The organism is Longimonas haloalkaliphila, from assembly GCF_055379825.1.
The window spans coordinates 1,811,101-1,868,771 of record NZ_AP043948.1 but is presented as its reverse complement, the minus strand read 5'-3'; the positions used below and the strand labels follow the sequence as shown (position 1 = coordinate 1,868,771).

40 protein-coding genes and 2 pseudogenes (2 of these 42 only partly in view) are annotated in these 57,671 nt (G+C 56.5%); 18 read left to right on the top strand and 24 right to left on the bottom strand.

Translation table 11 applies throughout. The annotated features are described in order from the left end of the window. From ACZ48V_RS07375 to ACZ48V_RS07360, 4 genes and pseudogenes are all read left to right on the top strand, one after another. A protein-coding gene (locus tag ACZ48V_RS07375; RefSeq protein WP_464543035.1) for an alkene reductase crosses the window boundary here: on the top strand, window positions 1-249 show its final stretch. The gene continues 843 nt to the left of window position 1, outside the view; 249 of the gene's 1,092 nt are visible here — the last part of the coding sequence; the start codon falls outside the window, past its left edge; its stop codon occupies window positions 247-249. A gap of 358 nt (window positions 250-607) precedes the next feature. Next, complete coding sequence (gene tnpA / locus ACZ48V_RS07370; protein ID WP_464543033.1) at window positions 608-1,027, top strand: IS200/IS605 family transposase; 420 nt, start codon at window positions 608-610, stop codon at window positions 1,025-1,027. A gap of 199 nt (window positions 1,028-1,226) precedes the next feature. Then, on the top strand, window positions 1,227-2,837 hold the full coding sequence (locus tag ACZ48V_RS07365; protein ID WP_464543031.1) for a flavin-containing monooxygenase: 1,611 nt from the start codon (window positions 1,227-1,229) through the stop codon (window positions 2,835-2,837). A 251-nt stretch (window positions 2,838-3,088) separates the two neighbouring features. After that, a pseudogene (locus ACZ48V_RS07360) lies at window positions 3,089-3,349 on the top strand (type I restriction-modification system subunit M N-terminal domain-containing protein); the annotation flags it as partial. Here the strand turns inward: ACZ48V_RS07360 and ACZ48V_RS07355 are convergent. From ACZ48V_RS07355 to ACZ48V_RS07335, 5 genes are all read right to left on the bottom strand, one after another. Further along, window positions 3,310-3,675, bottom strand: coding sequence for a hypothetical protein (locus ACZ48V_RS07355; RefSeq protein WP_464543159.1), 366 nt, complete (start codon window positions 3,673-3,675; stop codon window positions 3,310-3,312). The pseudogene ACZ48V_RS07360 and the gene ACZ48V_RS07355 sit on opposite strands and share 40 nt — an antisense overlap. 116 nt (window positions 3,676-3,791) lie before the next feature. Beyond that, window positions 3,792-4,664: a hypothetical protein gene (locus ACZ48V_RS07350; RefSeq protein WP_464543029.1), complete on the bottom strand. Its 873-nt coding sequence runs from the start codon at window positions 4,662-4,664 to the stop codon at window positions 3,792-3,794. Between the two features lie 59 nt (window positions 4,665-4,723). Further along, entirely contained in the window at window positions 4,724-5,296 is a 573-nt protein-coding gene (locus ACZ48V_RS07345; RefSeq protein ID WP_464543027.1) for a hypothetical protein, read from the bottom strand. Between the two features lie 118 nt (window positions 5,297-5,414). Beyond that, complete coding sequence (locus ACZ48V_RS07340) at window positions 5,415-6,572, bottom strand: hypothetical protein (protein ID WP_464543025.1); 1,158 nt, start codon at window positions 6,570-6,572, stop codon at window positions 5,415-5,417. 86 nt (window positions 6,573-6,658) lie between these two features. Then, on the bottom strand, window positions 6,659-7,606 hold the full coding sequence (locus tag ACZ48V_RS07335) for a 3'-5' exonuclease (protein WP_464543023.1): 948 nt from the start codon (window positions 7,604-7,606) through the stop codon (window positions 6,659-6,661). Window positions 7,607-7,644: 38 nt separating this feature from the next. Here ACZ48V_RS07335 and ACZ48V_RS07330 point away from each other — a divergent pair, with 38 nt between their 5' ends. Next, complete coding sequence (locus ACZ48V_RS07330) at window positions 7,645-8,775, top strand: transposase (protein WP_464543021.1); 1,131 nt, start codon at window positions 7,645-7,647, stop codon at window positions 8,773-8,775. Here the strand turns inward: ACZ48V_RS07330 and ACZ48V_RS07325 are convergent. Together ACZ48V_RS07325 and ACZ48V_RS07320 are read right to left on the bottom strand one after the other, a co-directional pair. Beyond that, window positions 8,751-9,029 carry a DEAD/DEAH box helicase family protein gene (locus ACZ48V_RS07325; RefSeq protein WP_464543019.1) on the bottom strand — a complete coding sequence of 93 codons (279 nt, stop codon included), beginning with the start codon at window positions 9,027-9,029 and terminating at the stop codon, window positions 8,751-8,753. The genes ACZ48V_RS07330 and ACZ48V_RS07325 overlap by 25 nt on opposite strands. 64 nt (window positions 9,030-9,093) lie before the next feature. Next, entirely contained in the window at window positions 9,094-11,556 is a 2,463-nt protein-coding gene (locus tag ACZ48V_RS07320) for an Hsp70 family protein (protein ID WP_464543018.1), read from the bottom strand. Window positions 11,557-11,876: 320 nt separating this feature from the next. Between ACZ48V_RS07320 and ACZ48V_RS07315 the strand changes: the two genes are divergently transcribed. Continuing rightward, the gene (locus ACZ48V_RS07315) at window positions 11,877-12,746 is read left to right on the top strand and encodes a phosphodiester glycosidase family protein (RefSeq protein WP_464543016.1); all 870 of its coding nucleotides are present in this window, start codon (window positions 11,877-11,879) and stop codon (window positions 12,744-12,746) included. Window positions 12,747-12,975: 229 nt separating this feature from the next. Here ACZ48V_RS07315 and ACZ48V_RS07310 read toward each other — a convergent pair whose 3' ends face one another. From ACZ48V_RS07310 to ACZ48V_RS07285, 6 genes and pseudogenes are all read right to left on the bottom strand, one after another. Next, window positions 12,976-13,887, bottom strand: a complete 912-nt coding sequence (locus tag ACZ48V_RS07310; protein ID WP_464543014.1) for a hypothetical protein — start codon at window positions 13,885-13,887, stop codon at window positions 12,976-12,978. Then, complete coding sequence (locus ACZ48V_RS07305; RefSeq protein ID WP_464543012.1) at window positions 13,877-15,031, bottom strand: hypothetical protein; 1,155 nt, start codon at window positions 15,029-15,031, stop codon at window positions 13,877-13,879. Before ACZ48V_RS07305 ends, ACZ48V_RS07310 begins: the two co-directional genes overlap by 11 nt. A 91-nt stretch (window positions 15,032-15,122) precedes the next feature. Then, a pseudogene (locus ACZ48V_RS07300) lies at window positions 15,123-15,910 on the bottom strand (IS5 family transposase). Next, complete coding sequence (locus ACZ48V_RS07295) at window positions 15,882-19,607, bottom strand: DEAD/DEAH box helicase (protein WP_464543010.1); 3,726 nt, start codon at window positions 19,605-19,607, stop codon at window positions 15,882-15,884. The pseudogene ACZ48V_RS07300 and the gene ACZ48V_RS07295 overlap by 29 nt, the downstream one beginning before the upstream one ends. A gap of 310 nt (window positions 19,608-19,917) precedes the next feature. Next, on the bottom strand, window positions 19,918-20,280 hold the full coding sequence (locus tag ACZ48V_RS07290) for a hypothetical protein (protein ID WP_464543008.1): 363 nt from the start codon (window positions 20,278-20,280) through the stop codon (window positions 19,918-19,920). Between the two features lie 203 nt (window positions 20,281-20,483). Continuing rightward, complete coding sequence (locus ACZ48V_RS07285) at window positions 20,484-20,981, bottom strand: recombinase family protein (protein WP_464543006.1); 498 nt, start codon at window positions 20,979-20,981, stop codon at window positions 20,484-20,486. Between the two features lie 419 nt (window positions 20,982-21,400). Here ACZ48V_RS07285 and ACZ48V_RS07280 point away from each other — a divergent pair, with 419 nt between their 5' ends. After that, window positions 21,401-22,948: a Fic family protein gene (locus tag ACZ48V_RS07280; RefSeq protein WP_464543004.1), complete on the top strand. Its 1,548-nt coding sequence runs from the start codon at window positions 21,401-21,403 to the stop codon at window positions 22,946-22,948. Here ACZ48V_RS07280 and ACZ48V_RS07275 read toward each other — a convergent pair. Continuing rightward, window positions 22,859-23,212, bottom strand: a complete 354-nt coding sequence (locus ACZ48V_RS07275; RefSeq protein ID WP_464543003.1) for a recombinase family protein — start codon at window positions 23,210-23,212, stop codon at window positions 22,859-22,861. The two genes, ACZ48V_RS07280 and ACZ48V_RS07275, sit on opposite strands and share 90 nt — an antisense overlap. Before the next feature lie 646 nt (window positions 23,213-23,858). Between ACZ48V_RS07275 and ACZ48V_RS07270 the strand changes: the two genes are divergently transcribed. Beyond that, on the top strand, window positions 23,859-24,767 hold the full coding sequence (locus ACZ48V_RS07270) for a type IV toxin-antitoxin system AbiEi family antitoxin domain-containing protein (RefSeq protein WP_464543001.1): 909 nt from the start codon (window positions 23,859-23,861) through the stop codon (window positions 24,765-24,767). Between the two features lie 22 nt (window positions 24,768-24,789). On the opposite strand, the gene ACZ48V_RS07265 is transcribed toward ACZ48V_RS07270, so the two are convergent. The 7 genes from ACZ48V_RS07265 to ACZ48V_RS07235 form a co-directional block, all read right to left on the bottom strand. Next, window positions 24,790-25,620, bottom strand: coding sequence for a nucleotidyl transferase AbiEii/AbiGii toxin family protein (locus ACZ48V_RS07265; RefSeq protein WP_464542999.1), 831 nt, complete (start codon window positions 25,618-25,620; stop codon window positions 24,790-24,792). Between the two features lie 483 nt (window positions 25,621-26,103). Next, window positions 26,104-27,690: a hypothetical protein gene (locus tag ACZ48V_RS07260; RefSeq protein WP_464542997.1), complete on the bottom strand. Its 1,587-nt coding sequence runs from the start codon at window positions 27,688-27,690 to the stop codon at window positions 26,104-26,106. Window positions 27,691-27,857: 167 nt separating this feature from the next. Continuing rightward, window positions 27,858-29,003 (bottom strand): transposase, encoded by a 1,146-nt coding sequence (locus ACZ48V_RS07255; RefSeq protein WP_464538259.1) that lies wholly within the window; start codon window positions 29,001-29,003, stop codon window positions 27,858-27,860. 110 nt (window positions 29,004-29,113) lie between these two features. After that, complete coding sequence (locus tag ACZ48V_RS07250; RefSeq protein WP_464542996.1) at window positions 29,114-30,508, bottom strand: hypothetical protein; 1,395 nt, start codon at window positions 30,506-30,508, stop codon at window positions 29,114-29,116. Window positions 30,509-30,680: 172 nt separating this feature from the next. Next, window positions 30,681-31,019 carry a CFI-box-CTERM domain-containing protein gene (locus tag ACZ48V_RS07245; RefSeq protein WP_464543111.1) on the bottom strand — a complete coding sequence of 113 codons (339 nt, stop codon included), beginning with the start codon at window positions 31,017-31,019 and terminating at the stop codon, window positions 30,681-30,683. 387 nt (window positions 31,020-31,406) lie between these two features. Beyond that, the gene (locus ACZ48V_RS07240; protein WP_464542994.1) at window positions 31,407-32,054 is read right to left on the bottom strand and encodes a hypothetical protein; all 648 of its coding nucleotides are present in this window, start codon (window positions 32,052-32,054) and stop codon (window positions 31,407-31,409) included. A 38-nt stretch (window positions 32,055-32,092) separates the two neighbouring features. Next, window positions 32,093-32,737 (bottom strand): hypothetical protein, encoded by a 645-nt coding sequence (locus tag ACZ48V_RS07235; protein WP_464542992.1) that lies wholly within the window; start codon window positions 32,735-32,737, stop codon window positions 32,093-32,095. 761 nt (window positions 32,738-33,498) lie between these two features. Between ACZ48V_RS07235 and ACZ48V_RS07230 the strand changes: the two genes are divergently transcribed. The 8 genes from ACZ48V_RS07230 to ACZ48V_RS07195 all read left to right on the top strand — a co-directional run bounded on the left by ACZ48V_RS07230 (window position 33,499) and on the right by ACZ48V_RS07195 (window position 49,356). Further along, window positions 33,499-34,101 carry a DUF1819 family protein gene (locus ACZ48V_RS07230; RefSeq protein ID WP_464542990.1) on the top strand — a complete coding sequence of 201 codons (603 nt, stop codon included), beginning with the start codon at window positions 33,499-33,501 and terminating at the stop codon, window positions 34,099-34,101. A 71-nt stretch (window positions 34,102-34,172) separates the two neighbouring features. Next, window positions 34,173-34,799: a BREX protein BrxB domain-containing protein gene (locus ACZ48V_RS07225; RefSeq protein WP_464542988.1), complete on the top strand. Its 627-nt coding sequence runs from the start codon at window positions 34,173-34,175 to the stop codon at window positions 34,797-34,799. Between the two features lie 106 nt (window positions 34,800-34,905). Then, window positions 34,906-38,406, top strand: a complete 3,501-nt coding sequence (gene brxC, locus ACZ48V_RS07220) for a BREX system P-loop protein BrxC (protein WP_464542986.1) — start codon at window positions 34,906-34,908, stop codon at window positions 38,404-38,406. A gap of 72 nt (window positions 38,407-38,478) precedes the next feature. Then, complete coding sequence (gene pglX / locus ACZ48V_RS07215; RefSeq protein ID WP_464542984.1) at window positions 38,479-42,330, top strand: BREX-1 system adenine-specific DNA-methyltransferase PglX; 3,852 nt, start codon at window positions 38,479-38,481, stop codon at window positions 42,328-42,330. A 91-nt stretch (window positions 42,331-42,421) separates the two neighbouring features. Next, a complete protein-coding gene (locus tag ACZ48V_RS07210) occupies window positions 42,422-43,237 on the top strand; it encodes a hypothetical protein (protein WP_464542982.1) in 816 nt (271 codons plus the stop codon). A gap of 85 nt (window positions 43,238-43,322) precedes the next feature. Next, window positions 43,323-45,920, top strand: coding sequence for a BREX-1 system phosphatase PglZ type A (pglZ, locus tag ACZ48V_RS07205; protein ID WP_464542980.1), 2,598 nt, complete (start codon window positions 43,323-43,325; stop codon window positions 45,918-45,920). An 84-nt stretch (window positions 45,921-46,004) separates the two neighbouring features. Then, window positions 46,005-48,122 carry a BREX system Lon protease-like protein BrxL gene (gene brxL / locus ACZ48V_RS07200; RefSeq protein WP_464542978.1) on the top strand — a complete coding sequence of 706 codons (2,118 nt, stop codon included), beginning with the start codon at window positions 46,005-46,007 and terminating at the stop codon, window positions 48,120-48,122. A gap of 166 nt (window positions 48,123-48,288) precedes the next feature. Then, window positions 48,289-49,356 (top strand): hypothetical protein, encoded by a 1,068-nt coding sequence (locus ACZ48V_RS07195; RefSeq protein WP_464542976.1) that lies wholly within the window; start codon window positions 48,289-48,291, stop codon window positions 49,354-49,356. Between the two features lie 417 nt (window positions 49,357-49,773). Here ACZ48V_RS07195 and ACZ48V_RS07190 read toward each other — a convergent pair whose 3' ends face one another. Both ACZ48V_RS07190 and ACZ48V_RS07185 read right to left on the bottom strand, forming a co-directional pair. Then, the gene (locus ACZ48V_RS07190) at window positions 49,774-50,373 is read right to left on the bottom strand and encodes a hypothetical protein (protein ID WP_464542974.1); all 600 of its coding nucleotides are present in this window, start codon (window positions 50,371-50,373) and stop codon (window positions 49,774-49,776) included. 53 nt (window positions 50,374-50,426) lie between these two features. Then, window positions 50,427-54,341 (bottom strand): DEAD/DEAH box helicase, encoded by a 3,915-nt coding sequence (locus ACZ48V_RS07185; protein WP_464542972.1) that lies wholly within the window; start codon window positions 54,339-54,341, stop codon window positions 50,427-50,429. A gap of 698 nt (window positions 54,342-55,039) precedes the next feature. Here ACZ48V_RS07185 and ACZ48V_RS07180 point away from each other — a divergent pair. Then, on the top strand, window positions 55,040-55,894 hold the full coding sequence (locus ACZ48V_RS07180) for a cyclase family protein (protein ID WP_464542970.1): 855 nt from the start codon (window positions 55,040-55,042) through the stop codon (window positions 55,892-55,894). A 337-nt stretch (window positions 55,895-56,231) separates the two neighbouring features. Here the strand turns inward: ACZ48V_RS07180 and tadA are convergent, their stop codons facing one another. Then, complete coding sequence (gene tadA, locus ACZ48V_RS07175) at window positions 56,232-56,702, bottom strand: tRNA adenosine(34) deaminase TadA (protein ID WP_464542968.1); 471 nt, start codon at window positions 56,700-56,702, stop codon at window positions 56,232-56,234. 754 nt (window positions 56,703-57,456) lie between these two features. Here tadA and ACZ48V_RS07170 point away from each other — a divergent pair. Beyond that, on the top strand, window positions 57,457-57,671 hold the 5' portion of the coding sequence (locus ACZ48V_RS07170; RefSeq protein WP_464542966.1) for a hypothetical protein. 835 nt of this gene lie beyond the right edge of the window; the window shows 215 of its 1,050 coding nt (coding positions 1-215); its start codon is at window positions 57,457-57,459; its stop codon lies off the right edge, out of view.

Sequence of the window (57,671 nt, the reverse complement as noted above, 5' to 3'; positions counted from 1 at the left end):
TACGACGGTACCCACATCGTCTGCGGCGGCTACGAGCGCGATTCTGGCGAAGAAGCCCTGCAAGCCGACCGCGCCGACCTGATCGCGTATGCCCGCCTCTTTCTGTCGAATCCGGATCTGCCCGAGCGCTTCGCCCGGAACGCGCCCCTCAACGAATGGGACGAGAGCACCTTCTACGGCGGCGATGCCGAAGGCTACATCGACTACCCGACGCTGGAGGAAGCCGAGGAGCAGGAAGCCGCGGCGTAATGCGCCCTGGTTGACCTCAACGGCACAACCTGAACAAGAGCACACACCAGAGCACACGCCTCGATCCATGCAGGGTCGGGGCGTTTTCTTGTGTGGGCGCGTGTGGCGGTGACGTGCGCTGGGAAATCGACCCCGGGACTCCATACGAGACGTCCCGCGTACGTGTTTAGCGACATACCATAGATCGCCGGGGACGCAAGCGGTCCCCGGCTATGGATTTTGCTCACATTGCGCCGTTCTGTAGCCCGGGATCAGGAGCGAAGCGGATATCCCGGGCGCACTTGCAGCGCAAGGCGTTACAACAGGGCGTTACGAAGTGCATCTCATCGTGTCTTGCTTCAACAACCCTATTCATGAGATGCCACTTCTTATGCCCTACACGCGATTATACTATCATATCGTAACAGCTACATATCAGCGTTTCCCGCTCATTACAACTCGTGTAGAACCCTTGTTGTATGCGGCGCTGCGGGCGAAGACCAAGTCAGTAAGCGGACGTCTGGTCGGCATTGGTGGCATTGCAGACCATGTCCATCTGATCGTTGGTCTCCCTCCCACACTATCAATAACTCAGTTCATGCTGGCAGCAAAGAGTGGAAGTTGCTACCGCGTACGTCAGGAAATAGGACAGGATGCCTTCCGATGGCAGTCGGGATACGGCGCGTTTACGGTTTCCCCACGCCACATGGATCCCCTCCTGGGTTACGTAGCCTGCCAGAAAGAGCGCCATGCTACCAATCGCTTGTGGGGCCGCTGCGAAGCAATATCGGAGCCGTGATGTTAGCGGAGCTGCCAGGGACGCAAGCGGTCCCCGGCTATGGATTTTGCTCACATTGCGCCGTTCTGTAGCCCGGGATCAGGAGCGAAGCGGATATCCCGGGCGGTCATTGTACCACGCTAAATAGGTACCGTCCCGGCGGGACGTCTCTACGGACGAATTATACGAGACGATCGTGCAGCCCGCAGTTTGATTTTGAGTGGAGACAGATCGTACGCCCGCCCCATGCATTAACATCTACACGCAGTTTATTTCCGTACAAATGCTGCTTATGCAGATGCCATCCACGAACCCGCCTGAATCCACTACGCGCCATGACGACAGAGCACCCGAGGTCGATGTCGCAATCGTTGGAACGGGCTTTGCCGGGCTCGGCGCGGCCATTCGGCTCATGCAGGAAGGCATGACCGATCTTGTCGTGTTTGAGCGCGCGGACGAGGTCGGCGGCGTCTGGCGAGAGAACCACTATCCGGGCTGTGCCTGCGACACCGCTTCGCACCTCTACTCGTTTTCCTTTGCGCCGAAGGCCGACTGGAGCCGGCGCTTCGCCGGGCGCGACGAGATCTTCGATTACCTGAAAACGTGCGCGACGCAGTTCGGCGTGCGCCCGCACATCCGGTTTGGGCATGCGGTGCGCAGCGCGGCGTGGGACGAAGACGCGCTGCGCTGGCGCATCGAGACGTCGCAGGGCGCCTACACGGCACGGACGCTCATTTGCGGCCTTGGCGCCCATTCGCAGCCCCGCATTCCCAACCTGCCGGGACAAGAGCGCTTCGAAGGCGAGGCGTTTCACTCATCCAACTGGCCTGAGGGCTTCGACCCGTCCGGGCGCCGCGTCGCTGTCGTTGGAACGGGCGCTTCGGCCGTGCAGCTCGTACCGGCGCTGCAGCCCCACGTTGAACACCTGACGCTCTTTCAGCGCACGCCGGCGTGGGTCGTCCCGCACGGCGACCGAGAGATTTCCGCGGCGGTCCACGACCTGTTTCGTCGCGTGCCGGTACTGATGCGGATTTGGCGCGCCGCGTTACACCTCCTCCGCGAAGCCTCCGGCTGGCTCTTCTGGGACCAGCGCGTTGCCCGCCTGGCCGAGCCGTTCGTGCGGTACTGGATGCGGAGCCAGGTCCCGGATTCCGACCTGCGCGAAGCGCTGATCCCCGGCTACCGGCTCGGCTGCAAGCGCATCCTGCACTCCGACACCTACCTCGCTGCCCTGTCCGAACCGAACGTCACCGTTGTCGACGGCGCCGCGCGCGAGGTGCATCCCAGAGGTGTGTCTGGACCGGTGGGGCCGCACGACGCCGACGTGATCGTCTACTGCACCGGGTTTCAGTCGACGACGATGCCGTTCAGCCGTAGCATCTACGGCCGGGAGGGGCAGGTGCTGGCGGAGACCTGGGGCGGCTCGCCGCGGGCGCACCTGGGTACGACCGTGGCGGGGTATCCGAACCTGTTCCTGCTGCGCGGCCCGAACACCGGGCTTGGCCACAACTCCATTCTGCCGATGATCGAGGCGCAGATCGAGCACATCCTCGGAGCAGTGCGGTACATGAATGCGACAGGAACCGCCGCCGTGGAGCCCCGCGCTGCCGCGCAGGCCCGCTTCGTGCGCCAGGTCGACCGCTGGTCGGAGGGCACCGTCTGGACCGACGGCGGGTGCCGCAGCTGGTACCTCGACGCCTCCGGCCGCAACGCCGTGCTGTGGCCCCGCTCCGTCGCCGCCTTCCGCCGCCGCGTCACCGATTTTGATCCGTCGGAGTATGCCACAGTACGCTCGTCTACGACAAGCGACACACCAGCCGCCGTGAAATAGCCGATGCGATGGGAGCGCCGCGTGGCTTTCCTCAGGCGAAAGTTAAGTGCGTTCTCTGAGTAGCGCGGTAACCAGTTGAAGACGTGCAGTTCAAGCCAATTCCATCTGTACCGCCTTGTAACAGCCCGTAAAAACGCAGCCGGCTCTTGCACATCCCCTGTGCTGATCCCTATGCTATAGGTCTCTATGATACAGGTCCCTATCCCTGCTCGCTTTTCGCTTCATGAACCCAGCCGCCTGCCTTGACTGAAATCCTTACCCTCCCTCAACTGGAGCGCCATCTGTACGCATCGGCTGATATTTTGCGCGGTAAGATGGATGCCTCCGAGTTCAAGGAGTACATCTTTGGGATGCTCTTCCTGCGCCGCGCGTCCGATGTGTTTGAGGCGGAGTACGAGCGCATCTACCGGTCGTGGATCGACGATGGCGCTCCGCCTGAAAAGGCGCGCAAGTTTGCCGAGAACCCGTCCACCTACGGCTCCACGCTCTTTGTGCCGCCGGGCGCGCGGTGGGCCTGCTTCATCTGGCGAATCAGATCGCTTTCGTTGAGCCAGGCCGCAATCTCCGCCTCGCTCATCGATGTCGGCCGGACGGGCGGCCCGTCTTCATACAGGCCCTTCACGGCCCGAGCGGCTTCGGTGTATCCAAAGAGCCGGCCAACCGGCGCCAGTGCGCCGTGGGCGGACGCAACGACCCATTCGTTGACGGGATGCAACTCCTCGCCCGGTGTGTAGGTGAGCGTGAGGGTCGTCCACCAGATAAGGGTCGTCCACCAGATATAGATGGGGGCGACGAGGAGAAGAGTCAGGCCCAGCGCGTAACGGAGCAATTGCTTCATAGAGCGGAGGTGCGTAGGTACGGGCAAACGAGGTAGAGATGTATAAACGAACGTGCGGGGTAAGAACGTGCTGGAGCATGGGGAGCACGCCGCCCGGGTCATTGTTGCCCGGGTCATTACCAACCAGTGCAGTGGCCGCCGGCCAGCGTGTCCAGTCTCGCGGCTACCGCCTCCCGATCGCGAAGCCCGAGTGTCTCTTCTCCATCTGCACGGTAGGCGGCAGCCAGGGTCCCAGCCATGGCCTGCGTGGCCGGCCGGTTTAGCACGAGCCGGTCATCGGAGGTGACGTCGTAGACCCACGCGATGAGTCCGCTGGGCGGGCGGAACGGCCTGTCCATACGTGCTGTGAAGCTGCCCCAGGCGACCACTTCGTCGTTGCCATCCTCGGTGACGTCGTCTACCCACAGCAGCGGCGCGAGAAGGTCGACCCCGCCTTTCGGAAGGAAGCGCCAGCCCCGGGTGCTAGTCATAAAGCGGAGGCCCCCGCTGGTCGTGGTATCAGAGGGGGCGCCGGCGGCCGGTGCGTTGGAGGGGCGCAGACGCACGGTAACATTCCAGTAGCGTCCGCTTCCGCTTGGGCCCTCCGCAGCTACGGCCACGGAGGTTGCACGGGCCGCGCCGTAGGCCCAGGCATCCTCCGGTGGACGATCCCAGGTCGCATAGGCCTGCTCCCCGGTATGACCAACATACCGATCGCGGGGTACCGGAGCCTCGGTAAAAGGCGGAGTCATCGGGCAATCGTCTACAGCGGCTTCTTCCCATTTTGTAGGAGACGCTTCGGAAAGGTCCGCTTCGGAAAGGCCCGTTTGGGGAAGTGCTGTTGCAAGGGTAGCGCTCAGCGCCTGCAACGGGTTCAACGTGAGTCCAGCGGCTGAGGTGGCAGTCGTTGCCAGGCTGAGCGCGGCCAAGCTGAAGGCCGCCAAGCTGAGAGCAAGTAGAGCCGTAGCAAAGCGATTCCGCACAAAGCATGTCAGATCGTGTCGTGGCATGAGTCGGTTGGGCTATAACGTGCAGAAAAGTATGACATGTAGAAAAGGACGCATTACTGCTACCAGGGTTCATCACGACCCGGCTTCTGCCACCAATCGCTCCAGTAAACGATGCGAGCGTGGCTTTTATGAAACGCAATACCGTAAGTGAGGCGATCGCCCTGGGCTGACGCCGAGTCGGTCCAGGTAACCACGTAGGCCGCCCGCTGATCGGCCTGTTGGTAGGCCGCGGCTGCTTCATCAGGCGCGACATCAAGGGTCAAAAGGAGAAGGCCCACATGGTCGAGAAAAGACCTCGTAAGTGCATAGAAGTCATGTATCTGTTCTTTGGAGACGCCTTGAGGGAAGTGCGCCACGTAAGAATCGATGGTCCATGACGCACGAGTAGACTCGTATTCAGCAGGGTCTGTAGATCCGCCTTCTGCTGGTCCTATGGATGTATCGCATCCTGAAATCGAGAAAACCACCATTAGGCCGAGGAACAAGACGGTCCCCATAAAATGACGTGTAGCGTTCAGCATGGAGCTCTCAAGCTGCTTCTGGCGCAGTGAGATCATCAGCCTAATGCTGGCGCGGGTCATCATCAAGGTGAGACCAACAGCGAGTCCGATAAAGAGGATCTGATCAGCCATGTCGAGGAGGAGTGTAGACTGGAGTACGTTTACACAATGCAAGACAGGTTTCTTTCATAGAAGCACTGCAGGTAAGCTTGTGCATGCACCAAGGTTAGTTAGGACCACTCGCTTTGCTTTACCCTGCCGGACTGGTCTCTGCCTCCGAGTCGGTCTCCGGTAGTTGAGGCGTTTCCTCTGTATTCAAGTCGATCTCTTGCAAGAAGGGAGCACCTCGGTCCTCGTAATAGGCATCAGCGAATGTAGAGAACCCGAAAAAGGCACCTACCATCCAAAGTCCAATGGCTGCACGCCGGTGGTTATCCTTTGCTTTTAGGGTCTCTGTCCAGTGTTTAAGGGTTGTCTCTTTCAGCGAGTCATCTTCGCGCAATTGGTCTCGCACATCGAGATAGAGAATCGCCGCCTCGGGTGGACAGCGATCGAAGTCGAGATCTGCAATCTCTTCCAGCTCCTGAAGAGCTCCTCTCAGTACGTCGTTGTTGACTGCTTCGTAAGGGGTGGCATGACGACCCATATCCCGAAGCTCGGCTCCCGCTTTCTCAAGGGTATCGCGAATCTGTTCTCCGATGGCTTGATCTGCGCCTGATTCCGTATACCACTTGCGCAGGTGCTTCCTCAAGACTTCCAGGTAGTCGAAAAGCGTTCCAATCGGCGTGGAAGGAAATGATGGCTGATCTTGCCGGTCATATCGAATTACCGACTCGAGGAGCGTAGATGGAGGGGAATCGCTCTGTCGCGTGATCTTGACATGGACGGCGCCGAGGATCTCCTCCTGAAGCGGTGCGATCTCGCCTTCATGCATTTCCAGACCAAACATTTCAAGCAGAACATTGCCTCCCGCTTTTTGCTGTTCGCGGAGACGTTCGGTCTCTTTTGCCTTGATCACATCCTCAAATATAGGAGGGGCAAGTTTTACGCCTGCGGGCAACCGAACATTGAGCATACGGGCGCCGCGCTCTGTAATTGGGTACAATCGCTGGATCGCACAAATGTCGAGTGATTGAAAAGCTGCGACCTCCACTCTATCGCTTTCTATTGACTTAAATTGATGTCTTTTCCTGCTATCAACTTCCACAAGAGCAATCAAAACTTGAAAGTCTTCCTCATAATCAGGAAGAGCGTCTTGCAATACAGACTCCCATCCGTCCATTAGGTACACTTCGTCCTCTTCAATACCAGCAGGAATGAGGGTCAACCCTGAATAGGCCTTGTGGCGCCGGTTATACCAGTCGAGGAAGTCGGTATGCGTAACGGGAAGCAGATAATGTTTTGGCATTCAAAGAGAGACAGATAAATAAAAAAGAGCGCGACCAAATCGGTTTTCTGTTTCAACCAGGCAAGCCGACAACACGGGCATACTTTTCAGAACGCGATATCGCTAAATGGATCGTCGTCGTCATCTGGAGCGTCGTCTTCAGGGATGGATACCTCATGCACAGCGTTCTCAGGAAGTTGCTGAATTAGCCGGTGGGGGCGTCCGGTGTAAGTCAGATACAAGTCCCGGCGTGAGCGGGTAAGCGCGACATAAAAAAGCGTACGCGCCCGTTCGGTATCGTTCCTCCAGATTGTCATGTACTCACTGAGGCGAGGAATAAATACAGCCTCGAAGTCAAGCCCTTTCACGCTGTGATACGTCATGATAAAGACGCGCCCGTCGCTCTCGGCCTCACGCAGCCTGCCGTACCCGTTCCCAAGATAGCGGAGTTTGATTCCTTCACGCTGCAGGTGCTGGTTCATCAGACGATAGTCATTTTTCCCATACTGATTCCGTTGAACGCCCCATGTGGACATGCCCTCGTGCTGTAGAACACTATTGGTGAATGATACGATTTCGTCGTGACTTGGAATCAGAATGGCTGAGGGATCCCCTGGTTTACCGAACTGTCGGGCCTTTTCCCACACGTACTTAATCTCTTCGCTATCGGTATCTGCTTGCCCGATGCGCGGCTGAACAGAAGCCATTTTGGTCTGCTTGGCTTCATCAAGGTTCTTCTCGGGGAAGATCTTCTTTGCCAATTCGACGATGTTGGGCGGTAAACGGTGAAGTCGTGTGAGAGGAAATCGCTCTGACTGGGTGATCTCTGCGATGTCATCTGAGGATACGCGATCATCGTAGATTGACTGATCGTCGTCACCAGCAACGATGAGTTGATCGCACTGCGAGCGTATCTGGCGAAGATCGCGCTCGGGCAGGTCCTGCACTTCATCAACGAGGATCAGATCATAGTCGCTGTGATCTTTCCTGAACTGATAATAGGTCTTTACAGGAATAGGACTTACGCAGTTGCCTAATAATTTTTGTAGTTTCAAGTTATCCACGCTTTACAATGCCGATTTAAGGTCTCCCGATGAATCCTCCCAAAGTCGACGACCTCGACTACATCCACTTTCTGATTGCCGCGCAGAAGGAGTTTACCTGCACCGAAGCGTCCCGCTCGTATCCCAAAGGGAAGAATGCTCCGGCGCACGACGCCTTCACCCGCCTGTTGCAGAGACGGCCTCCAGATACGGAGGCGTTGTGGCAGGAAGCGGAGCCGGTCGTGGAAAAAGACGAGGGACTGTTGATCTTCGACGATACGACGTTGGATAAGCCCTACGCCAACAAGATTGAGCATGTTACCTGGCACTGGAGCGGCAAGCACAAGGATGTGGTCAAAGGCATCAATTTACTGACGCTTCTGTGGCGGGGCTCCTCGAATCCGTCGTTGCCTGAGCAGTTGGAAGAGGAGCAGTTGGAAGAAGGGCAGTTGGAGGAAGAAAAGCAGGAGCCCCACGTGCCTTGTGACTTTCGTCTCTACGAGAAAGACGGGAAGACGAAGAACGAGCACTTTCGTGAGATGGCCGCCACCGCCGCTGAACGAGGGTTTGAGCCCAAACACGTCCTGTTCGACAGCTGGTACAGTGGGTTGGACAACCTAAAAACGGTTCGAGATCTGGGATGGACATTTCTCACGCGGCTGAAGAAAAACCGGAAAGTCAATCCCGACGACACCTTCAACCGACAGATTCAGGAGATTACCATTCCCGAAGCGGGACGGACGGTGCACTTGAAGGGATTCGGCTTTGTCAAGGTCTTCCGGACCGTCTCCACAGACGAAGACGCGGAAGATGCCAACGCGGAAGATGCCAACGCGGAAGATGCCAACGCGGAAGATGGGGGCACGCAAAAACTGCAATACTGGGCGACCAACGACTTGGAGATGCCCGAAGCGAAGCGCAAGCAGCTTGCACGCCGCGCCTGGGGCGTAGAGACCTATCACCGCAGGCTCAAGCAATATTGTGGGGCCGAGCGCTCGCAATGCCAGAGCATCCAGGCGCAGCACAATCACATTCAGATGTCGATCCGCGCTTTTTTGCGGCTGGAACTACACCGCGTGGAGACAGCGATCAGCTTCTACGAGTCAAAAACGGCCATCATTCGGGAGGCCATCCGGGCCTATTTGACGGATCCAACTTACATCCTACCCTCAAGTGCGTAACTCCTAACAGGAATATGACCGATCTCGTCGGGGATGCCTGTCTGCACAAGATCGATAAGACTATGCGTGTAAAGAACGACGCAAGCGGTCAGATTGGGGTTGTCATTCTTCGCTTGAATCAACGTTGCGACGATCAGAACCGACTTGCCCGATCCGGCAAATCCGCTAACCCAGTAGTTGCCACCCCCGGTGGCATTATTTAAAAATTGATTCTGATCAGCGTCATACTTATTACGGGGGACCATCCAAGACATAATGCGAACGGGTATCTATGAGAAAAGTGGATTGCTACAGGAGAAAGACGAAGCAGCAGACCATTTACGGCGAGAGTGCATCAGGCGCAAAGCGAGCGGCAAGGCTATCGGTATCATATTCACCGCTCTTTGTATCAGAGACAGAGTCTCGTTCGTCCAATTCAGCCTTGACCTCATCTGCGACTTCATCGTGCCCGAGAATGGTTGCGGCCCGCTTGAGTGATCGTAGCCGGCTGTCACTGAGGTCACGGTACTGCCTTTTGTCTTGGAGAATGTCGAAAGCCCGCTCAATGAGCTCGCGGCTTCGCTCCTCATCTTTGCCTCGAAGGTGCGTTCCCAATGACATCAGCGTTGGCACGTAGCTGCCATTCAGCTCAAGTGACTTCTCCAGATACTCGGCATATGTCTCGCGGTCACGATTCTGATTCCAGGCTGTAACAGCGACATTGCGGGCCGTAACGGCACTTTCATTCCGATCATAGGCTTTTTTAGCCCATTTCAGAGCGAGGTCATTGCGGCCTCCCTGTTCGTACTCGCATGCAATGCTGGTTTCACGTTGGAGGCTCGCATTCATCATCTGGAGTTGCTCCAATATCTCGGCCGCGCGAAGATGGTCTCCTACCTCGCTACACACTTCGGCCAGTTCAAGGAGCTTCTTCATGGTTGTGCGACCACTACGATTTGCCAAGGCAGTGTTAGCAGCACGTTCCGCTTCCAATACGCGTCGCTTTTCAGGCGTCAGGTCGCTGTTGGCGAAGGGGCGCGCGATTTCCGTCCGTACTGTTTGTGAGCCGACGGTTGCTTGCACCTGCAACAGCTTATCACGGCTGAGCTGGAGGTCGAGATGCACCTCCGTTCCACGCTCGAAGCCACTTGCGTCGGGTGCTTTGACCTCCAGGGTGGCCATGATCTTGTTTCGCGTCCCCACACATATAGGAATATGAACGCTTTGCTGTCCGTCACTGCCAACGCGCAAGTCGTCGATCGTTGTCGGTGGTGCTGGAATTTCTGTGCTGGCTGGTACAAGTGTGCGAAGAGTCTCCCCTGCTGCATCGCGGACGATCGCGAAGATGGATTCGCTTATGATCGGTTTGATGAGTGATGTACGCAGGCCATTGACAACGAGTGAGTTAATGGCAGCGCCGGTCGAGACATGCGAACGGAGATCACGCGGCACTTCGACCTCCACGGCCTGTGTGCCGAAGTGGTCGTGTAGAGCGGCTTGTACATAGGGATTCTTCGAGCTCCCGCCCACAAGCAAGACGAGATCTAACTCAAAAGCCTCCAGTCGTGCTTTTTGTATGGCCGACCGGATGGGCTGGAAAATGCTGATAACATCGTCAGTGTCTGAGCTGGCTCCTTCCGGGTCTAAAAAGGGAGCCATGACGCTGTGAAAGTCCGCATATGTTAGCGTGAAGTGGTCGGCTTCCAAGGTCTGACGTGGTAGAGACACCGCCGCGTTGCGCGTTGGGTTAAGCGACTCCTCCGGGTCGGTCGCCAGTTCAGGGAGACGGGTGCCAGGCATCTCGCTGGATACGCGCTTGCACGCGGCAATCTTCAACTGTTCTGCAACACTTTTCAGCGTCGGAACTACACGCTTCTCGACATCAGTCTGCCGCAGGTCACGCGGTGTGATCCCGCTCTGTTCACAGATTTGGTTCAGCAGCACCTCACGCACCAGTTGACGGTCAATGTTGTCCCCACCGAGGACCTCAAAACGCGAGATGGCAAGGTTTTTCGAGTAGAAGCCGTCAGGCCCGTCCCCGACTTCCAGAATGGAGATGTCGCACGTACCTGCCCCAAAGTCGAACACCAGCACCCGCAGCGGCTCAGCGGAGGGGATCTGAAGCGGTTTGGTTTCCCCAAACATGTTGGCTTCCGTGAGGAAGTTTAAGAATGCTGCGTTGGGCTCGTCGATGAAGGCTTGCTCGGGGAGATCGATGCCCGCATCGCGGAGTGCACGCATCAGGTCCTCCCGCTGGTTAGGCTCAAAAGCTGCTGGAATGCTAATTGAGTACTGAATGTCGGTGGGCAGCCCTCTGTCTTCTACGAAGGCTTCAATATGCTCTCGCATGTAGCGCAGAAACACGGCCGCTGCGTGACGGGGCGTCTCGATGGTAGTAACCGGATGGTCGCGTCCTAATTTTGAGTTGTGGTACTGCGGTCCCAGATCGACACCGAGATCCATTTTAAATGAGGACCATACCGAACGCCCTTCCGTCACACGATCCTGGTTTTTAAGTTGCCGTGCACCGGCCCCGATGAGAAGACGTTCGTTGTGCCATGCAATCACTGAGGGAACGAGATGCCGTTCGTAGGAGGCACCGTCGGGGAGCGTCTGTGGTACGGGAATAGGTTCTGCTCGAATGGGCTCTTCTTTATCTCCAGGAACAGCATAGCTGGCTACCGTTGTGGAGGTCCCGAAGTCGATGCCGACAAACGTAGTGTTTTGAAGACGATCTCGGACCAGCTCTTGATCTTGCGTTTGCGGAACCAGCGTGGTGATGTGCAGACTGCGGTTATTCACTAAAGAGCAAAGAAGAGAGGAGTATAGTGTAAACCAATAACGCATCTTACGTTAATAAATTAGGCCGTAACATACAAGTTGCTTATCAAGGGGCTGTGCAGTCGCAAGACATAGAAGGTAGCTGCAGGTGGGGTGCATACAGCCTGATGAATCCCCGGGGGGCGATTTGCGTCTTAACCTGTGCCTACATGGTACTATAATTTCCCTTCTTCCTCCTCTGGCGTTGCTCACATCAATGCATACTGCCTGCTTGAAAGTCTATGTCTGGAAAGTTTATGTCTGCATGTTCGTACTGGGCATGTCAACGCTGTCCTTAGCCTATGGTCAGTCATCAACGGGGACGCCTGCAAGCGAAGCGCACATGCAAGAACTTGCGTCCGGCTTGGAGCGCGGGCTCTTCCCCACGGGGCGCCCTGCAGGCGGGATCGGCGACTCGACGCTGGCTCGTGCTTCGCGTGGATCCGGAGCAGTGGCGTCCCCGCGTACGTACCATTCAGCAGTATGAGGAAGCTGTCACGCCGGCCCTCATCGAGAATCCCCACGAGCGGCGAGCGCCATCGGGCCCGTCGTGGGCCCAGATCTTCGACGTCCCCATCGTGACCAACGCCGGGATGTTTGCCACCGACCATCGGACCCATGTCGGCTACCTGCGCACCCCGCAGGGCGTACATAGCGCTGGTGTCAACCGTTATCAGTCGGTGGCGGCCTTCGGCCCGAAACCAGCGTTCGACCCGAAACCGGGGTCCCCGAGTGGGGAGCCGGTGCCGGCCTTCCGGATCTACGACCGCGACGAAACCCCGCTGCCCGAGATACGCACCCGATACGAGACCGTGATTCAGAACCTGCGCCTCATTAAGCGACCGGGCGAAAACCGGTGGAGCATGCAGGAGAAGCGGTGGAGCGAAATGGCGCTGGCCGAGGACCGGGCCGGCCACCTGGTGCTTGTCTACAGCCGGACCCCGTATCCGATGCACGCCTTCAATGCGATTCTGCTCGACTTGTCCCTGGACATTGTGGCGGCGCAGCATCTGGAAGGCGGCCCCGAAGCCCAGCTCGTCATCCGCTCTACGGATGCGGTGACCCTGCCCGATACCACGTATGCCGGCAGCTACGAAACCGGATTCTACCCAAACGACCAGAACAGAGATGCCTGGTTCATTCCGGTGGTCATGACCTTTGAGCCCCGATGACGCTGCAGTAGGCGGTTCATCCGTTGGGCGTGCACCCGTTAGTGCGTGCTGAATTCGTTAGGGACAAAGCGCTCAAGGCGTTAAGCAGCTCAGCTTGAAATATTTCTTGCTCAGTCGGTGAGTACTGGGCAAAAGAATGCATCACAACCTCCGAGGATGAGCGCATCGAGCATAAGCGTAGCGAAGGGTCTTCACTACGTTGACATTTGCACGTATCCCGAAAGTACCCCTACAGCGCAACGACAAGAGAAGTCAGTATCAGAACGATCGCTACGGCCAGCAGAATCGTAAGTACCCGGTTCTGCGTTGCCGTTGCTTCTGATAACTCCTCAATCTGTCGGCGATTCTTTTCAACGTCGGTTTTTACCTCCGCAATATGCTGACGGACGCGGTTAATGCTGGCATCTGTACTCTCTTGGGCAGCAGCGATTTTATTATTGGTGTTCGCGATGGAGGTGCCCAGTTCTTCCTTGAACTGTTTAGCCGATCGTTTGGTCTCAGCCACATCTTCTCGAATAGTCGCCGCCGACTGCTTTTGTGTATGGGTGTTCGCCGCCAAATCATCATTTACCTGTTCGACCTGTTGACGTGTGCGGTCGATGTTGGCGATCAGGCTCTCGTGTGCCGCCTCAACCTTTTTGTTCGTGTCTGAAATTGAAGCACTAAGCTCGTCCTTGATCTCGTCTGTTGACTGCTTTGCTTGATCTAATAGGTCCTTGACATCTGCAGTCAACTGCTGCTTCGTCTGATTGATGAGGGCCGTAGCGCTTTCAGAAAGCTCTTGGACGCTCTCGCTGTGCGCCTCCGACACCCTCTGAAGACTCATATCCACGTGTTCGTTGAGCTCTTGAAGCTGGCTTTGATGGCGGGATTGGACGGTCTCCTGAAACGCGCGCAGTTGTTCTGCGGCCGATTGAAGACGGTCGGTCTCCGTTTGAAGCTGCTCAAAGCTGTCGGCAGCAAGGTTTTGCATCTGGCCCAGCAGTGCGTCAAGACCGTCAACAACGTCTGATACGTTGTCTGTTAGTTCGTCAACTGTTGCTGCACTCCGGTCAATCTGTTCAGTCGCGGACTTGAGGCGTTCTAATTCTGTGACCAGCTGCTCAAAGCGGCGCTGGGTCTCTATGATGTCAGTTTCCATTGGCTTCCTCTATGCCTAATGAGTGGTTGAATTGAGCAAGGTGCTGAGCGGTACGCTCGACCAGAAACATGTCGCGATCCGGACGCATCGATGCCTCTACCACTGAACTGATTTCAGCAAGCCGCTGGTGAAACTGTTCCAGCGTGTCTAAGATGTCGTTCCAGGACGTTGAGGGGCTCTGTACAAAAGAGGTGAAGCCCCGTCGGTAGGCCTCGACCGCTTCTACCGAGGGTTCGAAACTGGCCTGTGTTGTGTCGTTTTCCTCGAAGGCGACAGAGTCGAGAACCAAGATGCTGAACGCATTCAGAACCTGAATCACGGCATTCTCTCCGGTCAGGGTCGTCTGAAGTCGTGCACAAGCTCCTCGAAGATGTTTGGCATTGTCGAGTTGCCCGCCGAGTTCATCTGGAGGATTAAATACGAACTCGATATATTTATCAACGATAGCAAGCGACTCTGTCTGACCTTGATCAAGGTCAGAAAGTAAATACTCGCCGCGGGCGTATTTCGATGTGAAGTAGTAAACGATGCTATCTCGGAAGTGCGATTCCCCTCGGTCAATGCCCTCCTCGCATAAGCTACCCATGTAGTCAATGGCATGCTTTCGCTTCCGGGCAACCTCTTCATATACAAACTCGGTCTGTACCCAAAGACAGCGCTTTATCAGAGAAGGGGTCTCATGGTTGTATTTGGGACTATCTATTTTTTGAAGCCACTCTTCAGTGCTTTTCTCGCCAAGATACCGGCGCAGGTATTTTTCAAGACGCTCTCGATAGTAAGCTTCAGACTTGCCTGTGAAGCGTACATTCAAGACCTGATCCTGATAATTGATGCTGTAGTCATCAATCACTCCAAGTACCGAAAGTCGATATAGCGCCCGTTGAGTATCTGTCGGGTTGCGGATATTGGGGAAGCAAGATCGAAAAAAGGCTTCTGTCTCCTCGTCTAAAGACAGCTTAGGAGAAAGCTTGGAACGTCTCTCATTACGAGATCTGACATACTTTCTATACTGGTAGTAGAGCCGTTCAATGAAGTCATCTTCGTCATGGCTGAAGTTATAAGCAGCTCGGACGACCTCATCGGCAACTACGTACTCGCTATCATCGTCGTCGAGTTGACCCGTCTCCTTCAATTTAGATGTCATATTCTGTACGACATCGCTTGTAAATGCGATCGGGAGCTCTATCTCACTATTAGCATCTCGATTGCGGAGCTGTGGAAGGATGCCAGGAGACTTAGGCAGTGTTTGAAAACTCGAGTTTTCGAAAGCAGCGTCGGGTGAACGCCAGTTTGACCATGGCCAAGTAGCACCGAGCATACTTCTCATAGCGGGTGGCGAGCCGGCGACACTCTTTGAGCCAGCCGATCAGTCGCTCAATCACGTTTCGCTTTGCGTACATCCCCTTGTCAAATACCGGAGGTCGTCCCTTTCGGCGCCGCTTGCGCCCTCTTCCGGGGCGCCGTTCCGGGATCATCGCTTGGATCCCACGCCGCCGCAGATAGTGCCGGATGTGCTGGGCATCGTATCCCCGGTCGGCAACCAGCATGTCGGGACGTGTGCGCGGGCGGCCCGGCTGGCGACGCGGAATGCGTACCGTGTTCATCAGCGGCTTCAGATGAGGCCCGTCGTGGCGCTGGCCCGCAGAGAGACAGGCAGTTAGCGGCACCCCGCCTGAGTCACACACAAGGTGGATTTTGGTGGTCAAACCGCCTCGCGAGCGTCCAAGGGCCTCGCACGAGCCCCTTTTTTCTTGGGCGCTCCCGCAGCAGCTCGGCTGGCTCGAACGGAGGTCGAGTCAACCATCCAAGTCGCGTAGTCGATCAATCCGTGTTCGTCGAGTTCAATCTGCAGCCGGTCAAGGATCCGGTCGAACAAGCCAATCGCTTCCCACCGACGAAAGCGCGAATAAACCGTCTGCCACTTGCCGTACCGCTCGGGCAGGTCGCGCCACGCCGCCCCGGAGCAAAGAATCCACAGAATGCCATTGAACAGCCTACGATCGTCGAGGCGAGGCCGCCCCATGGTCTGCTCGGGAAACAGATCCTCGATCAGGTCCCACTGTGTGTCGGTGAGTTCGTAGCGGCGCATCGGAAAACAGAAGTTGGTGATCAGAAACTGGTACGGCAGTCGTTAAGATACCCAATCCAAGACTTTTCAAACAGAGCCTAGTTCGAGTTAGGTATTCGGCATAGTCACGGGTGTCTGATTCTGCCTTGATCGTCTCACGCACGACCTCCAAAACCTTCTGACTGTCATCTTTAGAAACGCCCTTCCGATATTTGCCAGGGTTGATCCGACGGAGATCGTCAAGATGGAGACAGCCGTAGCACATGCGTTTATCAGGGTTCTCACGCCACTCCCCATTCACGTAAAGTAGAAAAGGTTCGTCCCCGTCCTCATTGGGAAAGAGAGAAAGCCGAACTTGAGCAGAGAACTTATAATCATGAGTCAGCCTGTCTTTGACTGTTTGCTGTATGCTCCGAACGAAGAAGCCATCTTCATAGTGGACCTCTTCCAGGAGTTCACCCAGAATGGCTTTTTCGCGGTCAAGGCCCTTAAATGAGTTTCGGTGGAAGCTCTTGTTGGCCTTGAGGTCGCAATGGTGGTAGAGAATTCCACAGATCGCAGGCTCGCCATCACGACCTGCGCGTCCTGCCTCTTGATAGAAATTCTCGACGGAACTCGGCACACTGTAATGCAAAGTAAACCGGATATTGGGTTTGTCGATACCCATCCCAAACGCTTTCGTCGCCATCATGAGGTTCGCACGATTGCGGATGAAGCGTTTCTGGTTGTTTTGAGATGCTGAAGCTTGCTTCTGTACCCAAGACTCTTTGACGGTGTCTGCGCCCTGCGTGCTGAAGTAGGTTACTATTTCAAGAGATGGAATGCGATCTTTAAGTCCCTTCGGTTTGAGGTAAGGTTCGGGGTCATCGTCGCTCTGTTTATTCCCATAGTTTCCCGGCCCATCACGCAGCGCAAGTACGCCATTAGCCAAACTGGGAGATTTCGTCGGACAGAAGATGAGACCCGCATTTTCATACTCACCGTTCTCGTTCGGGCCCAGAAAGGTATTAAGACTGGGGGCCTCGCTGTCGTTGGGAGGGTCTTGAAGCTCGTGGATTTTCTTCGTGACATGTTCTTGAATAAAGCGCTCAGCCTCATTGTATTTGTCCCAGCTTAGCTGCTCCTCGCGTACATAGAAACGCTTCGTAGGGTCGACGTGGTCAACGTCGACTTCTGTCCCGATGGGTATAATGTCAAAGTTCAGTTCCTTGCGGTCAATCGCCTGAGGGGGAAGGGTTATAACAGCATCCTCTCCCATTCTCAGTTCACGTTGTACATCTGCCAGTACATCAAAAGAAGCAGTAGCAGTAAGCCCAAAGAGCGGGAGACGGCCACGGTCTGGGAGGCCATAGTTTGCCTGTTCAGATGTTTCAGACAAGACATGTCGGGAAGTGCAAAACTCTTCCAAGTTATCGGCAAGATGTAAATAGACGTGCCGAAAGTCATGGCCCCACTCTGATACGCAGTGGGCTTCATCAATGACTCCGTAGGAGAAACGGACCCCATCTTGCAGGCTCTCCTTGAACGCCTGCCGATATGCTGGCATCTGAAGGCGCTCGGGGGCGACAAACAGGAAGTTCAGTTCGCCCCTTTTTAGCTCTTCTAATACTTTTTCTTTCCTTTCTTTTGAGTACAACGAGTTGATATAGTCGCTTGCATTCATTTGCTCCTCGCACAACTTTTCGTACTGATCCTGCATGAGCGAGTTGATCGGGTCTACGATGATGGTCGTGCCAGGCTGCAGCAGGCCACAGATCTGGTAGGTAAGCGACTTGCCGCCGCCTGTGGGCAGAAGTCCGATGACGTCTTTGCATTGAAGGGCACGATCAATAATTGCAGGTTGCCCCGGATAAAAGGCGCGCTTCCGAAACGCATTCTGAAGGACATATATTAGGGCGTTGTGGCGCGCCTCATCGTGAAAGTTGAACTTCTGGACTTCCTGATCTTTGCCTTCCTCTCGGGTGCGGTGGACCGTTCCGATCGAGGGATATGCGATGCGATCGGCGAATACGCGCCGTTTAGGCCACACAGGGGCGTCCGTCAAGCCGAGGCTGTCGTGATGGATGATCGTCAGCCGTTTGGCAGACGAGGAAGCCTGATCGTTTTCTTCTTGAGCCGAAGTCGACCTGTTCTCGGATGCACCGGTGGCAGCGTCATGTTCGAAATCGATATGCAAGTCCGCACAGTGCGGCTCATCTACGTGTGCGATGTAACGTGATGAGGCCTCCGTCCCGTATCGAAGTGTAGTCAGTTGATACAGAAGGTGCGATAGATCGGTACAGATAGCCTCAACAAGTTCAGAGTCGAGGCCCTCAACATACACACGGAGTTCCTCGGTTCCGTCGTGCTGCATAGCTGAATCCTTATTCTGCAGCATCGCCCACACGATGGTAATTTGGAGGTGTGCGGCGTGGATCAGATTACGGCTGAGGCGGAGGATATGCAATGGACACTCACCAACACGCTTTGCGACATCAGCCAAGTCTTCTGAGGAAGCCTTGAAAACATCGGCCAGATCATCTGCATCAACCCCATCCCAGAAGGCGTCATCTGTTACGATGTGTATGGATGGCCCCTCGTCCGTTGGGGCTGCTCCCGCCTCAGGTATATACCGATCGATCAGCCACATGCTTAAATCCAACGAGGCGCGGGTGGGACGTCCGCGACAGAGATAATTGTACGCGACGGCTAACGTCGAATCAATCGGATCAGACGGTGGATCTGTAGAAAGGCCTTTTACACCAAACCGACCCACCCGGCGATAAAACGCATCCAGTACATTGTCCTCATGTTCGGTATCCTGTTCACTAGTATCCTGATCGCTACCTTCGTCGGCTTCAGTACCTGTTTCTTGACACGTTTGTAGGATAGAACGGATGCGGGTATCGACCTCATCAATGAGAAACCCTTCCTGCGGTCTGGGAACTGAAGCGTCAGCACTGTCTCCACGCTCTACATCGTGGCGCTCTGCCCTGGGGAGCACCGAGCTATTGGTATTGGAAACGGCTACTTCTGAGGAGTGCGAGTCGAGCGTTGCATCCCCAACCGAATGATTAGCCGATTCGAGTGATGGTCCGGGTTGATCAAGGGTGACAACGTTGCGGGCAACCAATTTCCAGAAGCAAGACACGAGCGTCTGTGCATTTTTTCCCGCTTCGTGAACAGGCGCCTGCCTGGTCCCTGACAACGCTTCAGAGACCTGATTCAGCCGAGGCCAGCCTCCATCTGTCACTCCTTCCCTCTTGCAGAAATCGGCTGTTGACTGCATGGTGCAGACCGCAGGCAACTTCCCAAGAGAGGTCGAAATGCCTATGCGCTCGTACTCGGCCAGAAGTACGTTCAGGGTAAACCGTGAATTGTGAGTGACAACAAGATCAGCATCCTTCAGGCGGTCATTCAACGCACTCAGGACTGTCTCCAACTCATACCCGGCGTTCAAAGCATCTTCGGTAGCAATGCCATGGCGGCTTGCTGCCTCTTTGGGAATGGTAAACCCATTCGGACATACGATATAACTCTCCTTAGCAAGTCGTTCGCGGCTGTGCGAGTACGCATGCCAGGCAACCTCCACAAGGCGCGGCCAGACCTCCACATCGGAGGCCGACAGTTCTGAAGAGAGGTCGGTAGTTTCCAGAGCAAGAAATAGTATCACTGGCACTTATGCCGTGTTGAAAAGCAGGCTTCGATCCGGATTGTAATCATGCAAGAGGAAGAGGTAGCACGTCAGAGTGAAGGGGGAGACTGTACGGTAGTCGGGAAGAGCAAGTATGGATGCAAAGATATAGAACTAATGGTGCTGCAGAGCCCAGCTTAGGCTTTTATGGATTTGTGCTTTCGCATAGCGCACCGGCAGAGACACCTATGTTGAGTAGAGCGAGCCGCAAGTTCTATTGCAACATCCACAAAGTAGCATGTACCGAAAGCAGAGCGAGTGCATGAGCACTGCCTCTGCTGCAGCACACTTATTCGTCCCCCGTAGACGACACGTATTTCTGGCGGATCTTCTTGGCTGCCTTCTGAACAGCAGCAGCATCCCCATCAAATTCCGCCGACACTTTTTTCAGTTCAGCACCGCCCCGGTCGCGGCCGCTCTTATCAGAATTCGGGTCTACACCTGCAAACCGTCGCAAAGTCATTTGAATGGCAGCAGGACTTCGGTGATTGTGCTTCTGCAGTTCAGAGGGGTACACCCCGAGTTCGCGCAGCTCGTCGCTTAGATCACGCACTCGCTGATTACCGGCAGACAACGTGCCCTCTTGGAGATAGAGCTCAAGTGCAAGAATGAGTTCATCACGTTTCCAAGGAAGGTTTTTCGACTTGGTCATAACAGAGCTGAAAAATTATGAAGGAGAAAAAGTCCTACAACTCAACTGATATGAGATGTATTGATAACTGGTATGCGCGCAAAAGGTAACGAGCTATAAACTCAGTTGCAATGCCCACTCTGGGTTGCCCATCAGGCAAACCTAAAACGAACCGTTCAGGGGCTTTGTGGGACTCATGTAGGCCAACAACAAGCTCTGCGTTGCTATTCCCCCTCATAGCGCTGCTCGCCATTGGGTCCGACGTAGCGGTAGAGGGTGGCCTTGGAGATCTCAAACCGCTCGCAGATGCGGCGCACGGGCACATCCGGATCCCGCATCAGGGCTTGGACCTCGGGGAGATCCTGCTCGGATAAGGCGCGCGGCCGCCCCCCAGTTTGCCCTCTCGAACGAGCCGCGCGGAGGCCTGCCATGGTGCGCTCGCGGTTTAAGTCCCGCTCAAACTCCGCCAGCGCGCCGAAGATATGAAACTGAAGCCGCCCGGCGCTGGAGGTGGTATCAAGATTCTCCTTGAGGCTCTTGAACTGAACGCCCTTGTCCTTGAGGGTTTCGACCTTGGAGATCAGGTCTTTCAAAGAGCGCCCAAAGCGATCGAGACGCCAGACGACGAGCACATCGCCCTCGCAGCCTTCCTCTTCGAGCGCATCGGTCTGCAGGTCCAGGTTCTGTTCGCCGGTGGAGACGCGGGCATATCCGATGTGCATATCAAGCAAGAGCTATATGAAAGCGACAGCCATTTACGTGCGGTGCGCCCGAAAAGTTGGATCGGTCATTCTGCTGAAGTATGATCACGAGTGCCAAACAAGGGTCGGCCAGAACGCACTGCTTTCTGTTTTTTGATACCTGCGGGTTTTGTGTCTGCGGATCAATGGTGCCTGCGAATCAACTGAACTTATCCCTGCTTTGCGAGTGTTTTGTCAAACATAGGCGCGTTTGCGATCATTTTGGCAAGCCTACAGGCGATATCTCAAATGATTGCTGCCTTACGAGCATTCTGTCAATAGCGCACGTGGTCAATAGCCGCGAGTGTTTTGCCAAGCGCCTACCATTCTGCAGTCGCGTTCTCACATTGGCGAGTCGATTACCATTAGCTGATTACCTGTCAGAAGCCACAAGCACGTTCATGTCACTCACGCTGGATCGCCTTCCGAACAAGCCGCGCACGAGTTGGAACGGGCGAGGTATGCCAGAGCCCGGTTGGCCATGTGGATACAGCGCGCTGATCGAGCACTTCGAGCTATCGATTCCGGCTCCGCCCCGACTTGCGATGGTCGCAAAGCGCCATGAGCCGGAGGAGGCGGCCCGTTGGTGGGTCCTTCCTCGCCGGCGGAAGCCCGATGATACCCTAACGGATCATCTGGAGCTGGCACTCAAGTTGGAGGGCATCAGCCTGGCCGTCTTGAACGCGCTTTTTAAGGAGATACCTGCAGGGGTGCTGAGCTCGTGGGTGGGCGGGTCTCCAACCGGCAAGTACACGCGCCGCATCTGGTTTCTGTATGAGTGGCTCACGGGACGCAAGCTCGGGGTGCCCGATGTGAAGGGGCGCCCAGCGGCCGTGGACGTGGTCGATCCGTCGCAGCAGGTGGCCTTGCCAGATGGTGAGCTTTCGCGTCGGCATCAGGTACGAAATAACGTGCCGGGCTCTCCGCGTTTCTGCCCGATGGTACGGTGGACGGAGACGCTGAAAGAGAACGTGCGTGCGGAGCTGGACCGAGAGGCACGTGAGGTGGTCGGGCGTACCCATCCCGACGTGACCGCACGGGCAGCGGCGTTCCTGCTGCTAAGCGATAGCCAGTCCTCGTTCGAGATCGAAGGGGAGTCGCCCCCACGCGACCGCATGCATCGCTGGGGACAGGCCATTGCTGAAGCCGGGGCGACCGAGCTCACCGCCCGAGAGCTCGTCCGGCTTCAGCGCATCGTCATCGGCGACGAACGCTTCGTAACGATTGGTCTGCGCGAGGAGGGCGGCTTCATCGGCATGCGCCACCGGCGGACCAGCGAACCGCTCCCCGAGCATATCAGCGCCAAACCGGAGGATCTACCTGACCTCGTGGAAGGTGTGATCGCGTACGTCGAGCGGGCCCAAGAGCACGACATGGATCCCGTCATCGTAGCGGCGGTGGCGGCCTTTGGCTTGGTCTACATCCACCCGTTCGAGGACGGAAATGGCCGGGTGCACCGGTGGCTCATCCACCACGTGCTCGCCGAGGCCGGATACAATCCGCCGGAGCTTCCATTTCCGATCAGCGCGGCCATCCTGCGCAACATTTCTGCTTATCGTACCGTGCTTCAGTCCTACTCGAAACCGCTCCTTTCTTTCATTGAGTGGGAGCCGACCGGTCGTGGCAATGTGCGCGTGTTGAACGACACGGCGGACCACTACCGGTTCTTCGATGCGACGGCGCACGCCGAGTTCTTGTACGGCTGCGTGGAGGAGACCGTACGGCGCGACCTGCCGGAGGAAGTGGCCTACCTCGAAAGCTACGATCGTTTCGTAGAGCGGGTGCGATACGTCGTCGAGATGCCATCCGCCATGTATGACCTCTTGCACCGCTTCCTACGCCAGAACGAGGGAACGTTGTCAAAGCGAGCCCGCACGAAGGAGTTTGCCGAATTGACAGAGAGCGAGGTAGATGAGATCGAGACGATTTTTGCTGAATGCATGGGGTAGGGCGGTGGCGAAGCAGCTGGACTCTTTGGTACCGCCGGTTCTGCGAACAACCCGGTGCTGTGAACAGCTGTGAACAGCATGGGACCCTCGCCGCTCACCGAGGGCGACCTCAGCAGGTTGCAAAGTTCCGAGTCCGGGCCGCTCGGCCGTGGCGCCGCTGAGCTCAACGGTAAAGACGCGCTCGCAGCCTTCGGATTCGAGGGCGTCGGTCTGAAGGTCGAAGTTCTGTTCGCCGGTGGAGACGCGGGCGTCGCCAATGTGCATGGGAAGCGACAGCTATTCGTGAGCGACAGCTCCTTGGGAAGTCTGAACTGATTCAGGAGTCAACCGCGGTTGACTCGTGGTTTGTATCAATACCTGAAAGCTACAACAACAATCGATACAATTTGTTTTGATACGTCTTTTGAGACGTTGAGGTAGAAGAGCGGAGCTGCTTATACCTATTATACGGGGGGCAGAGCGCATGGGAGATTCGTCTCAAAACAGACTGGTTTTGAGACGGATACAAGTTAAAAGCAGGTAGCAGGCATTTTCCTCTTTACGCGGGTCCTCAGGCGGGTCTTCGAGATCAGCAAAGGAGTCCAAGAGCAGCTTCCGCAATATCTTTCGATTGCCTTGGGCAGGATGCAGGATTGCTGACGGGGGCACGCGGCTCGTGTGACGCGGCCCAGGCGATCTTGGATCAGGCCCCAGATAGCGAGCCGCCCCCCGAAGACCGGCGCGTTGACAGCCCAGGCGTTGACACGGGGGAAACGCCAATGACGCCCTGAGGCGCAAACTCACAGTGCCGATACGCGAGAGATCGAATCTCTTCTGTGACACTGCAGGAAACGATTGTTAGTTTACAACGTATTGCCCTTTGCATCATGATCCTCAGGACATGATGCAAAGGGCTAACAAGTCAAAACACATGAAAGACACCTTTCTTGTCCTCACTAAACTTGCTGAAGAGGCCCGACACATCCTCTCTTCCTGGCGCGCCCATGTGATTCTGAGGCGCGAACGGGACCCTTATTATCCTGAAAAGAACGTCGACCGCGTATTGTCCCGTCTCCGACGCGACGAGTTGATTACTCCGATCAGAGGCCAAAGCCTGTTCAAGATCACGAGCCCCTATGCCCGTCGGAGCCTCAATATCTATGAGTTGGCTAGCGAAGCCTATCCGCTGGACATTCTGTCTCATTCCTCAGCTCTTGAGATCCACCGCCTCACCGATCAACGATCCCGTGTTATTCACCTATATGAGGGGACGTCCTCGCCTGGGACGGTTGTCAAGCGGACAAGCCGGGAGGCATCCGGTCCCATTGTCCCCGTTGGGACAACGCCCGAGGAATGGCGCACGCACGCCCTTCCCCGGCGCGTCCGAGTAAAGAGCTACGAAGACTTTACGCTCAAGACCCACCGGTTGAAAGAAGACTGGGTATTCGGCCATAGCACCCCCTCGGTCCAGGGCGTTCCAGTCCGTTGCACAGATGTTGAACGCACGCTAATCGATGGGCTGAAACAGCCGAGTTACTGCGGAGGGCTCAGCGAAGTATTCCGGGCCTGGGTTCGCGCCGACCCTGACCCGAACCGGCTGGTCGACTATACCGAACGGCTGGACCAGCTCATTCTGTATCAGCGTGTGGGATTCGTTATGGAAACGCTCGGCATGCATCACGCTCACTTTCCCCGGTGGAAAGCCGAAAAAAGCCCGAGAGGAGGCTCCCGCGTGCTCAATCCTGACAAGGAGTACGCATCCTCATACAGCGAGGAATGGAATCTCTCGATCAACCATCCCATCTCTATTCTCGACACCGAAGACGCTTCGTATTCGTAGACGCGATTTAGGACAGGTCCCATTAGGGCAGATCCAAGGCTTCAACAAACTGAATCACTTGATCAAAGGCCGCCTCAAAAGGCGGAAGGGTCTCGCCACCGGGAAGACGACTGGCAATATCTTCGTAGCCGACCGAAGCCCGCTCGCGCACCTCGGGATTTGTAAACATATCACGTGTTACTTTATCAACGCCCAGTCGGTCGTGGCTCTTCTTTTGGAGGTACATAGCGATGTTCTCCTCACTGAGAATAGCTCCAACGTGGGTGGTGAAAAACCAAATGTCGTAGACGTCGCCGGGCCGATTCCGCTTGCGCTCAACTTGCTGAAGAAGAGACCGCAGCTTCTCCGCAATAATATCGTCGAGGCCCGAGACATGGAGATCGATGTTGCCTGCACTTCCACTGTCGACAGACACATACTCATCCGCGCACACGACCTCGTTCAGCGTGATTTCCAGCTTGACGACATCGCTAAATGGCGGATCTCGATCTTCTAACTCGCTATAGCCCACCTTAATTTCCAATGCTGGGAATTCCCTCGGGTCATGGTTCCCGGGGTGAATGTGCGTGCTCTGGACAATCAAAGCCGCAAAGTCGTACATCGGAGCGATGTCTTCCAGGGCTCGATTGAGGCGTTCTTCGATGTCTTCGAGGAGGACTTGCGTCTTTTCGTGGGGCTGGTCTGGAAAGGCCTCCGTTGAGCTAAAATCAACATCTACTGAGCTCCGGGGACTCTTGTAGGCTAATCGGAGCGCGTTGCCTCCTTTGAGTACAAACTGTTCATGGAGCTTGTCATCGAGGGACAGCGCGTGCAGCACAGCATAAATCGCGTCATCATCGGGGAGATGAGGCATAGGCTACTCAGCAATTAGATTGATCAAAACGAAGCCCTTCAAGGGCTACCTCATTGAGTCTTACGCCACTAATGTCAACCTGCCTGTCCACGAACGCAAGATATCGATGGACAAGATATCGATGGAGATGTGAGGAATCATTCCAGCACCCCTTTAGCTTTTACAGGTCTACTTGTACCTCGCTAAACTGTCAAGTTCGTTTCGAGAAAGACCTGCCGACAAGCGCGTAACCACAGAAATCTAACCATATCTCTTCTATGGCCCGCCACCATTCAAAGTAGAGACAAAGTGTTCTATTGGTATCTGCCGGCAAGAGGCGTGCACAGGTGGGCTCGACGTATAGTATATCGAGTTCGTTATAAGGCCTGTTATCAGGGGTCGATACCTGATAAGCAGGTAGCAGAACAGGCACGATGAGGCATCAGGTCTGTTCTGCCTGCTATTTCCCTGTACGGTGCATACAATGAGAGAAATGCGATTAGATTACTGCCACTCTGGCTGTATTCCTTCCGAGATGCGATTCTCCACGATGCTCAGTCGAGCCTTCACTGTAGTCATTTGCTCGGCTTCATCCATCTTTCTGAATACATACCCAGTGGACGCGACTGCAACTACGCCAGCAGCAGCACCGATGCCCCCAAGAACTACCATTCCTCCAGTCATTCCAAATCCTCCGGAGGCAATAGATCCTCCCCCCCACCATGCAAGAGCGGCATTTTTGGCGGCGGCTCCACTCAATGACGAAATAGCCGTTCCTGTGCTTGCTGTGCCCAGAGCAGTTGCTCCACCAACAGCCGTTACAGCAGCTCCTTTCGCAGCTATCACCTGTGCTGTAGAGCGTGTCAACATACGCTTCGACTGTTTGCCGCCCATCTCTCCCAGGAAGTACATACCCGCGAGGTAAACAGTAGAACCAATCACGGCGCCTCCCGCGGTCCCCAACACTCGACTGATCGACTGACCTGCAATATGCTGCACAGGCATCATTTTGACCAATTGTTGGCCGACTGTCGTGTTGATGAGCGTTCCATGTATTGCTGCGCCAAATACATAACCAGTTCCCGAAGATAGCGCAACCATTGCACCCTGCCTTTTGGTACTGTCCCAGTCGACTTCTCCATCGAATAGACGCTGGCTCGTTGCCTGCACTAAAACCGACAAAATACCACTGATCGCAGCTACACCGAGAGCGTGTACTGTTCCCATTGTGTATCGTATGTACCGACCGTCCCGAGTGGTGAGACCCACCGTTTCAGCAAAGTCAGGGTTGTCAGCAAAAAATTTCGCCAACTTCTTGGCGACGGGAGAAGGTACACCTTCATCCTCAAGAGTGGACTGAAACGCAGATTGTATGCCCTCACGAATCTTCTCAGGAAGCTCTCCTGGCTTGTAATCGATTACCTCGCGGACTATGGCTCCGTTAGTCCCTACGACAGGATTTCCATCTTTGCCTAAATGAGTGAGGGTAATGCGGTGGGTTCCCTCTTCCACGTTGTAGTTAAATAAGCGAGATCGATAGCTGATTACACCGTCTCCTGCTCCCTCAACTATCTTGGCTGCATTCTTGAGTTGCCGCTTGATATCTGCCGTCGTATATCCCTTTGGGACTCGCACGTTATAAACGTCGTTTTCTTTCCAAACATCTGCGGTCTGGCTGCCGGAAAGTGGAACCGCAATGGAATCGACATTCTCTGGAACGATAGTTCGCTCAATTACCGAATCGCCACTTTCCCAAATAGTGTCCCGGTATATTTGAGCTGGCGTGCTCATCCGTGGACGTATCCATCCATCGCTCATTTGAAGGCCATCCTTGGTCATTCCCAGCCTTGAAGTGTTATACTTTGCTTCCACAACCAACGGATTCCGTATTCTACCTTGGCTGTCAGCTCGAAGGTAAAGTCCATCCAGCCCATGAATACTGTTTCTTGCAGGAGACGAAACCCAGTTTCCAGTTCCTCGCAAGAATTCTTTAGTCATGACTTTATCCATGACATATTCCCCCAAACGTCCCTTTGCAGCACTGGAAAGCCCATCCGAACCGCTGTATAAGAAGACATCAGAGGCCGGCATAGCATGTTTAAGTCCTATAGCAGCGGCTCCTCCCGAGGCAAGAGCATTAGTGCTCACGCGCATTGCAAGACGAGTAGATCTGCGTCGGCTTCGAGCTTTAGAAAAGGATGAGTCGGGAGGAGAAGAAACAGGTATAGGCATAGCAAAAGGGAGATATAGTATAGGAGTTACGCACTTGAGGGTAGGATGTAAGTTGGATCCGTCAAATAGGCCCGGATGGCCTCCCGAATGATGGCCGTTTTTGACTCGTAGAAGCTGATCGCTGTCTCCACGCGGTGTAGTTCCAGCCGCAAAAAAGCGCGGATCGACATCTGAATGTGATTGTGCTGCGCCTGGATGCTCTGGCATTGCGAGCGCTCGGCCCCACAATATTGCTTGAGCCTGCGGTGATAGGTCTCTACGCCCCAGGCGCGGCGTGCAAGCTGCTTGCGCTTCGCTTCGGGCATCTCCAAGTCGTTGGTCGCCCAGTATTGCAGTTTTTGCGTGCCCCCATCTTCCGCGTTGGCATCTTCCGCGTTGGCATCTTCCGCGTTGGCATCTTCCGCGTTGGCATCTTCCGCGTCTTCGTCTGTGGAGACGGTCCGGAAGACCTTGACAAAGCCGAATCCCTTCAAGTGCACCGTCCGTCCCGCTTCGGGAATGGTAATCTCCTGAATCTGTCGGTTGAAGGTGTCGTCGGGATTGACTTTCCGGTTTTTCTTCAGCCGCGTGAGAAATGTCCATCCCAGATCTCGAACCGTTTTTAGGTTGTCCAACCCACTGTACCAGCTGTCGAACAGGACGTGTTTGGGCTCAAACCCTCGTTCAGCGGCGGTGGCGGCCATCTCACGAAAGTGCTCGTTCTTCGTCTTCCCGTCTTTCTCGTAGAGACGAAAGTCACAAGGCACGTGGGGCTCCTGCTTTTCTTCCTCCAACTGCCCTTCTTCCAACTGCTCCTCTTCCAACTGCTCAGGCAACGACGGATTCGAGGAGCCCCGCCACAGAAGCGTCAGTAAATTGATGCCTTTGACCACATCCTTGTGCTTGCCGCTCCAGTGCCAGGTAACATGCTCAATCTTGTTGGCGTAGGGCTTATCCAACGTCGTATCGTCGAAGATCAACAGTCCCTCGTCTTTTTCCACGACCGGCTCCGCTTCCTGCCACAACGCCTCCGTATCTGGAGGCCGTCTCTGCAACAGGCGGGTGAAGGCGTCGTGCGCCGGAGCATTCTTCCCTTTGGGATACGAGCGGGACGCTTCGGTGCAGGTAAACTCCTTCTGCGCGGCAATCAGAAAGTGGATGTAGTCGAGGTCGTCGACTTTGGGAGGATTCATCGGGAGACCTTAAATCGGCATTGTAAAGCGTGGATAACTTGAAACTACAAAAATTATTAGGCAACTGCGTAAGTCCTATAGTAGACAACCAACAAGTGTGCGATAGGCAGCTAAAAAGCCTCGATGGGATGAGGCGTAACATCGTGAAGCCGCTTGAGAGCGTTGAGTTTGCGACCTTTTTCTTCGAAGTCCGACTCGCTTTTTGCTTTCTTGAGATTGTTGTATAGCATTTCAAATACTTCAGCATAGCATCGGTCAACCTCACGGGTCAAGTATTGCCGGTCAATCTGACCAAGCTCAACGACGGCATCGGAGAGCTTCTCCTGATCACCAACAAGGCCTGTCTCTTTCTCGCCATCCTCAAGTGCGTCTCTAATTGCATGCATTGCATATTGATTGTATGCCTGATGACGACGTTTCTGGAGCCTTTCGATGGCTCCCTGAACATCGTCGAGAGTCGAAATAGCCTCCGTCACATAAACGTCAGTCTGTAGTTGTGAGACTGTTTGGTTTGTGTCTTGAAGCACCTGCTCCATTTTGCGGATCCCTCTGGTGAATCGTCTATCCCCTGTTCTGTGTGCCTTACCACTGGGTAGGTTAACTAATGCATCCATATAAGAGTCTTCTGAGAGCCCGCTGTGACGCTCTAATAACGTATTCCACAAGCGTTCGTCCTCTCGCTTGCGCTGGGCCTCTGTAACTTTGTTTGATGTTTCCTCAAAAAGTCTAATAGTCTTGCCAATCCGTTCCTTTCTCTCTTTCTCCGCTACCCTACGTTTGGTAACTAACTGTCGTATGACCTGCTCTGCTGACTGAAGAAGATAGGCAGATGCGGTTGCACTATCTTCGTTAGCAGCCGCATCGATGGAAGATCGCGCTTCGCTGAGAAGTTCATTAATCTCAAGTGCTGATTGCAGCCGGTGCACATATGCTTGAAGCCCACGTACTGCTTCACCGTCCCGATACTGAATCAAGGAGTGAACATTGCGCGCGAGTTCGAGAGCCTGGCGCACTTCCGAGGTGTTGGAGGGAATATCGTTTTCAAGACCATCCTCGCGCCACTGTTCAAGCGCTTCTTCTGCTTCTTTGTCTTCTTCAGACACCTCCATGCTCGCATCGGAGGCATGTAATATAATAGCACGAATACTGTCGAGATGCTCAGTGAGAGCAACCACATCCTCAACGTGATCATCAGCGACATGCTGAGCCTGTTCGAGTAGAAAGGCTTCAGCCTGATCACAGCGCTCGAGAATTTCGCTGTCATCTGTATGCTCAACAGATCTCAATAAGAGGTTTACATACTCTTCGAGAGCGTCAATGTCATCAGGGTTCTGATGAATAGTGTTGACGAGCCGAAAGAGCTTTAAGCGGCGATCGCTATCTATCGAAAGAAGAGATCTGAAGCCTTCGTCTGTAGCCTCGGAATCTGCTTCTAAATCTTGATTTTCAACGCCAAAAGCAGCTTGGAAATGATCGATAGTTTGGCTGAGGGGGGAGGAGTCCATGATACGTGGTTTCGAGTTTTGGTGCGTATAGAAGATGTACGAGGCACACGCTCTTAGGATGGTCGACAGCATCTGGATGTAGGCTCATCGTAAACATGTGCCTGATTTTTTGGACACATCTCATTAGTGAGATCAAGTCATGACAGTGTCCAGGATGATATGATCGTCTCAATCACCGAAGCCAGCGGTTAACAACTTGCTTAAGAGTCCACCGGACGCCACTTTTGAGCATAGGATACCCCTTGATGGATTCAGCCAGATGAGGACCGTAGCGATAGTACAATGCTACGGATACACGTCCCATAGTCGTAGGCTGCAAGACAACATCCCGGAAAGCACGAAGGCGCATGACATCAGGATGGTCGTAGTCACCGTATACCACTGTGGCGACGAAGCACCCGTTTTCTGACCTGTCAACAGCTCTGTTTCTGTTCTTGTCTGGCTTTTCGTCCCCTGAGACCTGAGTGTAACACGACTCGCAGAAGTACCATCCGGGTCCTGAATGTCCCATGTTGTCTTCGAAAAACTGTACCTCTCCCCAGTCCATAGGTGCATGACCTCGCTCTTCTGCGTCCTGCATCCACTCCTTGAGAAGTTTAGCCTCCATACGGGCAAGGGCTTGCTCTGCCTCCTGTCGTTCTGATCGGCCAGCGTCAGGGGAAACCGCATAGAGTCCTGAGGAACCAATATCAGGCTCAAAGAAGAGAAGATGCTCTTCATGATCGAAGCAAAAACGGGCCTCACATCGGGGACACTCGTAATTCTCGAGAGACACCTTTTCCATACATCCAGGTGCTTGGCATCTGTCCATTATGCGTGATTAGCTACTTTGTGAAGGATTATTTAAATGCGAATCGCATATTCGCGGGTGTTTTTCGCAGATGGTAATTGTACTCAGTCACCACAGCGGTGGCATCTGGCGGTAGGCATCGGGGGCTGACAAGACGGCTCCAGACAGCTGTCCAAAAATGCCGTGGATCTCGGTTTTATTGCGCAAGGTCGCGTCCGCATCCACAAAGTAAAACAGCTCCTTGAAGGCGCGCTGCTTGGTCATGCCTACGAGCCCGGCACTCAGCCACAGCTCAAGGAGGTTGCCTTGCAGGGCGTTGAATACCCAGTTGTACTCGATCTTCTCGACGGCCTGGTTGTTGCCGTTGGCTCCAACGGAGGCGGCTTGCATCAGGGCGTCATACTGAAGCCCTTCCGCATTCGGGCCCAGCGAGTCGGTCTTTCCCTGTACGCGATCATCCACGCGCTGCGCGCTGCGCTGATTGAGCTGCTGACTGGACGCTTGCACAGACGACAACGCAGACTGGATGTCCGGCTTCGCGTTAGAGCCATCAAAGTATGAGCCCGCCTCTGCGGCAAGGGTGGAGGCCCAAATCGAGCTTCCCATGACATTCGATGCCATCTTCTTGGGATAAGCAGTCGCCGAATACCGATTGCGCCACTTGTTCAGGGAACGGCGCTTCGCAGCAAGACGCTGCTGAATAAACTCCATGACGTGATCTTGCGTGAGTCCGATGTCGCTGATTGTAGTAGCCATACAGGAATTAGAAGAGTGGTACAAGGCAACGCGTCGTGTTACGCGTTATGCGATGGCGACGTATAGAGCGGTTCGAATCGGCCGACACCGCCGGGGTTGGGATCCACCAAAAGAGGCTTGAAATAGGCGGTAACAGTCTGCAAGACGGGTGGGTGTAGGTCGCTGTCATTGACAGAAGAGTCCGTCATGGCCCCAGCCGCTTCACCAATCGATGCACCCGCCAGTACGCGCCGCTGCCACCCGTAATACGCTCCCAGTACCGTATGATAGTACGTGTACATATACTCAACCTGCTGGAGGGAATCGCTATTTCCTCGCGCTGCTCTCTGTGCGGCAGATCGGAGCGGAGACAGGTTTAAATCCACAATCCCGTCTTCATTCTCAAAAAAGGGCCGGAAAACTTCGCCGGTATCTTCGTACACTGCACGTCGCTTGGACGCCAACATATTTTTTGCTTTTGAATCAGAAAGGGCGTCCCCTCCTCCCATATTCTGTTCAAGAAAAGCACGTCCCAGTTCGGAGGCGACGATTGTCTCCCCGGTAAGTTGAATGGCTACGGCACGTGGGTAAATTGCGCTCTGACGCGCCCATCTGAACGCCGAAAGACGATTGTTTGCGTTGCGAATAACACGCTGAAGCGAGGACTCGCTCAGGTCGACCAGCAGAATGGAGTCGAGCCGCATGAAGGGTTTTGTGCCAGAATAATCCAGTCGATTGCTTAGATTCGACTTACTGCTTGAGGGACGGTCCCTTTGATGCTGCGCTGCAGACGAAGAGGCAGATGACGAGGATGTGCTTTCTTTACTTGTTTCGGAAGAGGATGTCTTGCTTGTCTTCTCGGAAGAAGTACCCTCGTCATTGAAAAACAAGTAGATAAAATATAAGATAGCAATTGCACCTATTAACTCCATGCGTAAGTATTTTTTGTAAGCGCTTCGATGCGTTCAACAAAACAGCTCAACCAGAAAATGCGATCTAAAATCGGACCTGCTTCCAAAAGTAGAAAATGAACAATTTTGGATAGACAAGCGCATTTCATCATTGCTGCTGTGCATATTACCGACACACAACCATCACAAATGTAACGTACATAGTTCGTCATGGCGCTATATACCCCGAAACTTCATAACTTAATATCCACCGGACGCCCACTGTCCGGGGGCAGGGCGGCGGACGTATAGCCCTGTGCATTGGCGCTCTGCTCCAGCAACGACTGGCATGCCTTAAGGAGATGGGCCACGCCTCTATTCTGAGTCTATTCTGAGCACGCCCTTACCCGGATGCGTACTATGCGCTAATAAGAATCCGGCAAAACGAAGGTAGCCCAGTCCACGCTGTTGACGGACCGTGTACATTCATGTACGTTGTATCTCTGATCCTCAGCCGTTGTGTATCGCCGATGCACGGTTCCGGACTCTCTCCCTTCGAAGTTATACCTGCAGTCATGGAATACAGCGCGGCATTTACAGCCGGGGCGCTTCTGCACCAGGAGTCGGTGCAGGTCATCGCTGCCGTGCAGGAGCATGGCGACCTGCAGGCGGCAGATCCGGATGTGCTGACTGCGAACTCGAAGCGGGCCCGCGAGCGAAAGACGAGAGAGGTTGTGCGGCGCCTGCAACAGATGGAGCGCTCGGTGTGGCGCGATTTTCTCGACGACTCGGTGGCTGAACAGAAGATGACGCTGTACTATGGCGCGCTGAAGACGTATCGACTCCTCTTCGACTTTCACATGGACGTGGTGCTACCTCGGTGGCGTTCGCTCGACCGTACGATCACTCCGCACGACGCACGACGTTTTCTGGAACGACGGGCCGACCAGCATCCCGAGCTCGACACTTGGAGCCCCTCGACCTGGCAGAAAGTCCGGCAGGTCATGCTCAAGATGCTCAGCGAATCAGGGCTCCTGTACGAGAATACGCTGCAGGCGCCCGCACTGCCCAACGCCTACTGGCATCGCTTTGTGCGCGTAGGCGACATTTGGTTTCTGGAGGCGGCCCTGCTTAACGAACGTACACGCACCGCTATTCTTGAGGCGGCTACGTCGTAGAACCAACTCCCAATGCATCTGGCCTTGCGCCTGCTTTCCGCAATACTGACTGTTTGATTCCTCTCGATGTTATGGCCGTATCGCTGCTGGATGACGTTTTTGAACTGCTCACTGAGCCCGACTTCCAGAAGCCGGGGTCGGGGCTGATGAGCTTCCCGGCCTACGTGTACGTCTATCCTCCTGATCAGGAGTACGCCTTTCGCGAGGCGCTGCCCCAGCTGGCTGAGCGGCTGCAGCGCGCCAACGTCGGGCAGCATCCGCTCATTGCCAATGTGTACGACGCGTTTCAGGCGTACCTGTCCAACCAGACACTGGGCAATCGTTCGCTCCTCGACCGCATGGTAGAGGCCGAAGCCGACGACCCCGATAAGGTCAATCGCCAGCTGAAGCGTCACGCGCGCTCGGCCGAGTTCACGGCCTATCTTGCAGAGCGCTTTGCCGACTTCGTGCATGAAGACGACGATCAGGCCCGCACCTACGTCTTCGTGCATGGCTGGGGATCCATCCATCCGTATTTGCGCACCAGCACGTTTCTGGATCAGATGGAACCGCATCTTCGCGGATACAAACTCATTCTGTTTTATCCCGGTACGTACGTCAACGGGGCCTTTCGCCTGTTTGGCAAGCTGGAATCGGATGAGGTCTACCGGGCCAGCTGTCTGAATGAACGCATCGAAGGCGATGCCCTCGGCGCCTAACGCCCTGGAGCAGGCGCTGTGCTATGCCGCCTCAAGGCATCCACCATGGCACGTCGCTTCGTACCCCCTACACTCTTTCTTACTGCCATCAGCCTCCACATCCAACATGCCTGAACGATTAGCCGAACTGTACGAACGCGATATCGACCGCCGCATCGATCCGGTGGCAACAGTCACCGAACTCTCCGATGACTACGTCGAGAAGGAGATCGAGGAGTATTTCTTCACCGATACGCTCTTCACGCACCTGCATACCTTTCTGGACAAGCTCACCTCCGGCACCGAAGGACGCACCGGCGTCTGGATCAACGGCTACTACGGATCGGGGAAGTCGCACTTCCTGAAGTACATCTACTACTGCCTCTCCGATCACGTGGGCGACAAGGCCCTCGCTCATTTTGAGAATAGCCTGAGCAATTACGACGGCGACCCGCTCGACCAGCCGGTTGCAGAGGCAGATGCCCGTGCAGTGAAACGCGGCCTGCAGGCCCTGAAGGTCGACCCGGTGATGTTCAACATCAAGAACGTGTCAGACGATGACCGCGGGCAGCGGAGCGTCACGAAGACGTTCTACAAGCGACTGAATGCGCATCGGGGCTATAACAAGTCAAACCTGCAGATTGCCCGGTTTGAGAAGCATCTCGATGAGCAGGGGGCACTGGCAGCGTTCAAGGAGGTGTTTGCCGACCGCACCGGCGACGACTGGGACGCCAAAGCGACGGATGCGGTCAACTTAATACTCCATGATGTGGTCGCAGCGGCTGATGCTGTGGCGAATATCGACACCGAGGCGGCGCGCGCGTCGCTGCTGCGCGAGGCGTCGGTAACCACCGAGGAGTTTGTCGACGAGTTGGAGCGCTACCTGGCCGAGAAGCCCGACGACTACCGGCTGGTCTACCTCGTCGACGAGGTCAGCCAGTACATGCAAGGGGAGTCGAACCTATTGGTCGACCTGCAGACGATCGTTGAAGAGATTGGCGACCGCATCGGCGATAAGATGTGGGTGGTGTGTACGGCACAACAGGAGCTGAAAGAGCTGGTAGAGACGGCCAAAGAGAAGCAGCAGGCCGACTACAGCTATGGCAAGATCATCAGCCGGTTCGAGACCTACCTGCCGCTGGAAAGCCAGCAGGCTGATCTCATCACGAAAAAACGGGTGCTCTCAAAGAATCCAGAAGCCAGCGAAGCCCTCCGCACGTTCTTTTCAGAGCACGAAACGGCCGTGCGCAATCAGTTTCAGACCAGCGGCAGCGCGCAGTACCGTGGCTACGCCGACCGGGAAGAGTTTGTGGCTGCGTATCCCTTCGTACCGTATCAGTTTAGACTGATCGTGGAGGTGATCGACGCGTTTGCAAAAGCCGACTTCCTGGTGCCGGGTACGGCGGGCACCGAACGCTCGCTCATCGGGCTGGCTCACGAGGTCGCCATCCAGTGCAAGGACGAATCCGTCGGCTACTTCGTGCCCTTCGACGAGTTCTACAACGCACGCCTGGCCGACAAGCTGACCCACCATGCCCGCGGCATCATTGCAAATGCCATGCGGCTCAAAACGGTCTCGCAGGATGCGTTTGCGCAGCGCGTGGTGAAGGCGCTCTTCCTGCTCTCAAACATCGCACGTGACCAGAGCATCGACTTTCCCGCCACGGTCGACAACCTGGCGTTCATCCTCATCGACACAATCGACCCCAACTGGTCGGAGCTGAAGCGCAAGACACAGGCGGTGCTCGACGCGCTGGTTCAAGAGAACGTGGTGAGCGAGTCGGAGGGCACCTACCGGTTTCTCCAGGAAGAGGAGATCCGCGTGAAGCGAGAGATCGACAACCAGAACATCACGCTGCACGACCGGCTGAAGGCGTTTGCTGACCGGGTCATGACCGAGGAGGTCAAGTGGTCGAGCCGGGTGAAGCTCGAAGGCACGAGCGTTCAACTACACCTGAAGATCGACGACTACGAGGAAAGCAGCACCGGCACGGCTACGGTCGAGGTGCTGCTCTATGCCAACGAGGACCCGGGCGAGCTCAGCTTCAAGCGTGAAGGGCGCGACCTGCTGCTGTGCCTGCATGAGCAGTTTGGGGAGGCGCAGCGGGCGCTCCTCGACAAAGCGGTGCGCATCAGTGCGTACCTGCAGGAGTTTCAGGACAGTGCCACCGGCGAGCGTCTGGAGGCCATGCACACGTTCAAAGACCAGCGCGACCGCGCCCTGAAGGATCTGCGGGCCTGGTTCCGAAAGGCGCTGGCTACCACCACGTATGTGTCAGACAACCAGCAGCTGGATGCGTCCGACAAGAGCAGCGGCTCGGCCGAGACGCTCTATCAGACGCTGCTTGACGAGCACCTGCACCGCGTGTACAGCAAGCGCGCCCTGGCCACTGAGTACGCCAGCAACCGCAGCACCGTGCGCCAGCAGGCGGCCCGCCAACAGATGGAGACCGATGATACGCCCACACCGGCCGAAATCGAGGTCAACCAGTTCCTGGCGCTGCACGGACAGCCCACGCTGGCCGATGTGATGCGCAAGTACGAGAAGCCGCCGTTCGGGTGGCAAGACACGGAGGTGCTGCACATTCTGCTGAACCTCGAAGCCAAGAAAAAGTGGGCCTTCAAGTGGAACAGCGAAGAGGCCGATCGCAAAACGTTTGTCGAAAAGGGCTTCCGCTCCGGCGAACAGGCGTCCATCACCCTCCACAAGCAGGAAGACGTGGACCCGGAGGTCATCGACAACGCGGTGACCGCCATCAACCACACGGTGTTCAACGAAACGCTGGTTGAGGCCTCGACCGACCCGCGCCGCCTTAAAGACCGGGTCGAGCAGGTGCTGTCGGACAAGGCCGACGCCGCCCGGGCCCAGGCGCAGCAGCACCGGGGCCGCCCGTTTGCGCATCACTTCGAGGAGCTGGCCGAGGCGCTCAACGCCGCCCGACAGGCACCCAACGCCGAGCGGCTCTTCAAGCAGGTTGCCGAGCGGGCCGACGCGTTGAAAGATCAGGTCGAGCGGGCGCATGAGCTCATCAACTTCTGGGAGCGCAACGGCGACACGTACCAGGCTATCAAGCAGTTCGTAAATAAGCACGCGGCCAACGACGACCTGCTCGACCCTACCACGACATCGCGGCTGCAGAAGCTGGCCTCGTATGTGCGCAGCGAGGTGCTACCCCACGAGCAGTTTCGGTCGATGCTCGACTACTACGAGGCCGCCCAGCAGGCCGTACAGGAAAAGGTGGACACGCTCCGCCAGCAGGCCGTGGATCAGTACGAAGACGTCTTCGACGATCTCGAAGCGCGCCAGCAAGAGATGGAGGTGGACAACGTGCTTCCCGACCGGTCGAACCAGCTCAACACGCTGCGCCGCACCGAAAATCTGGCCAGCCTGAAGCAGAAAATATCGACCGTCAGCGACTTCCGCGCCAGATACCTCCAGAGCCTAAACGACGCCGCGGCCTCCGAGCATGAGGATACCCCGCAGAAGCCCTCCGAAATCTTCGACGTGCGGAACGAGATCAACCGCTACGAGCTCGAAAACGAATCCGACGTCGACGACCTGGTCGATGACCTGCGCCGCAAGCTTCTGCGTCGCGTAAGCGAGGGCAAGCGCGTCATCCTCAGGTAACAGGCACAAACAGGCACGGACCACGCCCCACGGGCACCCCCCGCTCGCTCCGAATCTCCGAGAACACATCGTATGGATACTGCTCCGCTCAAACCGTTCGCTCAACAGATGCGCGTCGCCCTGCGCCAGGGTGTGGCCCAGCGCCTGCGCTACTGGGGCATTGCCCCCGACGGCAGCGTCACCGCCGAACCCGAATCCATCGACGGCGGGTACATCTTTCGCGACGACGTCTACAGCGACACCTCCGTCCCCCGCAAGTGGCGCGCCCTGAAATCAGCCGTCGGGCGCAGCAGCGTAGATGCGGTCGTTGAAGAAGCTGCCGCCACCTGGTTCAACCGCCTCGTGGCCATCCGCATTCTGGAGTTGAACGACTACGAGAAGACCATGCTCGGCCACGCTCGCGCCGCCCACGAGCCCGCGCTGCTGCACCGTGCCCGGCAGGGCCTCATGACGTTTCTGGACGAGAGCGACCAGCAGACCGTAAAGCAGGCCCTGCTGCAGAGCCACGACGACACCGCCTTCCGCACGCTGCTCGTGGGCTACTGCACAAGCCACAGTCTGCTCAACAATGTCTTCGGACGCCTTAACGACTACACCAGCCTGCTGCTGCCCACCAACCTGCTGCAGCCCGAGGGCGTCATGGAGCAGATTGCCACCACCGAGGCCCTCACCGAAGACACCGCCGCCCAGGTGGAGCTCATCGGATGGCTCTACCAGTTCTACATCTCCGAAAAGAAAGACGCCGTCTACGACAAAAGCGGCAAGTTCGAGCCCGAAGACATCCCCGCCGCCACGCAGATCTTCACCCCGCGCTGGATTGTGCGCTACCTGGTCGAGAATACCCTCGGCACGCAGTGGTTACAGGCCGAGCCCGATAGCTCGCTCCGCAATGAAATGGACTACCTCGTAGAAGGTGACCCCGCCGCGTATGCATCCGGCCAAACAGGGGTACAGCAAACAGGTTTTCAGGGGGATGCGCAGGCCGTGCCCGAAAGCAACGGCGCCAGCGAACCCCAGGGCGAAATGTTTGCAGACGGGGCCACGGGTGCCGCAGGCGATATGGACACGCTCGCTGCATGGGATGGACGCGACCTCGAAGACCTCGTGCTCTTTGATCCCGCGGTGGGCAGCGGACACATTCTGGTGGTGGCCTTCGATCTGCTTATGGTCATGTACCGCGAGCGCGGCTATACCGACCGGCAGGCCGTAGAGCGCATCCTTACGCACAACCTGAAGGGCCTCGACCTGGACCGCCGGGCGGTCCAGTTGGCCCGCTTTGCGCTGCTGATGAAAGCTGCGCAGTACAACCGCCGCGTGCTCGACCGCACCGACCTGCACACCAACGTCTACCCCATGCCCACCCCGCGCAGCTTCTCGCCGCGTGACCTGCGCGCCTACTTTGGGGATGACATCGCCGATGCCCACGGCGCCGAAATCAAAGAGGCGCTCGACCTGATCACCGAGCACGGACAGAACGTAGGCTCGGCGCTCCAATTCAATCTCTCCGATGAGGCACGCTCGGCCATTGCCGACCGCCTGGCGTACTGGGCCGACCGCGACGCGGCTGCGCTGGACTTCGGGAAGCAAGACCTGGTGCCCGCCCTGCACCGCTACCTGCAGCCGCTCTTGCTGATGACCGGCACCTACCCGGCGGTGGCCGCAAACCCACCGTATGCCAGCAGCCGCAATATCAACAAACCGCTCAAGAACTATCTGAAGGAGCACTACCCACGTGCAAAGAAAGATCTGTTTGCGACGTTCATGGAGGTGCTGCCAGACCGTACAGTGCCGGGGGGGCGCTTTGCGTTCATTACGCCGCCCTCGTGGATGTTCTTAAGCTCGTACGAGGACCTGCGCACGCACTACATCGACGATTACTTCTTTGACAGCCTGCTGCATCTTAGCCGGGGCATATTTGGGGCGGACTTTGGTTCGGTGGCCACGGCGGTGCAGAAAGCCAGCCAGCAGGGCCGCACGGGTACGTACTTCCGACTCATTGAGCGCACCTTTCAGGAGTTCCACGCGCATCATCTCCACGACCTGTTCCGCCGCGTGATGGACGACCCGGACTTCCGGTACGACTTTTCGACCTACGACAAGGATGGCTCCATTCCCGAAACGTCTGATCCCGACGGCCAGCAACTCTATTATCCCAGCGTCAATCAGCGAGACTTTGAGAAGATTCCGGGGGCGCCGATTGCGTACTGGATAGGTGAAACAGAACTGAGTTTGTTTGAGGAGAATAAATTGTTATCCGGAGTAGCAAAGATTAGGAAAGGTATAACAACAACAGATAATAAACGCTTTTTAAAAGTATGGTATGAAGTGTCTTCTGGCAGCATTTCTCCGTTTGGGGGCGACAGATGGGTTCCGTATGAAAAAGGAGGTGGAAAAAGAAAGTGGTTTGGTCTTCGTAATTTCTTAATATTATGGGAAGACGATGGTGCGGTTCTGAAAAAGATGCGTGATTCAAAAAATGGGTCAAATCCGGTCCTTACGAGCTTAAACTTGATAGATGAGGAAAGCTTTACGTATTCAACATTATCGAGTAGCGGAATATCTTGCAGGTACTCTCCTTCTGGGGCTCTATTTGATAACAAGGGGTCGTGCGTGTTTTCTGACAGGGTTTTCAACGTGGGTGCGTATTTGAACTCGGTAGTTGCTGAGCGCATTTTTGAATTCATCTCACCTGGGATGAGCTATCAGCCGGGAGAAGTAAGGTCCTTGCCATATCTGTCTCGCCATGAGAAGGAAGATGATGTTGAAGCCTTAGCAAGAGAATGCGTGTTCGTTTCGAAGAGAGATTACGACTCCCGAGAGACCTCCTGGGACTTCACCCAGCACCCGCTCATCCAGCAAAACGCGCCCACGCTTGGCGCTGCCTACACCGCCTGGCAAGTGCAGGCTACCGATGACTTCCTGCAGCTTCACACGAACGAAGAAGAACTAAACGACCTGTTCATCGACCTCTACGGGCTGCAAGACGAACTGAGTCCCCGCGTCGCCCTCGACGACATCACCATCCTGGAGGACGAACTCGATTGGGATGCGGTGGACACGCTGGACGCCGAGCGCGACCGCCTGAGCGACGACGAACTGCGCGCTCGTTTCTTAGAAGACGCCCCCAGCGAGGCGCTCTTCAAGATGGAAGTGCCCATCCGGCAGCTGCTCAGCTACGGCATCGGCGTCATGCTGGGCCGCTACCGCCTGGGGCACGACGGGCTGCACATCGCCCACCCCAACCCGTCCAGCGACGAACTCGCCCCGTACGAGGTGCCGGTGCCACTCTGCGGGTCCGAACTGGAGGGCACCACCCCATTCGAGATCGACGACAACGCCATTGTGCCGCTCATGGGCACCGACAGCCCCTTCAGCGACGACGCCGTCTACCGCATGCGCGAGATCGTGCGGCTCATCTGGGGCGAAGACACCCTCACCGAGAACCTGAACGTCATCAACCGGGCGCTCTCCATCGGGCGCAGCCGCGGGCTGAAGCGCGACTACGAGAAGACGATGGAAGAGTGGCTCGTGGGCGACTTCTACGACTACCACAAGAAGCAGTACAGCGTCCCGTACTACGGCAAAAAGCCCATCTACTGGCTGTTTCAGAGTCCCGAGGGGCACTTTCAGGTGCTGGCCTACATGCACCGCATGACCAAGTACACCGCGCAGCAGGTGCGCACGTACCTGAACACCTACCAGCAGCACGTGCGCCGCGAGAAGGAAGCGCTCGAAGCCCAGGGCGAAGACACCCTCTCGGGCAGCGCCGCCAAGCGCCTCGACCGCCTGCGCGCCGCCGAAGACGACTGCCGCGCCTACGACGACATCCTGCAGAACGTCGCCGAACAACGCATCGAGATCGACCTCGACGATGGCGTCCAGAACAACTACCCGAAGTTCGGCGACGCCCTCGCCGACCTGTAGGCCCCGCAACGCAAGAGACCTGACAGGTTTCGGAAACCTGTCAGATCTAAACCAGCGTCTCCAACCAACGCACCCTCCCCCCCGCAATCCCATGAGTGAAGACGCCCAGAACGCAGACGGCTTATTCGACCTCCCGTATGCGCAACGTCAGTTTGTGCAATTCGAGACGGCTATTGCTACATCACCACAAGAGGAACAAAGAGACCCAGGTGGTTTCGGTGGACTCTTGAAAATAGCCGGGCCTTTTAATCTGGGCGTCTTGAGCGCCTTCTTAGTGGGTAAGGCGCTGGAGAAGTACCAAGAAGCGCAGGAACTGGGCATTGACATCATTCCGGTTCCGACCCAGGAGGCTGTGGCCTTCAATCTGCCTCCCGGGCACCCGCAGAAAGACGTTCTGTACGTAGCTCACCCCTCAGATCCCACGACCTATCTGCCAGCCGCCGACTTTCACCGGATGGCGTTCGAGCATAAGTTTGCAGAAGCGATTCGCTTGCTCACGCATCTCGGAGCGAAGACGATCAACGTCCACCACACACGCGGCTGGAATAAAGAGTTTGCGGGTACGCTCGCGGCAGGCATTCCGCAGGCTGAAGGGACAGGCAGCGCCGGGGCAAACTCCGGCTCTTCCACCGAACTACTGTACGAAGCAAGGCTGGCCGGTCACGATGAACCCCGACTGCCCGAGAACATGGTGTGGTACCCGCACGAGCCGACGTGGAAGAGCATCGCCGAAGCGCGCACCGAGTTTGGGTTGGAGCGCTTCAACCTGAAACTTCAGTACACCGACGACTACGGCGTAAACGCCGACCTCGCAATCGACGTCCAGAACGCCGGCTTCTCACTGGGCGGCTCGTTCGAGAAGCACCAGAAGACGGTATGGTCGTTGGACGGTGTGTTCGGCGGGTAACCACTCCAAATCCGTTTCGTAATGAAGACCTGTCAGGTCTGCAAAGTCTTGCCACCGCCCCACTCACGCTCCCATCCCCCGTACTATGACCGCCCTCCAGGATCGCGTTGCCAACCAGTTTGCCTCAAACGACCGCCTCCGCATCCTCTTCTTCTTCGACCCCGAGGGAAAGCACCGCGACGAGGTCGAGGCGTGGGACCACGATACCATTGTTGCCGTGACGGCTTCAGCGGCCCGGTTCACGCTCCATCGGCGCCTTGAAGACGAATGGGCCAACACCCCGGTCTTTCTGTACCACCTCGAGCCGCGTCCTGCCGACTGGACCAACGAGCCCCTGGCCGACCTGTGGGTGGCGAACCGCGAGCTCCGCATCGACCATGTGGCCGAGTTCATGGAGACGTACGACCTGCCCGCCGACCAGCGCGACCTGGTACAGCGCTACTACAAGGGCGAGCTTGAGCACAAGAACCGCCAGCAGTTTCTCGCGGCGATCCTCACCCCCGAAAAACTGACCGAAGACCGGCTACAGCGCGGGTTGGCCGCCTATCACGCCAAAGAAGCATTTCCGGATGTCTGCTTCAGTACCGTTCCGAAGATGACGCAGTTGCTGGCGGCGCTGCTCATTGGCGCGCGCAACGAGCAGGCGTTCGCTTCCTACCAGACAACCTGCAACGACCTAAAGCTGAGCGAATTCCTCGGGATGCAACTCAGCAAACAGTTTGATCTCGACACCGCCGCGTTTACGTACGAGACCGTGCGCAAGGCCGCCGAGACCATGAAATACAACCTGCTGATGCGTCCGGTCGAGACCATAGAGTCCGACGACCGGTACCGCAGCCGGCGCGTTACCTCTACTGTGCTGCTGAACCAACTGCAGAGCCTGCGCAACGAATGGAGAGACCACCGCGCCCTGAAAGCCCGTCCGGAGGACGTGCTCGACCTGGTCGCGCACCGGATCGACGAAACCCACCTTACGGAGGTGTACGGGTCCGACACTACGTTCGGCTACCTGACTCCGACGCTGCGCAGTCGACGCATTGAGCAGGCGCTGCGCACGGTGGCCCACCAGCCGGGCGCGTCCAAGGAAGCGGTAGCGCCGATGCGCGCAAATAACGAGTCCGCCACCGCCGCTCCACAAGATGCTGTGCAATACGCCGCTGAGGTCGTCTGGCAGATGGGAGCGCTCTACCAGGGCATCCTCGACTACGAGCAGATGGTCTTCCCCTCGCTGCAGACGTACATCGACCGCTACGCCGAGGAGCTGTGCCCCATCGACACGCACCACCGCAAGGCCATTGCCGCCCACCGGAAGCTAAAGCGCGCCGCCAATGGAGCCGACTCGCTGGATCTCTCCGTGCGCGAGTCGCTCGATGACGCATTCAACGAGGCGCTGCACGCGTACAATACCCGCTTCGTGCAGCCCCTGAACCGCAACTGGCAGCGCGACCTTGCCGATACCCCGAGTGCGCTCGCGTCCTCCGGCATTGCTTCGCAAGGTCAGTTCTATGCGGACTACCTGGCCAGCGACGACCACAAAACAGCCGTGATCGTCTCTGATGCGTTCCGGTTTGAGATCGCACGCGAGCTCTCCAGCCGCATGCTCAAAACCGACACCCGCAAGACCACCGCGCTGAGGCCGATGCGGGCCGCGCTGCCGACGGTGACCTCGATCGGCATGGCGCATCTGTTGCCTCACACATCGATCACGCTCGAAGGCGGCACCCCCCACATCAACGGCCGGAGCACCGAGGGCACCCGCAACCGCTCCGCGATCATCGAAGAGGCGCACCCTTCTACGGCCTGCGCAAAGCCATTCGAGAAAATAAAGACGCTTGGCCAGTCTGAAGGTCGCGAGCTGTTCAAAGCCAACCGGCTGGTGTACATTTACCACAACCGCATCGACGCCATCGGCGACGATCGCAAAACGGAATCGAGTTTGGTCGGAGCCGTGGAGGAGACGCTCAACGAACTGCAGCAGTTGGTGCGCACGCTCAACAACTGGAATGTGTACCGGGTCGTGCTGGTGTCTGACCACGGCTTCCTCTACATGGACGAGGACCTCCCCGAGTCGATGATCGAGCCGTTTCCCGATGCTGAGGGCGCCGTTTACGAGTGCAACCGCTCCATCGTCGCAGATCGGCTGAAAAGCAACGGAGGCTACCGCTTCCCCCTGCGCGCCGTCAGCGATATCGACAGCGATGCAGAGGTGGGTGTGCCACGAGCGGTGAACCGGTACCGGCGTTCGGGTGCAGGAAAACGCTTTGCGCACGGCGGCGCCAGCCTGCAAGAGATGGTCGTGCCCGCACTGGTCGTCCGCAAAGCGCGCAAAGACAAAGCCGAAAAGGTGGGCGTCCGCCTGCTCTCCAAAGACCGCGTCATCAAATCCAGCGGATTGAAGGTGCGCATCCTGCAGCGCCAGGCGGTGTCGGATGCCTACGCCGCGCGCACGGTAACCGTGGGCCTCTACGACGGCGACACGCTGATCTCCGATGAAAAGCGGCTGGAGCTTAACTCGACGGCCGCCGATGCTACCGAACGCACCGAAAAGGTGATGCTCACGCTGGGCTCTTCAGGCAACGACCTCAATTTCTGCCACCTGCGCATCCACGACGTAAACGATGATATGAATCCGCTCGTTGAACAAAAGTACTCAATCCAGCGGCTTATTGAGTCTGACTTTTAAATACCTGTTCCGGGATGCCTGAACAGGGCCGCACGGACGACCGCCCGTTGCAATGCGTACCTTCTCGTAGACGACTGCTGACCGATGGATACACGTATGGATGCCCCCGACCCCCCTCCGGCTGATACCAGTGCGCCCCTCCAGAAAAAGATAACCCGCGAACTGGACGGGCGAGTCGTGCGCAAAGACCTCACGCAACTCGTGAAGGGCAACGCAGTCGTGCCCACGTACGTACTCGAATACCTGCTGGGCCAGTACTGCCCCACCGACGACGAAGACCTGATCCGCAACGGAGTCAAGAAAGTCCGGCAGATCGTCCGCAACCACTACGTGCACCGCGACGAAGCTGAGCTGGTCAAATCCACGATCCGCCAGCAGAAAGAGCACAAGATCATCGACCGGGTGTCGGTGCAGCTGAACGAGAATCGCGACATCTATGTGGCTGCGTTCTCCAATCTGGGGATTCGTGGTGTGGAAGTTTCTGAAGAGGTGATCGAGCAGCACCCGAAGCTGCTCACCAGCGGCGTGTGGTGCATCGTAGACATGGCGTATCTGCACACCGAAGAAGCGCGCCGCTCCCCGTGGATCATCGAGCGGCTCAAGCCCATCCAGATGGGCAGCTTCGATCTGCCAGACTACAAGGCCGCACGCAGCCAGTTCACCACCGACGAGTGGCTCGACCTGCTGATCCAGAGCATCGGGCTGAATCCGGCCACCCTGAGCCGTCGCAACAAGCTCTACCAGCTCGTGCGGCTCATTCCCTTCTGTGAGCGCAACTACAACCTGATCGAGCTCGGGCCCAAAGGCACTGGCAAGTCGCACATCTACTCCGAGTTCTCGCCGCACGGCATCCTCATTTCAGGCGGCGACGTGACGAAAGCGAAGCTCTTCGTCAACAACAACACCGGCGACATCGGCCTGGTCGGGTACTGGGATGTGGTCGGGTTCGACGAGTTTGCGGGCCAAGACAAGCGCGTAAGCCGGGGACTGGTCGACATCATGAAAAACTACATGGCCAACCGCAGCTTCTCGCGCGGACGCGACACGATGTCGGCGGAGGCCTCGATGGCGTTTATCGGCAACACCGACCGCTCGGTGCCCTACATGATCAAGCACTCGAACCTGTTTGAGCCGCTGCCGAAGGGCTACTACGACCCCGCCTTCATCGACCGCCTGCACTTCTACGTTCCAGGGTGGGAGGTCGACAAGCTGCGCAACGAGATGTTTACGGAGGGATACGGCCTGATTGTCGACTACCTGGCCGAGGCGTTGCACACGCTGCGAGGAGAAGACTTCAGCTTAATGGTGCGTGAGCATTTCGAGTTGGATGCTTCCCTCACCAAGCGCGACCGCGACGGCACGATGAAGACCCTCTCGGGCTTGCTGAAGCTGCTGTATCCAAACAAGCAGTGCCCGAAAGACGAAATGAAGCGCCTGCTGGAGTTTGCGATGGAGGGGCGTAAGCGCGTGAAAGAGCACTTGCTTCGCATTGACGAGACGTTTGAGGTGGTCGACTTCCAGTTCAGCGACCGGGCGAGCGGGACCGTTACCTCCGTAAATACGCTGGAGTTTCGCCAGTACCCCCAGCTGGTCGCCGCCTACGAATCCGACGCGGATAGAGCCACGGGCACAAGCGTTCCGGCCCCCGATCTTCCTGCCGAGTCGGACGGCGAGCCTGAAACAGAGGAACCGCTGCTGGAAAGCGGGACGCAGGTGGAGGTGATGGAGAACCAGAAGGGCATCTCCTACGAGACGCTCTTTGCCCCGCATCTTCGAGAGGCTGAGCGCATTGAGATCATCGACCCGTACGTTCGGGCGTACCACCAGGTCAAGAACGTAATGGAGTTTTGCGACATGCTCCTTCGCACGCGCCCGGAAGGGGACGAGGTAGACGTCCACCTCATCACCGGCGCCGACACCGACAACCAGGACGAGCAAGAACAATTCTTAGACGAGCTGTCTGACAGCCTTGCGGGAACCGGGGTCCGCTTTACCTACGAGATCTCGTGGGAAAGCATGCACGCCCGCTCGATCAAGACCGACACGGGCTGGAAGATCAGCTTAGACCGCGGCCTGGATATTTTTCAGCCACCGACCAACCGTTTCGACCGGGGCCGCGTCAACCAGAAAGCCCGTCGTTGCAAGCCCTTCGAGGTCACCTACCTGCGCGATGAGGATGTGTCGTTGCAGGGTGGGGCGTAGATAACAGCAGGAGAGAGGTGTTCGAGGTGTAGAGAGAAGTCAACATGCACCACGAATGGGTACAATGGGCTCACTCACGTTTTGTCGCGTACTGTGGTGTAAACTGTGGTGTAAAATACTACTGCATGCCATCCGCTGTTTTTTAATTTGTTCAATACGATACACAATGTCTGATTCCTTCGGAGACGAATTTCACTACTACGCTTCAAGGAGCAGTTCGGTCGGAGACGAATATGCCGACGAAGAGAACTTGTTGATTGAGGTCTTGGGAGATGAAGCGGAGACTTTAAAGCAGCATGTCCAGATAGCAAAGAAAAAGTGGTCGCGTAAGACGCAAGACTGGATTCGGCAACAGACTAAACTCAAATTGACTTATGATGGAAACTCGGAAAGCATTCCCGTGGAGGTATCCGACGGTCTACCACCGCCGTTTGCCAAGGTGGTAAAAGAAAATGATGACAAGAGGTATTGGGAAATGGTTTTGAACCGCCCCGTGCTTGAAACGACGCTGCAAGGCCTCAATCTGATAGAGGGGAGAGTGGAGGATCTCAAGGAGAAGCTCCGGGCCTTTTATGATCAACGTCGCTCAACAAAGAGACTTGACAAAGTATCTGAACAAACATTTTCAGATGCATCTTATTTTGTTGGGGAGCTCCTGAAATACCTTGGCAAGAGCAAGGCTATTCAGCGGCTATCAAGCATTCCTGTAGATGTTCTCGGCGCGTACTTCTTTCGGATTCCGCGAATCCAATTATACTGGCTCCCTATTGCCGTCATCGCAAAGGTCTTGGGAGTATCCGTGGATTCACTCACTGCTGTTGTCTTGCTCCATGAGCGGGCGCATGCTTACACGCACAATGGCTTTGATACTGACGGCGAACAATGGGATACCTCTGACTTTGGGAAAGCTGAGTTGCGTATCGTGGAAGGCCTCGCTCAGTATTACACACGCACCGCTTGTATTCGTGCTGAGGACAAGCGTCCGGATTTACTACAAGCCTACCGTCGCCTTTTGAAACATCAGTCTCACGCTTACAGAGTGCAGCAAAATTGGCACCCTGAACGCCCTCGTGCAGGTGAGGTCATACGAAACACTCTAATACTAACCCGGGCAGAGTCCACAACTGAGTATGAAGGGTTTATTCAGACACTGAAGAGTAGCTGGAAGAGACAAGGGCAGTGGGAGGGTTTTGAGTTGAGACTTGACGCTAACCAAGAAGAGCCCCGTGGATGACACTAAGTAGGCCCACAAACATATCTTTGCGTATGTCATTGCGAGGAGCGCGAGCGACGCGGCGCTGTGAGCGCAGCAAGGAAGCATCTTCAGCACGATTGGGGGCACCTCTCGAAAAAAGGCCCTGCTTACGTTGTAAGAGATCCTTCGACTCCGCATCTGCCTGGCGGCAGATCCTGCGCTCAGGATGACACGTTGTGGGAGGTAAGGCGTCACCCCACTAAGTCATCTCGGACGGAGCGTTCCCCCACTTCAAGTCATCCCGGACGGAGCGCAGCGGAGATCCGGGATCCAGCGCATCGTGCATGGCACAACACATCAAGATAGGTCCCCCCGTCAAGCGGGCTGATGCCTCCTCGCGATGACAAGGTGTACACGTATTTTCGCTTGGCTACATAAGTGCGCGACATGTAGCCGTTATAAGATCATCGTAATCGCGATGTTGAGAAGCACAAGACCGCCTACAATCAGCAGCAGAAGCCGCAGGTGCTGTTTGGTATCGTTAAGGGCCTGCTCTTGCTGCTGAAGGGCCTCTCGGTTGGAGCGTACCGCCGACTCCAAGGCATTTTGGTTGCTGCTTACTTGGCTCAGACGGTCTTTGACGTTCCCCACTTGGTTGCTGGCCTGAATAATGCGGTCGCCGTTGGACTGAATCCGGTCAATGATTGCTCGTTGCTGCTCGCTGTGGCGGTTGATGGTCTCTTTGAGTTCGTCCTGCGAGGCGTCGAGGGTCGACGTGGACTCCTGGATGCGGGCTTCCATTGATTCGAACCGCGCAGGGAAGTCTACGTCGTTAGTCTGTTCAATAAGAGCAGCCGTGGCGTCGGCCAGGTCCTTCGTGGCGGACTGCACATCGCGAGCAGCTTCCGCAGCCTCCTGGGCTGCCTCTTTGCTGGATTCGATATGCTGAATCGCCGTATCCAGCTGCTTCAACTCGCGCTGGAGCGTCTGGAGCGACTGGCTTACGTCGGGCACACTGGCGAAAGACGTCGATGCGGTGTCGTTTGAGGATGGCATAGAAGAAGTATGTGTTCGAATCAACAGGAGTGAAAGAAGAGGCTAACATTCCGCTACCCAGCTACCGGCTCGTGCTGGGCGTCTCCCAGAAAGTCCGCGTTGAACTGCTCAAGCCAGTCGGCATGCACCCGGGCAATTTCTTCAGACACGAGCCCTTCGAGCTCGCGATCGTAGCGCAGTAGCCAGTCGCTGTAGGTATCCAGCGCCGAGAGGATGTCATCGTGTGAGAAGCCCTTGACCTCGCGGAAGCAGCGCCACCCGTCCTCCATGTCACGGCGGAAGGCGTCGTAGGTACCTCCATCGGTCAGGCAGCGCGTAAAAGCGCGAAGCAGGTAGAGCGCACCGTTGTCCGTGTACTCGGTGAGCAGGCGGTCGCACGCTCCGCGGAGATGGTTAATCTTGTCGTCTACGCCTTCAGTGTCTTCGATGTAGTGCCACACCAGGTCCAGGGAGAACGTCCGGTCGCCGATAGCGCGCTGCAGTTCGGGCAGGTAGCGCGAGTTGAAATAGGTATTGACGCGCGTTCTGAAGGCGCCTCGGTCGTCCAGCCCGGCTTGTACGGCCTCTTCCATCGTGCGCATGGCGGCTTGCCGCTGCGACGCGATTTGATCGTAGACAAAGTCGATCACGTAACTAATGCACTGGTGCAGCGCGGTTTTTCCTTCGGTTTCGCGGACCTCTTGGGGAATGCGACGGGCTTTTTCCGGGGACACATACCGACCGATGTAGGTCTGCACGGCATCGATAAAGCCTTCGTCCCCGACGTCTTGGATCGTAGCCTCAATGATTCCACGCCGGTAGTCAACGGTGTAGTCTTGAATCAGCCCAACAGTTGAAAGGCGGTAGACTGCCCGAAACGTATCGTCTTGGTTCCGACGCCGTCGGTACTGGCGCTGCAAGAAGTCGTCGTGCTCTTCAACCGAGTTGTAGGGCGGCCAATCGTTATGCTTTCTATTGTACGCCCACTTGAGCTTCTTGACGATGTCTTTGGCCTTGCGCGCCTTCCGGCATGCGAACCGGACGATGGATTTGTTGAACCCGCGGTCGACCTTGGTTTTGAGGTGCTGCACGATCTCTTCGGTTGGCGTCTGGCCTTCAAAGTCGATCTCTACAGGACGTGTCTCGCCTTCTTTCATCTCCTGAAGCAGGGCCAGAAGGTCCGTATCGTTCTCGCCTACCGCGCCGGTGAGCACGTCCAGAACAATCTGCTTTTCCTTCTCGGGCCCCTTGAACGAACCGTTGTGAAAGAAGCGAAGCAGTTCAAGATCGGTGCTTACCGCAGGCTCATTTTCAGGCTTTTCCACTTCTAACCCTGAATACAGGATCACGCAGCGCGATGCATCGCCATCACGACCCGCACGCCCAGCCTGCTGGTAATACGATTCAATGGACTGCGGGATGTTCATGTGCACCGTGTACCGGATGTTGGGTTTGTTGATACCCATGCCGAATGCCTTGGTGGCAACCAGCGTGTGGACCTTGTTGTTGGTAAAGCGCTGCTGCGCACGGGTGAGGTCTTCGTCGCTTTGGCTTTGATTTGAGCTGGCAAACGTTCCCACCTTGTCTCGTAGCGGCTGAACGCTCCTCACCGCGCTTGCGACTTGATCCACGCCGAATTTACCATTGGCATGCGGAGTGAATACCAGCCCGGCCTGGGTGTTATCCTCATGCAGGTCAAAGAAATCCTGCGGCGAACTGTTCGTATCGCCCGAAAAGAGATCGTGGTCGGGCATGTTTGCAATCAGATCTTTCAACGCCTCTTTCTTGGCGCTGTAGGTCGCGTTCTTCTTGTCCCATGCGTCAGCGGTTTCGTCGATATCCTCCACGGGAACGTTGACCACGTCAAAGTGGAGCTCTTTACGCTCCATGGAGGCTGGCGTAATGGTTTTTGTCTCTTCCCCGAACTCCAATTCACGGCGCACATCGGCCAGAACGTCAAACGACGCGGTGCCGGTGAGCGCAATGATGGGAAGCTGGTCCTGCCATCCATGCTCGCAGTGGGCCCGGACGTTAGGTCCGAGACGCAGGTACGCCGGGCGGAAGTCATGGCCCCACTCGGATACGCAGTGGGCCTCGTCGACCACGCAGTACGCAATCGGGCGCTCCAGCGTGCCGAGGTAGTCCCGAAACTCCTGAATCTGCAGGCGCTCCGGCGCGACAAACGCAAACTGGCAGCGTCCGGCCTTCATATCCGACTGCGCCTGCTCGCGTTCTTTCGCGTTCAGCGAGGAGTTGATAAACGTGACGTTGCCAATCCCTGCCTCTTCGAGGTTGGTCTTCTGGTCTTGCATGAGTGACTTCAGCGGCGACACGATCAGGGTAAGGCCCGGCTGCAGCAAGGCCGAAAGCTGATACGTGAGCGATTTACCCGCGCCGGTAGGAAGCAAGCCGATCACGTCGCGTCCCGGAAGCGTCTCGCAGAGAATATCGGCCTGTTTGGGGCGATAGCTGCGCTTCCGAAAAAGAGTGCGGAGCAGGTAGAGCAGCGCTTGAAATGCAGGCTTCCCTTCGGCCCGCGCGTCATCCAGGGGCGGATCGACGAAGACGTCCTTTTCCTTCGGCTCGTCTTCTGCATCGTTTTCGATCCACCGTTTCTCTTTCTCAGGCGGTGGCGGGTCGGGGAGCGTGTAGGAAATAGGCGCTCCGCCTGCGATGTGGTGGGATTCCGTAGGAGCATAAGCTGATCGCACGACGGCCAGGGGCGCGTCGATGCAAGACGAGTCCAGCGTATTCAGGTGTGGATACAGGAGCACCGAGGTATCGAGCACCAGATCTGCACCGGCAAACAGGTCTTGGGTCTCGTCATCATCTAGCGGATCGCCGTCAAACGTAGCATCTGCGGGCGCAGCCTCCCGCGTGAGGGCGCTGTACGAGCGATCACGTGCCACGTGCAAGTCAATGTCGGGAACCGTGCGGCCTTCGCCTTCCAGATCGAGTAGAGCGCCTAACAGATTCCTGAGGTCATCGATGGCCAGGCGAGCGCCCGGGAGGTCGCGCTCTACGACCACAATGTACCAGGTGTCCTGATCAAGGCTCAGGAGCGATGTACGGGCGAGACGAATGAGAGCCTTCTGGATGCGAGCGACGTGCATGGGAAGAAGGGCCAGGAGCATCCAGTTGCGCCCAGCTTCCGTGTTGAAGAGCGGAGTGTCGTAGTTTGTAGCCAGCAGTTCGGCGTACGGATGGGCGTCCAGATCCTCCTGAATCGGTGCGGCAACTTCTTCGGGGAGCGAAGCCGTGTCTTCTGCTTGGATACGGCCTGTTGTCCACCCGGCATCTTGGCACGCCCGGTCGCGCTTGGCATCGAGCTTCTGCTGGGTTTTTCCATGGTAGGCCTCGCCATCTACCTCCAGAATAAGGCCCTGGGTTGTACGAGGCAGGTCGGGCAGGTCAAGAGCAAAATCGACCCGCTGATTGGTAAAGAGGTGCTGCCTGCGCTCTGAAACGATCGTATCCATCGCACGCTGCGGCTGCGTGACTTGCGGAGCCCATGCACCAGCCGCCGATGGGAGTCCGTCGCGCAGAAATGCCCCCTCGGCACCGCTATCAAGCTGGTCGCTGCGGTCGGCTGTGACCTCTGCAGGTGTTATGCCCGGCATGATTGGGGCCAGCGCTAAGTGCAAGCGCTCATGATCCGCCTCCGTGACCGCACGTGTGAAGGGAAACGAGATCGAGCTGTTTGAGGGGGCCTCTTCCGTCCATCTTATCTCTGAGGCAAGGGCCCGCTCGACGTTGACCGGAGCCAGCGTGGGGAGCCCGCGCGACACGATGTTGCTCGCAACGGCAAGAATAGATGCTGAGGGGCTCTCTTTATCATCCGGAGGAATTTCCTCATATTCCTGCTCAGTGTAGACGGAAAGGTCAAAAGCGGTCAGACGGTCAAGGAGGACATCTGTCAGGGAGTCGTCCTGTGAGTTGAGATGATTCTGGATAGCGGAGAGACAATACCCGGCGCGTATGAGCGACATAGAAGTGGGTTAAAGCGAATAGTATGATGCTTAGGTTCGAGATAAAACAGCATGTTGAGTAGATCCACGAAGGTGTCTTCTTGGGTGTCATTGCGGAGAGCGCTAATGATGCAGCGCCCTAACCTTAGAGAAGGAGTACCCTTGGAATGCCATTTCGTGTGGTCCTATCCGAGGTGGATTGCCTTTGTGAGACGCAGAGATCGCCACGTCAGTCGCTTCTGCTCCTTCCTCGCGATGACAGAGACGTAAACACAACATGCTGTAAAATCATGACATGCAATAGTAAACAGGTACTGAAAATGTAAGAGGTCTGCCGCTCAAGAGCAAATCACCTGAATAAAAGCAGTTCATCGCTCAGAACCTCTTTAAGGTTTGTTTTGATGGCGAGAGCAATCACCGCTGAGGCGAAGATTGGATATCAATGGAGGTTCGCAACCGGAGCTAAGGGCTGGTACGAGAGCGGAGCCCGAAGCAAAAAAGGCAGACCAAGACGCCCCTCGTAAGGATGTCTATATGCTCGTCTCAGGTCGGGGCTTCAATCAGATGCCAGCTCCAGTCGTCCCCACAGCACAGACGCGACGATCGATCCAGAGCGAACACAAAGCCTTCTGTCCCCTGCACGGCTTGCAATCCGCCACCGCATTGTTCATCTTGACTTCAACAGCACGATGTTCTTCTATCAAGCCCCGCCCCTTCGTATGCTACGTGCACTGCCTTCCGTTCTCTTCGCTGCTGCCCTTGTTTTTGCGCTAACGGGATGCGAGACGCCGTCGCCTGATGCCGATGCGTCCGATGCCGACACGACCGCTGTTGCCTTCCCCGACGGCGAGCTGGTCGACCTCTCGCATCCCTTCAACGCCGAAAGCATCTACTGGCCCACCGCGACCCAGGAGTTCGAACTCGAAGAGGAGTTTGTGGGCGAGACCAACGGCTACTTTTACAGTTCGTACGTCTTTACCGGCGCTGAGCACGGCGGCACGCATATGGACGCGCCGTTTCACTTCGCCGAAAGCGCTGAGGCCGCCGAGGAGCAGTTCACCGTCGAGGAGATTCCCGTAGATCGGCTCATCGGCCCAGCCGTCGTAATCGATGTGCGCGAGCAAGCGACCGACGATCGCCTTTATCAGGTACAGGTGGCTGATTTTGAGGCGTGGGAGGCCGAGCATGGCCCTATTCCTGACGGGGCAATGGTGCTGCTGAACACGGGCTCGGCACAGTTCTACCCCGACCGTGAGGCCTACATGGGCACCGCGGAGCGCGGCGAGGAGGCGTTGCCCGATCTGGAGTTTCCAGGCTTGCATCCTGAAGCCGCCGAGTGGCTGGTGGAAAATCGATCCATTCAGGCTGTCGGACTGGACACGCCGAGCATCGACTACGGGCCTTCAGCGGATTTCGCCGCGCACCGGGTTCTCTTTCCGGAGAACATCGCTGTCTTTGAGAACCTCACTAACCTGAACGAGCTGCCTGCCGCCGGTGCGCACCTCATGGCGCTGCCCATGAAGATTGAAGGCGCGGGCGGCGCGCCCCTGCGGGCGGTGGCTGTGCTGCCGTAGTTGTGCACACGTGACATTGCACGTCAAGAACGTAGAGACACGGCGCGTATCTGTTTAGCGGGCTCCGGTGATCGCCTGGGATTATCCTTCCGACATCTGTCGGAATACTGATCCCGGGCTAAGGAAACCCATAGCCGGAGACCGCTTGCGTCCCCGGCGCACAAGAATCTGCATACTCGCACCTCAGAGCAGGAGATGGTTCGACTGCGCTCACCATGACAGCCCGTACGTAGGGACACGGCGCGCCGTGTCCCTACAGATTTTGGCATAAGATTCCGTGCACAACTCCTCTGCTATCGTCCATCCAACCATCTTCCATACATCCATCCTCCCAAACCTACCCCCGTTTCGCACGAAAGAACGCCTGCAGCATACTGGAGGCCCGCTCCGCATCGAGTCCGCCGATGACCTCAATTTGGTGGTTCAGGCGCTCGTCTTGCCCGATGCGGTAGAGCGTGTCGACTGCACCGGCTTTTTCGTCGTACGCGCCGAACACCAAGCGTTTGAGGCGGGCGTGTACGAGCGCGCCAGCGCACATCGGACACGGTTCGAGGGTGACGTACAGCGTGCAGTCGTGCAAGAACTTGCGTCCGAGCGTGTCGCAGGCCGCCGTCACGGCCATGATCTCAGCGTGCGCCGTGGGGTCGCCCAGCTGCTCCACCAGGTTGTGTCCACGTCCCACCACGCGTCCCTCGTGCACAATTACCGCGCCGACCGGCACCTCGTCAGCATCGAAGGCGCGTTCGGCCTCGCGAAAGGCCTTCTGCATCCATTTGCGGTCGGCGTCAAGGAGGGAGGACAGGGCCATAGTGATGAGGAGTATGTGTTGGGGTAATAGAGCAGCGCCTGGCGCAAAGCTATTGAATCCACGGAAAGGATGAGCACCAGATCAACGCGGGCCTGCAGTCCGGTCGATCCGTTGCTGTTACAGGTCATTGTCGTCAAACTACTCCTCTTACTAGATTGAGGTTAGCTATAAACAAAGCGGGTCAGATTTCTTGCAAGCATCTGCAGTTTCTGGCCATCCGATGGCTCACATTTTTGTTACAATTGTCGCTTGTTTCTTTTTTTTTCGGTACTTTACATACAGAACGTATTAATTCTCCGAAATTAAATATAAGAGTTAACGAGCATGACTCGCATCAAGCATTCGCTTGGCGCTCTCTTCGTCATTGTCATTCTTGCATCTGGTGGTTTGCTTATAAGCACCGGAAGCGGGGCTCAGGAAGCCTATGCAGAAGGGGTTGGCGAGAGTTGCAGTACCACCTGCACGATACAAGGATGTGGCGGTGGTCCCGATGACTGCCACAAGATAACGTGCAGTGACGGTACGGAGGTGCAATGTGGGATGGTGGCGGATACGCCTCAAGAACAGTCGCCTCAAGAACAGTCGCCTCAAGAACAGTCGCCTCAAGAACAGTCGCCTCAAGAACAGTAATTACGTCGCATGCCCAGCATCATAATCAACCCGATCTGGCACCAGGGACACCTTCTGTCTCTGGTGTCTTCTTCTGGCAATATCTCAAAACATATTATACATGATGAGGATATATCTTTTTTCCTTGATCCTTATTCCAGCACTAATCGCAGCAAGTCATGCCTCTCCAGGTCACGAACCCGGTGACGACAGCCCAAGCAATGAGAATCCCGATGAGCGACTTCTCGTCGATGTAGCTCCTCAAGAGCTACAAGAACGGGTTATTGAAGCGACCTTGCGCGACTTCAATACGCTGCCTATTGACCAGGAGGAATCATCTTTGTACAATCCTATTGCCGT

Bases quoted from the DNA above. Each gene is read 5' to 3' on its own strand.
- tnpA (WP_464543033.1), top strand. From the start codon at position 608: ATGCCACTTCTTATGCCCTACACGCGATTATACTATCATATCGTAACA.
- ACZ48V_RS07355 (WP_464543159.1), bottom strand. From the start codon at position 3,675: ATGAAGCAATTGCTCCGTTACGCGCTGGGCCTGACTCTTCTCCTCGTC.
- ACZ48V_RS07350 (WP_464543029.1), bottom strand. From the start codon at position 4,664: ATGCCACGACACGATCTGACATGCTTTGTGCGGAATCGCTTTGCTACG.
- ACZ48V_RS07345 (WP_464543027.1), bottom strand. From the start codon at position 5,296: ATGGCTGATCAGATCCTCTTTATCGGACTCGCTGTTGGTCTCACCTTG.
- ACZ48V_RS07340 (WP_464543025.1), bottom strand. From the start codon at position 6,572: ATGCCAAAACATTATCTGCTTCCCGTTACGCATACCGACTTCCTCGAC.
- ACZ48V_RS07330 (WP_464543021.1), top strand. From the start codon at position 7,645: ATGAATCCTCCCAAAGTCGACGACCTCGACTACATCCACTTTCTGATT.
- ACZ48V_RS07325 (WP_464543019.1), bottom strand. From the start codon at position 9,029: ATGTCTTGGATGGTCCCCCGTAATAAGTATGACGCTGATCAGAATCAA.
- ACZ48V_RS07315 (WP_464543016.1), top strand. From the start codon at position 11,877: ATGGTCAGTCATCAACGGGGACGCCTGCAAGCGAAGCGCACATGCAAG.
- ACZ48V_RS07310 (WP_464543014.1), bottom strand. From the start codon at position 13,887: ATGGAAACTGACATCATAGAGACCCAGCGCCGCTTTGAGCAGCTGGTC.
- ACZ48V_RS07305 (WP_464543012.1), bottom strand. From the start codon at position 15,031: ATGACATCTAAATTGAAGGAGACGGGTCAACTCGACGACGATGATAGC.
- ACZ48V_RS07290 (WP_464543008.1), bottom strand. From the start codon at position 20,280: ATGACCAAGTCGAAAAACCTTCCTTGGAAACGTGATGAACTCATTCTT.
- ACZ48V_RS07285 (WP_464543006.1), bottom strand. From the start codon at position 20,981: ATGCACATCGGATATGCCCGCGTCTCCACCGGCGAACAGAACCTGGAC.
- ACZ48V_RS07280 (WP_464543004.1), top strand. From the start codon at position 21,401: ATGTCACTCACGCTGGATCGCCTTCCGAACAAGCCGCGCACGAGTTGG.
- ACZ48V_RS07275 (WP_464543003.1), bottom strand. From the start codon at position 23,212: ATGCACATTGGCGACGCCCGCGTCTCCACCGGCGAACAGAACTTCGAC.
- ACZ48V_RS07270 (WP_464543001.1), top strand. From the start codon at position 23,859: ATGAAAGACACCTTTCTTGTCCTCACTAAACTTGCTGAAGAGGCCCGA.
- ACZ48V_RS07265 (WP_464542999.1), bottom strand. From the start codon at position 25,620: ATGCCTCATCTCCCCGATGATGACGCGATTTATGCTGTGCTGCACGCG.
- ACZ48V_RS07260 (WP_464542997.1), bottom strand. From the start codon at position 27,690: ATGCCGGCCTCTGATGTCTTCTTATACAGCGGTTCGGATGGGCTTTCC.
- ACZ48V_RS07255 (WP_464538259.1), bottom strand. From the start codon at position 29,003: ATGAATCCTCCCAAAGTCGACGACCTCGACTACATCCACTTTCTGATT.
- ACZ48V_RS07250 (WP_464542996.1), bottom strand. From the start codon at position 30,508: ATGGACTCCTCCCCCCTCAGCCAAACTATCGATCATTTCCAAGCTGCT.
- ACZ48V_RS07245 (WP_464543111.1), bottom strand. From the start codon at position 31,019: ATGGGACATTCAGGACCCGGATGGTACTTCTGCGAGTCGTGTTACACT.
- ACZ48V_RS07240 (WP_464542994.1), bottom strand. From the start codon at position 32,054: ATGGCTACTACAATCAGCGACATCGGACTCACGCAAGATCACGTCATG.
- ACZ48V_RS07235 (WP_464542992.1), bottom strand. From the start codon at position 32,737: ATGCGGCTCGACTCCATTCTGCTGGTCGACCTGAGCGAGTCCTCGCTT.
- ACZ48V_RS07230 (WP_464542990.1), top strand. From the start codon at position 33,499: ATGGAATACAGCGCGGCATTTACAGCCGGGGCGCTTCTGCACCAGGAG.
- ACZ48V_RS07225 (WP_464542988.1), top strand. From the start codon at position 34,173: ATGGCCGTATCGCTGCTGGATGACGTTTTTGAACTGCTCACTGAGCCC.
- brxC (WP_464542986.1), top strand. From the start codon at position 34,906: ATGCCTGAACGATTAGCCGAACTGTACGAACGCGATATCGACCGCCGC.
- pglX (WP_464542984.1), top strand. From the start codon at position 38,479: ATGGATACTGCTCCGCTCAAACCGTTCGCTCAACAGATGCGCGTCGCC.
- ACZ48V_RS07210 (WP_464542982.1), top strand. From the start codon at position 42,422: ATGAGTGAAGACGCCCAGAACGCAGACGGCTTATTCGACCTCCCGTAT.
- pglZ (WP_464542980.1), top strand. From the start codon at position 43,323: ATGACCGCCCTCCAGGATCGCGTTGCCAACCAGTTTGCCTCAAACGAC.
- brxL (WP_464542978.1), top strand. From the start codon at position 46,005: ATGGATACACGTATGGATGCCCCCGACCCCCCTCCGGCTGATACCAGT.
- ACZ48V_RS07195 (WP_464542976.1), top strand. From the start codon at position 48,289: ATGTCTGATTCCTTCGGAGACGAATTTCACTACTACGCTTCAAGGAGC.
- ACZ48V_RS07190 (WP_464542974.1), bottom strand. From the start codon at position 50,373: ATGCCATCCTCAAACGACACCGCATCGACGTCTTTCGCCAGTGTGCCC.
- ACZ48V_RS07185 (WP_464542972.1), bottom strand. From the start codon at position 54,341: ATGTCGCTCATACGCGCCGGGTATTGTCTCTCCGCTATCCAGAATCAT.
- ACZ48V_RS07180 (WP_464542970.1), top strand. From the start codon at position 55,040: ATGCTACGTGCACTGCCTTCCGTTCTCTTCGCTGCTGCCCTTGTTTTT.
- tadA (WP_464542968.1), bottom strand. From the start codon at position 56,702: ATGGCCCTGTCCTCCCTCCTTGACGCCGACCGCAAATGGATGCAGAAG.